The 57,671-nt window shown below is 69.4% G+C and carries 50 protein-coding genes and 1 pseudogene (2 of these 51 cut by a window edge); 38 read left to right on the top strand and 13 right to left on the bottom strand.

Features of this window, described 5'->3' with window-relative positions:
• Positions 1–399, bottom strand: partial view of a Stk1 family PASTA domain-containing Ser/Thr kinase gene (pknB, locus tag ACYVHG_RS02945; RefSeq protein ID WP_461166897.1) — the 5' portion only. It extends 1,785 nt beyond the left edge of the window; only the first 399 of its 2,184 coding nucleotides appear in the window; the start codon lies at positions 397–399; its stop codon lies beyond the left edge, outside the window.
• Between the two features lie 108 nt (positions 400–507).
• Here pknB and ACYVHG_RS02940 point away from each other — a divergent pair, with 108 nt between their 5' ends.
• Positions 508–888 (top strand): Rv2175c family DNA-binding protein, encoded by a 381-nt coding sequence (locus tag ACYVHG_RS02940; protein WP_461165949.1) that lies wholly within the window; start codon positions 508–510, stop codon positions 886–888.
• A gap of 54 nt (positions 889–942) precedes the next feature.
• Here ACYVHG_RS02940 and ACYVHG_RS02935 read toward each other — a convergent pair whose 3' ends face one another.
• The 6 genes from ACYVHG_RS02935 to ACYVHG_RS02910 form a co-directional block, all read right to left on the bottom strand.
• Complete coding sequence (locus ACYVHG_RS02935; RefSeq protein WP_461165948.1) at positions 943–2,466, bottom strand: alpha-(1->6)-mannopyranosyltransferase A; 1,524 nt, start codon at positions 2,464–2,466, stop codon at positions 943–945.
• A 21-nt stretch (positions 2,467–2,487) separates the two neighbouring features.
• The gene (locus tag ACYVHG_RS02930) at positions 2,488–3,270 is read right to left on the bottom strand and encodes an iron ABC transporter ATP-binding protein (protein WP_461165947.1); all 783 of its coding nucleotides are present in this window, start codon (positions 3,268–3,270) and stop codon (positions 2,488–2,490) included.
• Positions 3,267–4,295 carry an iron chelate uptake ABC transporter family permease subunit gene (locus ACYVHG_RS02925; protein ID WP_461165946.1) on the bottom strand — a complete coding sequence of 343 codons (1,029 nt, stop codon included), beginning with the start codon at positions 4,293–4,295 and terminating at the stop codon, positions 3,267–3,269. Before ACYVHG_RS02925 ends, ACYVHG_RS02930 begins: the two co-directional genes overlap by 4 nt.
• Positions 4,282–5,301: an ABC transporter permease gene (locus tag ACYVHG_RS02920; RefSeq protein ID WP_461165945.1), complete on the bottom strand. Its 1,020-nt coding sequence runs from the start codon at positions 5,299–5,301 to the stop codon at positions 4,282–4,284. The genes ACYVHG_RS02925 and ACYVHG_RS02920 overlap by 14 nt, the downstream gene beginning before the upstream one ends.
• Positions 5,298–6,284, bottom strand: coding sequence for an ABC transporter substrate-binding protein (locus tag ACYVHG_RS02915; RefSeq protein ID WP_461165944.1), 987 nt, complete (start codon positions 6,282–6,284; stop codon positions 5,298–5,300). Before ACYVHG_RS02915 ends, ACYVHG_RS02920 begins: the two co-directional genes overlap by 4 nt.
• Positions 6,285–6,409: 125 nt before the next feature.
• Positions 6,410–7,498: a polyprenyl synthetase family protein gene (locus ACYVHG_RS02910; protein ID WP_461165943.1), complete on the bottom strand. Its 1,089-nt coding sequence runs from the start codon at positions 7,496–7,498 to the stop codon at positions 6,410–6,412.
• A 24-nt stretch (positions 7,499–7,522) separates the two neighbouring features.
• Here ACYVHG_RS02910 and metF point away from each other — a divergent pair, with 24 nt between their 5' ends.
• Entirely contained in the window at positions 7,523–8,455 is a 933-nt protein-coding gene (gene metF / locus ACYVHG_RS02905; protein WP_461165942.1) for a methylenetetrahydrofolate reductase [NAD(P)H], read from the top strand.
• 24 nt (positions 8,456–8,479) lie between these two features.
• Here metF and ACYVHG_RS02900 read toward each other — a convergent pair whose 3' ends face one another.
• Genes ACYVHG_RS02900 through ACYVHG_RS02890 form a run of 3 tightly spaced genes read right to left on the bottom strand, consistent with a single transcriptional unit; the run spans position 8,480 to position 11,351 of the window.
• Positions 8,480–9,190 (bottom strand): LppM family (lipo)protein, encoded by a 711-nt coding sequence (locus ACYVHG_RS02900; protein WP_461165941.1) that lies wholly within the window; start codon positions 9,188–9,190, stop codon positions 8,480–8,482.
• On the bottom strand, positions 9,187–10,761 hold the full coding sequence (locus tag ACYVHG_RS02895) for a phytoene desaturase family protein (RefSeq protein ID WP_461165940.1): 1,575 nt from the start codon (positions 10,759–10,761) through the stop codon (positions 9,187–9,189). Before ACYVHG_RS02895 ends, ACYVHG_RS02900 begins: the two co-directional genes overlap by 4 nt.
• The gene (locus ACYVHG_RS02890) at positions 10,758–11,351 is read right to left on the bottom strand and encodes a GNAT family N-acetyltransferase (protein ID WP_461165939.1); all 594 of its coding nucleotides are present in this window, start codon (positions 11,349–11,351) and stop codon (positions 10,758–10,760) included. Before ACYVHG_RS02890 ends, ACYVHG_RS02895 begins: the two co-directional genes overlap by 4 nt.
• Before the next feature lie 246 nt (positions 11,352–11,597).
• Here ACYVHG_RS02890 and ACYVHG_RS02885 point away from each other — a divergent pair, with 246 nt between their 5' ends.
• The 22 genes and pseudogenes from ACYVHG_RS02885 (at position 11,598) to ACYVHG_RS02780 (ending at position 37,838) form a co-directional block, all read left to right on the top strand.
• Entirely contained in the window at positions 11,598–12,011 is a 414-nt protein-coding gene (locus ACYVHG_RS02885; protein WP_461165938.1) for an SAV_6107 family HEPN domain-containing protein, read from the top strand.
• A gap of 105 nt (positions 12,012–12,116) precedes the next feature.
• Entirely contained in the window at positions 12,117–12,536 is a 420-nt protein-coding gene (locus ACYVHG_RS02880; RefSeq protein WP_461165937.1) for a DUF3040 domain-containing protein, read from the top strand.
• A gap of 394 nt (positions 12,537–12,930) precedes the next feature.
• The gene (mraZ, locus tag ACYVHG_RS02875) at positions 12,931–13,362 is read left to right on the top strand and encodes a division/cell wall cluster transcriptional repressor MraZ (RefSeq protein WP_126197196.1); all 432 of its coding nucleotides are present in this window, start codon (positions 12,931–12,933) and stop codon (positions 13,360–13,362) included.
• 167 nt (positions 13,363–13,529) lie between these two features.
• Positions 13,530–14,549 (top strand): 16S rRNA (cytosine(1402)-N(4))-methyltransferase RsmH, encoded by a 1,020-nt coding sequence (gene rsmH / locus ACYVHG_RS02870; protein ID WP_461165936.1) that lies wholly within the window; start codon positions 13,530–13,532, stop codon positions 14,547–14,549.
• Complete coding sequence (locus tag ACYVHG_RS02865) at positions 14,546–15,514, top strand: hypothetical protein (RefSeq protein ID WP_461165935.1); 969 nt, start codon at positions 14,546–14,548, stop codon at positions 15,512–15,514. Before rsmH ends, ACYVHG_RS02865 begins: the two co-directional genes overlap by 4 nt.
• Entirely contained in the window at positions 15,511–17,472 is a 1,962-nt protein-coding gene (locus tag ACYVHG_RS02860; RefSeq protein ID WP_461165934.1) for a peptidoglycan D,D-transpeptidase FtsI family protein, read from the top strand. The genes ACYVHG_RS02865 and ACYVHG_RS02860 overlap by 4 nt, the downstream gene beginning before the upstream one ends.
• Positions 17,473–17,496: 24 nt before the next feature.
• Positions 17,497–19,086 (top strand): UDP-N-acetylmuramoyl-L-alanyl-D-glutamate--2,6-diaminopimelate ligase, encoded by a 1,590-nt coding sequence (locus tag ACYVHG_RS02855; protein ID WP_461165933.1) that lies wholly within the window; start codon positions 17,497–17,499, stop codon positions 19,084–19,086.
• Complete coding sequence (locus ACYVHG_RS02850; RefSeq protein WP_461165932.1) at positions 19,083–20,642, top strand: UDP-N-acetylmuramoyl-tripeptide--D-alanyl-D-alanine ligase; 1,560 nt, start codon at positions 19,083–19,085, stop codon at positions 20,640–20,642. Before ACYVHG_RS02855 ends, ACYVHG_RS02850 begins: the two co-directional genes overlap by 4 nt.
• The gene (gene mraY / locus ACYVHG_RS02845; RefSeq protein WP_461165931.1) at positions 20,639–21,721 is read left to right on the top strand and encodes a phospho-N-acetylmuramoyl-pentapeptide-transferase; all 1,083 of its coding nucleotides are present in this window, start codon (positions 20,639–20,641) and stop codon (positions 21,719–21,721) included. Before ACYVHG_RS02850 ends, mraY begins: the two co-directional genes overlap by 4 nt.
• Complete coding sequence (gene murD, locus ACYVHG_RS02840) at positions 21,722–23,197, top strand: UDP-N-acetylmuramoyl-L-alanine--D-glutamate ligase (RefSeq protein WP_461165930.1); 1,476 nt, start codon at positions 21,722–21,724, stop codon at positions 23,195–23,197.
• Positions 23,194–24,750 carry a putative lipid II flippase FtsW gene (gene ftsW, locus ACYVHG_RS02835; protein WP_461165929.1) on the top strand — a complete coding sequence of 519 codons (1,557 nt, stop codon included), beginning with the start codon at positions 23,194–23,196 and terminating at the stop codon, positions 24,748–24,750. The genes murD and ftsW overlap by 4 nt, the downstream gene beginning before the upstream one ends.
• Positions 24,744–25,838 carry an undecaprenyldiphospho-muramoylpentapeptide beta-N-acetylglucosaminyltransferase gene (gene murG, locus ACYVHG_RS02830; RefSeq protein ID WP_461165928.1) on the top strand — a complete coding sequence of 365 codons (1,095 nt, stop codon included), beginning with the start codon at positions 24,744–24,746 and terminating at the stop codon, positions 25,836–25,838. Before ftsW ends, murG begins: the two co-directional genes overlap by 7 nt.
• Entirely contained in the window at positions 25,835–27,313 is a 1,479-nt protein-coding gene (gene murC, locus ACYVHG_RS02825) for a UDP-N-acetylmuramate--L-alanine ligase (protein WP_461165927.1), read from the top strand. The genes murG and murC overlap by 4 nt, the downstream gene beginning before the upstream one ends.
• Complete coding sequence (locus ACYVHG_RS02820; RefSeq protein WP_461165926.1) at positions 27,310–28,014, top strand: cell division protein FtsQ/DivIB; 705 nt, start codon at positions 27,310–27,312, stop codon at positions 28,012–28,014. Before murC ends, ACYVHG_RS02820 begins: the two co-directional genes overlap by 4 nt.
• Positions 28,015–28,181: 167 nt before the next feature.
• A pseudogene (ftsZ, locus tag ACYVHG_RS02815) lies at positions 28,182–29,193 on the top strand (cell division protein FtsZ); the annotation flags it as partial.
• A gap of 208 nt (positions 29,194–29,401) precedes the next feature.
• The gene (pgeF, locus tag ACYVHG_RS02810) at positions 29,402–30,172 is read left to right on the top strand and encodes a peptidoglycan editing factor PgeF (RefSeq protein WP_461165925.1); all 771 of its coding nucleotides are present in this window, start codon (positions 29,402–29,404) and stop codon (positions 30,170–30,172) included.
• Between the two features lie 133 nt (positions 30,173–30,305).
• Positions 30,306–30,983, top strand: a complete 678-nt coding sequence (locus ACYVHG_RS02805) for a cell division protein SepF (RefSeq protein WP_461165924.1) — start codon at positions 30,306–30,308, stop codon at positions 30,981–30,983.
• Positions 30,984–31,005: 22 nt separating this feature from the next.
• Positions 31,006–31,299, top strand: coding sequence for a YggT family protein (locus tag ACYVHG_RS02800; protein WP_461165923.1), 294 nt, complete (start codon positions 31,006–31,008; stop codon positions 31,297–31,299).
• Between the two features lie 155 nt (positions 31,300–31,454).
• On the top strand, positions 31,455–32,306 hold the full coding sequence (wag31, locus tag ACYVHG_RS02795; RefSeq protein WP_461165922.1) for a DivIVA-like cell division protein Wag31: 852 nt from the start codon (positions 31,455–31,457) through the stop codon (positions 32,304–32,306).
• Positions 32,307–32,336: 30 nt separating this feature from the next.
• Positions 32,337–32,975, top strand: coding sequence for a hypothetical protein (locus tag ACYVHG_RS02790; protein ID WP_461165921.1), 639 nt, complete (start codon positions 32,337–32,339; stop codon positions 32,973–32,975).
• A gap of 259 nt (positions 32,976–33,234) precedes the next feature.
• A complete protein-coding gene (gene ileS, locus ACYVHG_RS02785) occupies positions 33,235–36,381 on the top strand; it encodes an isoleucine--tRNA ligase (RefSeq protein ID WP_461166896.1) in 3,147 nt (1,048 codons plus the stop codon).
• 86 nt (positions 36,382–36,467) lie between these two features.
• Positions 36,468–37,838 carry a DNA polymerase IV gene (locus ACYVHG_RS02780; protein WP_461166895.1) on the top strand — a complete coding sequence of 457 codons (1,371 nt, stop codon included), beginning with the start codon at positions 36,468–36,470 and terminating at the stop codon, positions 37,836–37,838.
• Between the two features lie 12 nt (positions 37,839–37,850).
• Here ACYVHG_RS02780 and ACYVHG_RS02775 read toward each other — a convergent pair whose 3' ends face one another.
• Complete coding sequence (locus tag ACYVHG_RS02775; RefSeq protein ID WP_461165920.1) at positions 37,851–38,795, bottom strand: asparaginase; 945 nt, start codon at positions 38,793–38,795, stop codon at positions 37,851–37,853.
• Positions 38,796–38,893: 98 nt separating this feature from the next.
• On the opposite strand from ACYVHG_RS02775, the gene ACYVHG_RS02770 reads away from it, so the two are divergent.
• Positions 38,894–39,385: a hypothetical protein gene (locus ACYVHG_RS02770; protein ID WP_461165919.1), complete on the top strand. Its 492-nt coding sequence runs from the start codon at positions 38,894–38,896 to the stop codon at positions 39,383–39,385.
• A gap of 37 nt (positions 39,386–39,422) precedes the next feature.
• On the opposite strand, the gene ACYVHG_RS02765 is transcribed toward ACYVHG_RS02770, so the two are convergent.
• Positions 39,423–40,436, bottom strand: coding sequence for a hypothetical protein (locus tag ACYVHG_RS02765; RefSeq protein WP_461165918.1), 1,014 nt, complete (start codon positions 40,434–40,436; stop codon positions 39,423–39,425).
• Between ACYVHG_RS02765 and lspA the strand changes: the two genes are divergently transcribed.
• The 9 genes from lspA to dnaE all read left to right on the top strand — a co-directional run bounded on the left by lspA (position 40,435) and on the right by dnaE (position 52,442).
• Positions 40,435–41,004 (top strand): signal peptidase II, encoded by a 570-nt coding sequence (gene lspA, locus ACYVHG_RS02760; protein WP_461165917.1) that lies wholly within the window; start codon positions 40,435–40,437, stop codon positions 41,002–41,004. The genes ACYVHG_RS02765 and lspA overlap by 2 nt on opposite strands.
• Complete coding sequence (locus tag ACYVHG_RS02755) at positions 40,997–41,923, top strand: RluA family pseudouridine synthase (RefSeq protein ID WP_461165916.1); 927 nt, start codon at positions 40,997–40,999, stop codon at positions 41,921–41,923. The genes lspA and ACYVHG_RS02755 overlap by 8 nt, the downstream gene beginning before the upstream one ends.
• Positions 41,920–42,573, top strand: a complete 654-nt coding sequence (locus ACYVHG_RS02750; RefSeq protein ID WP_461165915.1) for a hypothetical protein — start codon at positions 41,920–41,922, stop codon at positions 42,571–42,573. The genes ACYVHG_RS02755 and ACYVHG_RS02750 overlap by 4 nt, the downstream gene beginning before the upstream one ends.
• Positions 42,574–42,598: 25 nt before the next feature.
• Positions 42,599–43,138 carry a hypothetical protein gene (locus ACYVHG_RS02745; RefSeq protein ID WP_461165914.1) on the top strand — a complete coding sequence of 180 codons (540 nt, stop codon included), beginning with the start codon at positions 42,599–42,601 and terminating at the stop codon, positions 43,136–43,138.
• A gap of 98 nt (positions 43,139–43,236) precedes the next feature.
• Positions 43,237–43,878, top strand: a complete 642-nt coding sequence (locus ACYVHG_RS02740; protein WP_461165913.1) for a TetR/AcrR family transcriptional regulator — start codon at positions 43,237–43,239, stop codon at positions 43,876–43,878.
• Positions 43,875–45,608 carry an ABC transporter ATP-binding protein gene (locus ACYVHG_RS02735; RefSeq protein ID WP_461165912.1) on the top strand — a complete coding sequence of 578 codons (1,734 nt, stop codon included), beginning with the start codon at positions 43,875–43,877 and terminating at the stop codon, positions 45,606–45,608. The genes ACYVHG_RS02740 and ACYVHG_RS02735 overlap by 4 nt, the downstream gene beginning before the upstream one ends.
• Entirely contained in the window at positions 45,605–47,434 is a 1,830-nt protein-coding gene (locus ACYVHG_RS02730; RefSeq protein ID WP_461165911.1) for an ABC transporter ATP-binding protein, read from the top strand. Before ACYVHG_RS02735 ends, ACYVHG_RS02730 begins: the two co-directional genes overlap by 4 nt.
• Before the next feature lie 100 nt (positions 47,435–47,534).
• Positions 47,535–48,797 carry a serine/threonine-protein kinase gene (locus ACYVHG_RS02725; RefSeq protein ID WP_461165910.1) on the top strand — a complete coding sequence of 421 codons (1,263 nt, stop codon included), beginning with the start codon at positions 47,535–47,537 and terminating at the stop codon, positions 48,795–48,797.
• An 81-nt stretch (positions 48,798–48,878) separates the two neighbouring features.
• Positions 48,879–52,442: a DNA polymerase III subunit alpha gene (dnaE, locus tag ACYVHG_RS02720; protein WP_461165909.1), complete on the top strand. Its 3,564-nt coding sequence runs from the start codon at positions 48,879–48,881 to the stop codon at positions 52,440–52,442.
• Between the two features lies 1 nt (position 52,443).
• Here dnaE and ACYVHG_RS02715 read toward each other — a convergent pair whose 3' ends face one another.
• Positions 52,444–52,695: a hypothetical protein gene (locus ACYVHG_RS02715; RefSeq protein WP_461165908.1), complete on the bottom strand. Its 252-nt coding sequence runs from the start codon at positions 52,693–52,695 to the stop codon at positions 52,444–52,446.
• 71 nt (positions 52,696–52,766) lie between these two features.
• Between ACYVHG_RS02715 and aroC the strand changes: the two genes are divergently transcribed.
• The 4 genes from aroC to ACYVHG_RS02695 all read left to right on the top strand — a co-directional run.
• Entirely contained in the window at positions 52,767–53,981 is a 1,215-nt protein-coding gene (gene aroC, locus ACYVHG_RS02710; RefSeq protein ID WP_461166894.1) for a chorismate synthase, read from the top strand.
• Positions 53,981–54,601, top strand: coding sequence for a shikimate kinase (locus ACYVHG_RS02705; RefSeq protein WP_461165907.1), 621 nt, complete (start codon positions 53,981–53,983; stop codon positions 54,599–54,601). Before aroC ends, ACYVHG_RS02705 begins: the two co-directional genes overlap by 1 nt.
• Positions 54,602–55,714 (top strand): 3-dehydroquinate synthase, encoded by a 1,113-nt coding sequence (gene aroB, locus ACYVHG_RS02700; protein WP_461165906.1) that lies wholly within the window; start codon positions 54,602–54,604, stop codon positions 55,712–55,714.
• A gap of 557 nt (positions 55,715–56,271) precedes the next feature.
• On the top strand, positions 56,272–57,671 hold the 5' portion of the coding sequence (locus ACYVHG_RS02695; RefSeq protein ID WP_461165905.1) for a sugar transferase. The gene runs 88 nt beyond the window's last position; 1,400 of the gene's 1,488 nt are visible here — the first part of the coding sequence; its start codon is at positions 56,272–56,274; the stop codon falls past the right edge of the window.

The raw sequence follows: 57,671 nt of genomic DNA, 5'->3' as shown, positions 1-57,671 counted from the left end.
GCGGTGCGCGGTGCCGAGCGCCGAGAGCACCGGCCCCATCACCGCGGCGACCGCGTGCGGCGGCATCGGGCCGCGCTCGCCGAGCAACTCCCGCAGGGTGCCGCCGGTGACCAGCTCCATCACCAGGAAGGCGAGGTCACCGTCGACGCCCTGGTCGTAGACGGCCACCAGACCGGGATCCTTGAGCTTGGCGACCGCGCGCGCCTCGAACTCGAACCGGGAGACGAACTGCGCATCGGCCGCGTACTTCGGGTCCATCACCTTGATCGCGATCGGCCGGTCCAGTCGCAGGTCAAGCCCCATGTAGACGGTGGACATGCCGCCACGCGCGATGACCGCATCGATGCGGTAGCGGCCCTCGATGCGGGCACCGATCAGGCGGTCGCGGGGGATGTTCACCTTCTTCACGTCCTCTCGATGGCAGTCGGTGTCGACAGTTCAGCCTAGCGACCCGGCGGTGGGAAGGTCCGAATCGAAGGGTCGGGTGCGGCTCGCTAGGCTGTTGCGGTGAGTTCCGTCCCGTTCGTCAGCGACGATCTGCTGCCCGAAGGCACCTCCACGTACAACACCGCCACGGTCGCCAAGGGCCTGGGCGTGTCGCAGTCGAAGGTGCTCCAGTTCCTGCGCGACCGCCAGCTGATCGCGGTGCGCCGCGGTGGCGACCTGCACATCCCGCGCCTGTTCTTCGGAGAGGTCGACGGGCGCTTCTCCATCGCCAAGCACCTGACCGGGTTGTTCAGTGTGCTGCACGACGGTGGTTTCCGCGACGACGAGATCATGCGCTGGATGTTCGAGCCGCTCGACGACCTCGGCGCGGCCCCGGCGGAGCTGCTGCACACCGATTCGGCCCGCGAGGTCGTCCGGCGCGCCCAGTCGATGGCCTTCTGACGACCCGTCTGTGGGCCCTGTGAGCCCCCGGCCGGTCTCCCGGGGCGGCGCCGGTCAGCGTGTCGCGGGTTCGAGGCCGAGCCGCGGCCGCATGCCCAGCGGATCCGGCCGCAGCAGTGACCACCCGGCCAGAGCGCCCAGCGCCACCGCGAGCGCTACGTTCCACAGTGAGTACAGGCCGATCGAACCGGTGGGCATGAACACCACCATCAGCCACACCGACAGCCCGGCGATGATCGCCAGAGTGCGCCGCGACCAGGTGAACGCGCCGGCCACCGCCAGCGGCCAGGTGTAGTACCAGGGCAGCGAGGCGGGGGAGAGCACGCATACCGCGAGCAGCCCCAGCAGGATGCCCAACACATTGCGGCGCTCGTCCTGTCGCAGTCGCCACCACAGCACTACCAGCGTGACCGCCAGGGCGATCACCCCGAGGGCGCGGGTCACGATCAGCACCGGTGCCAGGTGCAGATCGGTGAACGGGGCGGCCAAGAACGCCGTGACCTGCGCCAGGGCGGTCGGCAGGGTGATGTAGTTGATGATCTTGATCGATCCGGCCAGCGCCGTGGTCCAGCCCAGGCCGACACCCGCGATCAGGGAGAACACGGCGAACAGTGCGCCGAACGTGGCCAGCGCCGCGGCCAGCACGATCGCGTACGCCCGCGGCGCCGACTCCCCGGGCGCGGCGGCGCGCCGATGGTGGTACCAGATCCACACCACGAAGGGCAGGGCGATCGCCGCGGTGCCCTTGATCGCCACCCCGGTCACGATCACCGCGACCCCGAGCAGATGCCGCCGGTCGAGCACCAGCGCGATACCGGTCACCATCAGGCCCACCATCAGGGCCTCGTTGTGCACACCACCGACCAGGTGCACGATCACCAGCGGATTGAGCACCGCGAACCACAGGGAGACCGCGGGGCGCGCGCCGAAGTGCCGCGCCAGCCTCGCCACGCCCCACACCGAGGCGGCGATCCCGGGCAACATCACCAGCCGCAGCGCGATGGTGCCCAGCAGCACGTTGTCACCGCACAACTGCGTGACCCACTTCGCCAGCAGCACGAACAGTGGACCGTAGGGCGCGGTGGTGGTGGTCCAGATGCCGCTGACGTCGTCGAGCAGGCCGTTCGGGTTCATCACCGGGCCGTCGACGTACGGGTCGAGGCCGTCCCGCAGCAGCGCGCCCTGGGCGAGGTACGAGTACGCGTCCCGGGAGTACAGCGGAACCGCCACCAGCAGTGGTGCGATCCACAGGGCGACGGTGCCCGCCACCTGCCGGGCGGGCAGCGTGCCGGCCAGCGCATCCCGGCCGAGCCGGATCCAGGCGATCATCAGCAGCGCGATTCCGGTCCAGAACAGCACGGAACTGATCACCAGCCCGTGCCCGAATCGCAACCACGACAGGTGGGTGAATTCGAGAGTGGTGTCGTGCACCCGGACCGCGCCGGCGCCGAAGCTGCCCGTGGTGGTCAGCGCAGCGCCGAGCAGCCCCAGAAGTGCCGCTCGGGCCTGCGGTGAGCGAGGTGCCGACCGCAGGAAATCGGTGTAGCCGCGCAGGGCGGGCAGAGGTGATCCGGACATCCCCGCCAGTCTATGCGCCGGTCAGGTGCGGTCGAGTCCGGCGTACACCGCCACCGGTCCGGCGTCGAGCTGGTGCACCACCACCGGGGTCTGGAAGATGTCGGTGAGCAACTGCGCGGACATGATCTCCGAGGGCGTGCCGGACGCCACGATCGCACCGTTCTTCAGGGCGACGATCCGGTCGGCGTAGGCCGCGGCGAAGTTCAGGTCGTGCACCACCAGGATGATCGTGGTGCCCAGCTCGTCGGCCGCGCGACGCAACCGTCCCATCATCGAGACCTGGTGCCGCATGTCCAGATTGTTCAGCGGCTCGTCCAGCAGAATCACCTCGGTGTCCTGGGCGAGGGTCATCGCCACGTACGCGCGCTGGCGCTGTCCGCCGGAGAGCTCGTCGAGATACCGCTCGGACAGCTCCGTCAGGCCCAGGAACTCCAGCGCCCGGTCCACGTGCGCCACGTCCTGATCGGTCATCCGCCCGCGGCTGTGCGGGAACCGGCCGAAGGCGACCAGATCACGGACCGTCAGGCGGGCGTTGACGCCGTTCTCCTGCCGCAGCACCGCCAGCTTGCGCGCCAGCTCCGTCGGCTTCATCGTCCGTACATCGCGGCCGTCGAGCAGCGCGGCGCCCGAGTCGGGTGCGAGCAGCCGGCCCAGGATGGTCAGCAGCGTGGATTTGCCCGCGCCGTTCGGCCCGACCAGAGCGGTGACGCCGCCGCGGGTGAACTCACCCGACACCGGGCCGAGAACGACGGTCTGCGCGTACGACTTGGTCAGCTCGACGAACTCGATCGCGGTGGTGGTCACAGGGCTCCCCTTCGTCGGAACAGCATGGCCAGGAACAGGACTCCACCCGCGAATTCGATGATCACGGTGAGCATCCCGTTGGCGTAGAAGACGTTGTGCATCACGAACTGCCCGGCGCTGAGCATGATCACGCCGATCAGGAAGGCCATCGGCACGGTGGCGCGGTGCCGCCAGTCGCCGGCCAGCTGATAGGCCAGGGTGGCGATGATGAAGCCGAAGAACATCATCGGCCCGACCAGGGCGGTGCTGATCGAGACCAGCACCGCGATCATCACCAGCGCCCCGGTGAGCTCACGCCGGTGCCGAAGGCCCAGGGCGATCGCCGGATCGCGTCCCAGGAGCAGCACGTCCAGAACCCGCCGGCGCCGCCACACGATCGTCCCGATCACCAGGCAGGTGAGTGCGGCGATCGGCAGCAGATCGGCGTTCACAGCGCTGAGCCGGCCGAACAGTTTGAGCGAGAGCGCATCGAACTCGGTGGGGGAGAGCAACCTCTGCAGGAACTCCGCCAGTGCCCGGAAGGCCAGTCCCAGAACGACACCGGCGAGCAGCAGCAGGAACAGGCTGGCGAACCGTCCGGAGAACAGCCAGCCGTAGAGCGCGGCGGCGAAGAGCACCATTGCGGTGGTCTGGACCAGGAACTGTGGGATCGAATCGGCGTTCTCCACGAACCGCCCACCCACCAGGAACACGCCCACCGTCTGGATCAGCACGTACAGCGCGTCCAGTCCGATGATCGACGGTGTCAGGATCCGGTTGTCGGTGACGGTGTGGAAGAGCACCGTCGCCACCGCGCCGCAGAACGCCGCGATCAGGATGGCCGCCGCGGTGCGCGCTCGGCGTTCGAACGACAGGCCGAACCGGAAGTCCCAGCGCAGCACCTCGTCGGAGCCGGTGCGGATCAGCAGGTACAGCGCGAGCGACGCGGCGGCCAGGGCCGCCGCGATGGCGAGCCGGGCCCGCCATCCCACTCGGCCGGTCGAGACACGCACCGACGGTGCGGATACCGGTTCAGAGAGCGACACGACTACCCCTCGAGAGCACCAGCGCCACGAAAGCGGACGCGCCGACCACGCCCATGATCACCGATACCGGAATCTCCATCGGCCGCACCATGATCCGTCCGACCAGATCGCAGCCCACGATCAGGGAGGTGGCCAGTACCGCCACCCACGGCAGTGCTCCGCGGACGTCGTCGCCGCGCAGGGCGCTGATGATGTTCGGCACCACCAGCCCCAGGAACGGGATGAATCCCACCACCACCGCGGTCACCCCGGACGCCACCGCGACCATGCCCACTCCGAGGCTCACGGTGAGCCCGTACCGCAGGCCGAGGCTGGTGGCCACATCGCGTCCGAGACCGGCGACGGTGAAGTAGTTCGCCAGCAGGTAGGTGGCCACCGCGATGACCGCGACCGCCCACAGCGGCTCGTAGAAGCCTCGTACGATGTGCGCGAATCCTCCTGAGCGCCAACTGACCACCGCCTGCAGCAGATTCGCGCCGACCGCCAGGTAGGTGGTGACCGCGCCCACCACTGCGGCGAGCATCAGCCCGACCAGCGGGACGACCGCCGACCGTCGGGCCCGGATCCGAGCGATGAAGGCCAGGAAGACCAGAGTGCCGGCGAGCGCGGTGGCGGTGGCCACCGTCATCTTCACCAGGGGGCCGGCGCCGGGTAGGTACAGCAGGCACAGCAGTACGCCCAGTCCCGCCCACTCGGCGGTACCCGCGGTGGTGGGTTCGACGAACCGGTTCTGGGTCAGTCGCTGCATGATCACCCCGGAGAAACTCATCGCCAGTCCGGCGAAGACCAGCGCCGCCGTCCGGGGGACCCGTGAGATGAAGAACATCCGCCACATCTGCTCATCGCCGGCGAACAGGCCGGCGACCGTGATGTGGTACTCGCCGGTCATCAGGGAGCCGAGCAGCAGTGCCGCACAGGCCAGGGCGAGCAGCGGCAGTGCGATGCGCCGAAGGCGGGTTCCGGTGGTACCCGCCTTCGGCGCTGCCGCGACGAGGGTCGCCGTCACTTCTTGGCGGTGAACGCCTGCGCGAGCTTGGCGTAGTTCTCGCCGAAGTCCTGGATGCCCTCCCGAAGGTAGTAGTCGTTGTCCAAGTAGTAGATGCGGTCGCGCTGCGCGAACTCGACGCCGGCGAAGGCCTGCTGGGCGCGGAAGGTCTCGGCGGCGGTCATCGGCTTGCCGCCGTCCCGCGGCGGGACCGCGGCGTCGCGGTCCATCACGATCACCCACTGCGGGTTCGCCTGGGCGATCGCCTCCGGTGTCAGTCCCGAGTTCTGGTGGTGGTCACCGGCCTTACCGGCGAAGACGTCCTTGAGGTTGAGCGGGGCGACGAACGGTTGCATCCGCTTGGCCCCGTTGTCGATCTTGCCGCCGTTGACGATCGCGAGGAAGACGCTCTGTCCGGTGGCGTGCTCCTTGGCGGCGTTGAGGCTGGAGTCGAAGTCGTCGACGATCTTCTTCGCCTGCTCGTCCTTGCCGAAGATCCGGCCCAGAGTGGTGGTGGACTCGCGCATCGTCTCCACCCGGCCCTGGGGGGCGGCGTCGCCGGCCGAGATGTCGATGTAGGCGGCGCCGGTCTTCTCGGCGATCTTCTTGAGGTCGCCCTCGGACTTGGCGAACCGGTAGCCGCCGATGATCAGGTCCGGCTTGAGGTCCTCGATCACGTCGAGCTTGGGCTCGGTGTGCGATCCGGCGTCCTTGATCTCGGGATCGCCGATCCAATCGCCGAGCGCGCTCTTGGCGAAGATCGGCTTGGGGATGGCCACCGGGGTCACGCCGAGCGCCTTGACCGTCTCCGCGTTGGTGTTGTCGAGCACCACCACGCGCTTCGGGTTCTTCGGCACCTGCACCTGACCGGTGTTGGTGGTGACGGTGATCTTCTCACCGGCGGCCTGCTCGGCCGAATCGGTGGTCGAGCATCCGGCGAAGACGAGGCTCGCGGCGAGCAGTGCGGCCGTGAGCGGGACGGTGCGGCGGGAACGGGCGGACATCGAAGTTGGTCTCCTTCTCTCGGGTCTGCCGTGGCAAACAACGGCAAAAGCACCGTAAGGCCCACGTAAAGGCCGTCAGGTAAAGGGAACCTTACTCATATGTGGATAGCGTTGCCTAATGGGGGTCAGGCGGAGCGGTTCACCAGCGCTTCCGCCAGCCGGGCCAGCACCGGACGGGCGTCGTCGGTGATCGGGGCGCGCTCGATCGCGGAGGTGGCCCGCAGCGTCAGGTCCTCCACCCGCGCCTGCATCGCCGACGGTGCCCCGGTGGCCCGCAGTGCCGCCCGCGCTCGCTCGACGCCGGCGTCGTCGAGATCGGTGCCGACCAGCCCGCGCAGCTCGTGCGCGGCCTCACCGCCCGATGCCAGGGCGTGCGCCAGCATCGGTGTGTGCTTTCCCGAGCGCAGATCGTCGCCGGAGGGCTTACCGGTGATCCGTGGGTCGCCGAACGCACCGAGCAGGTCGTCGCGCAGCTGGAAGGCGATGCCCAGGTCCACCCCGATCGCACGCAGGGCCGCCACGGTCTCGGTGGACGCCCCGGCCAGAGCAGCACCCACGTGCAAGGGGCGCTCCACGGTGTAACCGGCGGTCTTGAACCGCACCACCTGCTCGGCTGCGGCCGCGGACTCGTCCCGGGAGGCCTCGCCGACGATGTCGAGCAATTGGCCGCCGAGCACCTCGGTGCGCATCGCCGCCCAGGCGCGTGCCGCCCGCAGGTACCGCTCCGGCTCCAGGCCGGCGCCGAGGAACATGTCATCGGCCCAGGCCAGTGCCAGGTCGCCGAGCAGGATCGCGGTCGCCTCGCCGAACCGATCGGGTGATCCCGACCAGCTGCGTTCGGCGTGCATCCGGGCGAACTCACGGTGTGTGGTCGGCCGGCCCCGGCGGGTCAGCGAGGCGTCGATGATGTCGTCGTGGATCAGTGCGCAGGCCTGGACGAACTCGAGTGAGGAACACGCGCGCAGTGCGGCCCGGGCGGTGTCGCCGTCGCAGGCGCCGCCGCCGGCCAGCCACCCCGTCCAGGCGAACGCCGGGCGGATTCGCTTACCGCCGCGCAAAACGAAGCGCTCCAGTGCGGCGGTCGCCTCCGAGAACACCGCGCCCACCGGTTCGACCAGCTCACGACGCTCTTCGAGGAAGGACTCGAGCTCGGGGGCCACCGCGGACGCGATATCGGCCAGGGTGGTCTGAGGCGGGGCGACCGGCAGCGTCATACCTGGAAATCTATTCTGGGAACCGTGACCGACCAAAGCCGGACCGTACTCGACCGTCTCGACGCCGTACGCGCGAGCGGCCGAATGCCGTTCTCGGTCGAGTTCATGCCCCCGCGCGACGAGGCCGGCGAGGCCCGGCTGTGGCGTGCCGTGCGGACCTTCGAGCGGATGGACCCGGCGTTCGTCTCGATGACCTACGGTGCCGGGGGCTCGACCCGTGACCGCACCGTCCGGGTCACCGGCGAGATCGCCGAGACCACCACACTGCTGCCGGTCGCGCATCTGACCGCCGTCGACCACAGCATCACCGAGTTGCGCGCGCTGATGGGCGCGTACGCCGACGGTGACGTGCGCAACGTGCTGGTCCTGCGCGGAGACCCGCCCGGCGATCCGATGGGCAAGTGGGTGCGTCACCCGCAGGGGCTCAAGTACGCCAGCGAGGTGGTGGAACTGGTGCGGGAGCTGGGCGACTTCCACGTGGGCGTGGCTGCCTTCCCGGAGGGCCACCACCGCTCGCCGGATCTGGACACCGACGTGCGGTACTTCGCCAACAAGTTGCGGGCCGGCGCCGATTACTCGATCACCCAGATGTTCTTCGACGTCGACGACTACCTGCGACTGCGCGATGCGGTCGTGGCCTTCGACGCGGAGCAGGGTGCCAAGCCGCTGATCCCGGGCATCATGCCGATCACCTCGCTCAAGTCGGTCTCGCGGATGGCCGAGTTGTCGAACGCCACGATCCCGGACGCGATGCGCGCCGAACTGGCCGCAGCGGCCGGTGACGGTGCCGAGGAGGATCGCGCCGCGGTGCGCGCCGTCGGCATCGAGATCGCCACCCGGATGAGTGAGCGGCTGATCGCCGAGGGCGCACCGGCGTTGCACTTCTGCACGCTCAACTTCGCCAGGGCCACCTCCGAGGTCCTGGAGAACCTGTCGATGCTGCCGGCTTCGGTCTGATCCGTACCGCCCGGTGCTCCGGCGTCAGCGGCCCAGTTTCTGCCGCAACCACTGCGGCAGTTCCACCAGTGACTCCGGTTCGGCGTTCTCCTGGCCGGGCTTGGGGCTGCGATCGCGGCGCAGGTAGGCGAGGGCGCCCACGATCCCGGCGGTGAGGAACGAGACCAGCACCGTGATCCACGCCCAGCGGGTGAACGAGGCGATCGACGGGTCCGCGTAGTCCGCCTCGGCGGTCAGCGCCGCGGAGGTCCCGGAGTTCAACGTCCAGGTGACCAGGTCGTTGCTCTCCTGCTGGCCGTTGGTGGCCGTCACCGGACCGGGGAACTGCAGCGAGACCACGATCACCGCGGCGTTCGGTGCCAGCGAGGACAGGTCGGCGGTGCCGGAGAGGATCACGGTGCCGCCGGTGCGCTGCACGCGCATCTTGATCGACGCGGCCGAGGTGTCGAAGGCTTGCGAGACCACCTCGCCGAGCTGGTTGAACTGGCCGAAGGTGATGGTCTGGAAGACCATCTGGGTGCCGACCTTGCCGTTCGAATCGTAGGCCCGGACCTCGGCGAGACCGCTCAGCTCACCGGGTGCGGCGATCTGCGGGCCCTTGGGATCGGAAGCGGGGGTCTGAGCGGCCACGATCTTGCCGGACATCCGGTCGCCGGGGCCCGGGCTCGCGCACGCCGCAGGGGCCAGCGCCAGCACCAGCACGGTCAGTACCGCGAGCATCCTTCGGAGAGTCACGTGCGCCATCGTGCCAGGTGTCTCAGGTCACGGGCGAGCAGCCGCGCCGCGATCCGGCCGCTGGATCCGTTGACGCCCCCACCGGGGTGCATCGACGCACCGGCGAGCGCCAGCCCGCCGGCGCCCGGGATCCGCGCCCCGGCGAGCTCGGGGAGGGGCCGGAACAGCAGCATGTTTTGCAGCGCCATCTCCACGTGCATGACGTTCCCGCCGAGCAGGCCCAGTTCGCTCTCCAGGTTCGCCGGGGTCTGCACGTACCGGTGTTCGACGGTGTCCGCGTAGCCCGGTGCCCATTGCTGCAACTCCGCCAGGATCCGGTCGGCCTCGGCCTCGGCCGCCCCGGTCCAGCAGCGCCCGGCGAGCCGGTACGGGTACCACTGCGCCCACAGTGTGGTGGTGTGCCGGCCGGGTGGCGCGATGGTGGGGTCCAGTCCGGAGAAGGTCATCGCCAGGACCACCGGACGCCGGGGCGCGTCACCGGCCAGCATGTCACCCCGGGCACGGGCGAGGTGCCCGCGATCGGCGGTGAGCAGTCCCAGCCCGGCCTGGTCGGCGAGCGGGACGCCGTCGAAGTCGGGTGGTGCGGTGCCACCGAGCCGTAGCACCATGCCCACGCCCGGCCCGACCTGGATCCGCCGGCGCCACTCCGGCAGGCGGGTGTGGCGGTAGCCGCCGCGTTCGAGCAGGTCGAGAGTGGTGAGCACGTGACAGCCGGCGAGCACGGTCCGCGCCGCCACGGTCCGGGTGCCGCCGTCGCCGGCGCCGACGGTGACCTCCCAGGACCGGCCGCGCCGGCGCAGCGCGGTGACCGGGGCGCCGGTCTCGACGGTGCCGCCGTCGGCGGTGATCCTGCTGATCAGAGCTGTGGTGAGGGCGCCGCTGCCGCCGACCGCCCGGCCCGGGCCGAGGGTGTGCATGAGTGCCGCGAAACCGACCATCGGTGCGGTTCCCGGTTCGCTCATCGCCGGCCCGGACTGCGCGCCGAACCAGGCCAGCGCCGCTTTCAGGCGTTCGTCGTCGAAGTACTCGTCGAGCAGGGTGTCGCCGGAGGCGAGGTAGGTGCGTGAGAGTCCGGCGATGCCGGCGCGGCCTTTGGCCGGCCAGAACGCCCGGCCCAGCCGGGCAGCGCCGGGGGAGGAGCCGAAGGCGTTCATGGTGGCCTTCGCGCGCGGCGTCCAGTCCGCGACGAATCTGCGGTACGCCGCAGCGTCGGTCCGGCCGCAGGCCGCAGCGATCGAATCGGCGGTGGCGTCGAGATCGTGACGGAAGACGATCGGCGGGGCCGTCGAACCCGGCGGGGTGGGCGCGAACGCCCACGGATCGCAGTCGAGGTAGCGCAGTCCGTGCGCGGCCAGATCGAGTTCTTCGGCGATACCGGTGTGCCGGAACATCAGGTGCGCCGACGATCCGCGGTCGACCCGGTACCCGGGGAACCGCTCGACGGTGCTGACCGCCCCGCCCGGAACCCGGTCCGACTCGAAGACCGCGACCGAGCGGCCCTGCGCGGCCAGGTAGGCGGCGCCGACCAGGGCGTTGTGGCCCGAGCCGACCACGGCCACGTCGAGCGTCATAGCGGTAGTTCCCGGCCGAGGACGGCGAACGGGCGTGGATCACCCGAGAACCGGAAACCGCGCAGTACGTCGTAGAAACCGGTACGGCGATACAACTTCCAGGCACGGTTGTCCTCGTCCGGGACCTCCGGGGTGGATAGCAGTACGCGAGGTTCGGGCCGCTCGTGCAGCAGTGCCTCCAGCATCGCCCTGCCGGTGCCGTGGCCCTGCGCGGACGGGTGCACGTGCAGTTCGCTGAGCTCGAAGTAGGAGCCGGCGATCTCCTCGATCCGGTACTGGTCGAGGCCGCGGCGGCCGAGGCCGATCCGCACCTGCCGGTTCCACCACTGATCCGCGGCGCCGCGGTAACCGTAGGCGATACCGACGAGGTGGTCGTGCAGTCGACCGTCCGGGTCGGGGAGGGCCTGCACCGCGCCGAAGGCGGTGTAACCGTCGCGGGCCAGATGCTCGCGCCACATCGGCATCCGGTGCGATTCGGTGCCCGCGGGGTACTGCATGGCCGCGACGTAGATCTGCAGGGCCGCGGGCAGCCACAGCGTCGCGTCCTGCGGGGAGAGGGGGTGGATCCGCGGCGCGGCTACTGCAGGCATGCGATTGCTCCCCTTGACGTGTCGGTGGCTCACGCTATATTAGAAGTGATCGAATGATTGTTCGATCACCGGCCGTGTGATTGGCGCGCATGTTCTGACCCGGGTTCTGGTGTCGGATCGTCGTCCGCCGGTCCGGGGCCGCCGGCGGGACTGGTGCGAAGCGAGGGAAGCGTTACGTGTCAGTCCCGTCGGATACACAACGGGTGGCAGGTGTGAAAGCCGGGAACGCAGGAGGAAGGGGCACCGATGATCGAATCGAGAACACGGGTCGGTCGCGTCGCGTCGGGCCGGCGGGTGGGGGAGTCGGGCGCCGCCCGGATCCTCGATCGTGCGGACCAGTTCCTCGCTCGCGCGGGCGGCTCGCCGGCCCCGGCTGATCAGTACCGCGAGATCTACCACGCCGCGCTGCGCGGAGCGGCGGCGCTGCTCGCCGAGCGGGAGACGGGTGTGCGGCGTCCCACGCGCAACGCCTGGCTGCGTCTGGCGAAGGCGGCACCCGGGTACGCCGAGTGGGTCGACTACTTCACGGTCGTCTCCGGCGTGGTCGCCGCTCTGGAGACCACGGCGCGTTCGGTGAGTGCGGTCGAGGTCTCGGAACTGCACTCACGAGTACAGATCTTCCTCAATGCGATCGAGTCGGACCTGTCCCGAGCGGCGTGAATTCCGATCGTGGTCGTCGATTGTTCGGCGGATGGTGGTCGTCAGGTCGGAAGGCTCGTATCATGAAGGCAGGAGTTGGACCCCACGAGTGCTGAAGGAGGGGACGTGCCACTCTCCGAGCACGAACAGCGCATGCTCGACCAGATCGAGAGCGCGCTCTACGCCGAGGATCCGAAGTTCGCGTCGAACGTACGCGGAGGCCGGTTCGGTGGCGCGACGGGTAAGCGTCGCGTGATCGCCGCGATAGGTTTCGCGGTGGGCTTGATGCTGCTGATAGTCGGAATGCTGTTGGGCAGGGTCGAGTACACGGTGATCGTGGGGATCGCCGGATTCCTCCTCATGTTCGGCTCGGTGATCTACGCCCTGTGGTCCGGGCCGGCGGCGAAGGGGCCGCGCGGCGCCGTCGCCGACGACGGTTCGGTACGCGAACCCGCCCGCAAGGGGCGCGGTGTGAAGACCGCGAAGGCCCCGGGGCAGTCGTTCGTCGTCCGCATGGAGGAGCGCTTCCGCCGCCGGTTCCCCTGATTCGCTGACCATCGCCAAAAGCCGCCGACCACCTGGTCGGCGGCTTTTTCGTGCCCGCACGAGTTGCGCCCCACGATCACCCACCGGATCTCCCCACTTCCCCCCACGGTTGGCTCGCGCTGGATCACTTTCGTCGCAAACATCACTTCACTCCCGTCTGACAGGTCGCGCCGGGCAGGTGTGACCAACTCGCCACGCCCGCCGGGAGTGTCGCCCCCCACTTCGTGCCACCGCGATAACCTGCGGAAACTCGGAGAAGTCTCCGCGAATCGCCGATCGCAGTGGTTGAAAGTGGAGAACAGTGGGGTAATGTGGGGCGCACTGGAGAAAGACGCGCTAGTCTGAAGTCTCGATCCAGTGACAACCCCATCGAGGGAGGCGGGAGGTTGCCGTGATGTTCACGGGTACCTACACGCCGAAGCTCGATGACAAGGGACGGCTCACCCTCCCCGCCAAGTACCGCGAGGAACTGGCGGGAGGGCTGACGATCACGAAAGGACAGGATCGAAGCCTCACGGTGTACCCCAAGGCGGAGTTCGAGCGCATCGCCGAGAAGGCCGATGCCATCGAATGGACGGACCCCGCCGGCCGCGCCTTCTACCGCAACTTCTTCGCCAGCTCCGATGACCAGCGCCCGGACTCGCAGGGACGGATCTCGCTCTCCGCGGATCATCGCCGCTACGCCGGACTGACCAAGGAATGCGTGGTCGTCGGATCTCGGAGGTTCCTGGAGATCTGGGACGCGGAGGCATGGGACGCCTACCAGGCACAGCACGAAGACGACTACGCGCAGCCGCAGTCCGAATCGCTCAAGGCGATCTTCTAACCGCCGCCGGACCACTCGCGGCGCGGACGAGGTGGACCGAGGCCTGCGCCCGAATCGGCCCTGACGTACTTCCCCAACGCCAGGTACGAGTCGGGCGGGGACCCCGTTCCATCCGCCCAGCACGACCACCGTCAACACCATCGCCACGCACGTGCTCTGGAGGAGCCATGTCCGACCCCCGGCATCGCGGTCCGTCCGACGGCGATCACGGCCATGTGCCGGTACTGGCCGACCGGGTGCGTGAACTGCTCGCTCCGGCCCTCGATCACGACGGTGCGGTCTACGTCGACGCCACTCTCGGCGCCGGCGGTCACTCGGAGCTGATGCTCGAGAGCTTCCCGCGGATCCGGGTCGTGGGCCTGGACCGCGATCACGACGCGCACGCCATCGCCGGCGCGCGGCTGGCCCGCTTCGGTGATCGCTTCACCGCCGTCCACACCCGCTACGACGGGCTCGCAGACGCTCTCGAGGACCTCGGACTGGCCGCCGGCGGAGGGCCCGGCGCCGCAGCGATCCTGTTCGACCTCGGTGTCTCGTCCATGCAGCTCGACCGCGCGGACCGCGGTTTCGCCTACGCGGTGGACGCTCCGCTGGACATGCGGATGAACTCCGACGACCCGCTCACCGCAGCGGACGTGCTCAACACCTACTCGCACGGCGATCTGGCGCGGATCCTGCAGCGCTACGGCGATGAGCGCTTCGCCGGAAAGATCGCCTCCGCGGTGCTCAAGGAGCGCGAGAAGGAGCCCTTCACCACCAGTGGACGACTGGTGGAGTTGCTCTACGCCACCATCCCGGCGCCCGCCCGGCGCACCGGCGGGCACCCGGCCAAGCGCACCTTCCAGGCGCTGCGCATCGAGGTCAACGCGGAATTGGCCTCACTCGAGGCAGCGGTGCCCCAGGCCCTCGATGCGCTGGCACCGGGCGGTCGGGTGGTCTTCCTGAGCTACCAGTCGCTCGAGGACCGCATCGTCAAGGCCGCGCTCGCCGAACGCACCCGATCCAGCAGCCCGGCCGGCCTGCCGGTGGAACTGCCCGGCACCGGCGCCACCTTCGAACTGCTCACCCGGGGCGCGGAACGCGCCACCGATGAGGAGATCGCCCAGAACCAGCGAGCCGCCCCGGTCCGGATGCGGGCGGCCCGCCGACTCGACACCACCAGCACCAGCACAAGGAGCGCGCGATGACCGCACCGAACGCCACCCAGGCGCCGTCGGCCCCGGACACCCGGACCCGGCGCGCACCCGCGCGCCGTGACGACCGCGACACCTCCCGGCCGCGCTCGAGCTCCGCGCAGCGGGCTCTGGACCGCCGCCAGAAGCGCCTCGACCAGCAGCGCGCCGTGCTGGAGGCCGGAGGCACGCTCCGCGAGACCCCCGCCGAGCGGGCGCTGCGCCGCCACCGCGACGGCGCCGCGAACACCTCTCTCATCGCGCGGCTCCCGCAGCCGCGGGCCCTCGCGCGCCGGGTGCCCTTCGTGCTCGCCCTGATCGCCCTGATCGGTGCCGGTCTGGTGCTGACGTTGTGGCTGACCACCGGTAGCGCCGAGAACTCGTATGCGCTCAGCAGCCGGGAGGCGGTGAACAAGTCGCTGGCCGAGAAGAAGGCCGCCCTCGAGCGCGATGTGAAGTCCGGTGCCAGCGCACCGGGACTCGCCGAGCGTGCCGCCGAACTCGGTATGGTGCCCGCCGGTTCGCTGCCGGTGCTGGTGGGCCAGCCGGGCGGCAAGGTCGCCGTCGTCGGCAAGCCCGCCCCCGCCACCGGCGCCCCGCTGCCCGCCCTGAACCCGCCGGCACCGTCGGCCGATCGCAGTGGCGCCACGTCCGACGGTTCCGGCACGCCGGTCGCCGGGAATCCCGGGACCGCGCCGTCGGGCGGGGAACAATTGGTCACCATGAACCCCGGCACCCCGTCCGTCGCGAACCCGCCGGCGCCCGCGCCCGCTCCGGTTCAGCCGGCTCCCGCTCCCGCCGCGGGTGCCCAGGCCCAACCGGCTCCGGTCCCGGAACGGGTCCAGGCTCCCGCTCCCGCCGCCGCACAGGCTCCCGTCGCGGGCGCTCCGGTTCCCGCTCAGCCGGCCGGCCAGGGTCCCGCCCAGCCGTCCCGCACCGCCCCGGCCCCGCAGGCGCCGGCCCAGGTGACGCCCCGATGACCCGTACCCAGCGACCGCGAACCGGATCGCGGCCCGCGCCCCGCGGCACCGTCCGCACCCCGGTTCCGCGCGGTGGCACCAAACCCGGGCACCAGTCCGCCCGCGACCGGGTCAAGGGGGGACGCGTTCCCGACGTGCCCACCACTTTCGCCCGGCGCAGCCGTATCGGCGGGGTGGTGATCGTCGTCGTGCTGGCCGTGATCGCGGTGTGGCTCGGCGTGGTCCAGTTCATCCAGGCGCCGTCACTCTCGGCGAAGGCTGCGAGCCAGCGCCAGGTCAAGGAGGTACTGCCGGCAGTTCGGGGCGCCATCACCGACCGGGACGGCCAGCCGATCGCCTTCACCATGGAGGCCAAATCGCTGACCTTCCAGCCCAAGGCGGTGCGCAAGACGCTCCAGGAGCAGTACGACAAGGACGTCAAGGCCAAGAACCAGGGTGAGAAGGCCGAACCCGTCCCGGTCGACGACCGGCTGCAGGCGATCGCCAAGAAGACGGTCTCGGTGCTCGGCGATGCGGTGGACGAGAAGAAGCTGCTCGAACAACTGCGCAGCGAGGACAGCTTCGTCTACCTCGCCCGCGGCGTCGATCCGGCCAAGGCCTCCGCGATCACCGACGAGTTCTCCGAGGTCGGTGCCGAGCGCCAGTCCATCCGGAACTACCCGGGTGGCTCGCTGGGCGCCAACATCGTCGGAACCACCGGCTGGGACGGCCGCGGCCTGATCGGGCTGGAGTCCTCGCTGGACTCGATCCTGGCCGGCACCGACGGTTCGCAGACCTACGATCGCGGCTCCGACAGCGCCGTCATCCCGGGCAGTACCCGTGAGGTGCATCCCGCGGTGAACGGTGCCCGGGTGGAACTGACCCTCGACAACGACGTCCAGTTCTTCGTGCAGCAGGCGGTCTCGGTCGCCAAGCAGAAGTCGGGCGCCAAGAACGTCCAGGCGGTGGTGCTCGACGCCAGGACCGGCCAGGTGATGGCGATGGCTGCGGACAACACCTTCAATCCCGCACTCGGGGTCTCCAAGAACCCCGGATCGGCGCGTACCGGCAACCTGCCGGTGAGTACACCGTTCGAGCCGGGCTCGGTGAACAAGCTGATCACCGCGGTCGCCGCGATCGACAACGGAAAGACCCGCCCCGACGAGGTGCTTCAGGTTCCCGGCCAGATCCGCATGTCGGGCGTCACGGTCAAGGACGCCTGGGCGCACGGCACCGAGCCGTACACCACCACCGGCATCTTCGGTAAGTCCTCGAACGTCGGCACCCTGATGCTCGCTCAGCGGATCGGGGAGGACGCCTTCGCCGATTACGTCAGCCGTTTCGGCCTGGGCCAGGCGACCGGCGTGGGCCTGCCCGGCGAGTCCGGGGGAGAGGTCCCCGCCCGCAACCAGTGGTCCGGCGGCACCTTCGCCAACCTGCCGATCGGCCAGGGAATGTCGATGACCCTGCTGCAGATGGCCGGCATGTACCAGGCGATCGCCAACGACGGGGTCCGGATCCCGCCGCGGATCATCAAGCAGGTCGACGGTGCCGCCAACCCGGCACCGTCCGCCGAGCCGGTCCGGGTGATGAGTCCGGAGACCGCGCGCACCGTGCGCGAGATGTTCCGTGCCGCGCTGCAGCGCGATCCCACCGGCGTGCAGCAGGGCACCGGCGCCAACGGCTCGGTCGAGGGCTACCAGATCAGTGGTAAGACGGGCACCGCGCAGCAGGTCGACCCGGTGACGCACGCCTACTCGAACTCGCTGTACAACATCACCTTCGCCGGTGTCGCACCCACCGACGATCCGCGGTTCGTGATCGGGCTCATGATGGACGCACCGGGGCGCAGCTCCGACGGGACCGGTGGGCAGTCCGCCGCGCCGCTGTTCCACGACATCGCCGCGTTCATGCTGCAGAAGTACGGCATCCCGCTGTCTCCGCCCGCGAAGCCCCTGACGCTCGTGGCCGGGAAGTAGATCGTCGGCGGGTAGGATTCACCGGTGCTCGAATCGACTCTGACCCGTCCTGCCCATCCGCGCGGAGCCACGGTCGCGGAGGTGTTGGCGCAGGTACCGGGCGTCACCCTGGCGCCGGCCGGGAACAGCGGTCACGATGGCCGAGACGCCGAAGCCGGGCGCGATCAGGTCCGGCTCACCGGGGCGACCGTGCGCGCGCAGGACGCCCGCCCGGGTGACCTGTTCTGCGCGGTCCCCGGCACCGTGACGCACGGTGCGAAGTACGCCGGCGATGCGGTCGCCGCCGGTGCGGTCGCCGTGCTCACCGATACCGCGGGCGCGGCCCTGCTCGCCGAGGCGGGCCTGGACGTACCGGTGCTGCTGCACGACGATCCGCGCACCGCCGGCGGACCCGTCGCCGCGGTCGTCTACCGGGCACCGTCGGAGCAGATGACCCTGATCGGTATCACCGGTACCTCGGGCAAGACCACCACCAGTTTCCTGGTCGAATCCGCGCTCGGCGCGGCCGGGAGGACCACCGGGCTGATCGGCACCGTCGGCACCCGTATCGCCGGCGCCGACGTCCCCACCTCGCTGACCACCCCCGAGGGCACCGCGCTGCAGGGCCTGTTCGCGTCCATGGTCGAGCGCGGCGTGAACGCCGCGGTGATGGAGGTCAGCTCGCACGCGCTGGCGCAGAACCGGGCCGGTGGAACCCGGTTCGCGGTCGGGGCGTTCACCAACCTCAGCCAGGACCACCTGGACTACCACCCCACGATGGAGGACTACTTCGCCGCCAAGGCGATGCTCTTCGTCGGGCACCGGGCCTGCGAACAGGCGGTCGTCTGCATCGACGACGAGTGGGGCAGACGGATGGCCGACCTGCGCCGCGGCGCCGGCCTGCCGCTGGTCACCGTCGCCACCACCGGGCCCGCCGACTGGACCGCCGGTGAGGTGGCCGCGCACGCCGACGGCACCCAGCGGTTCACCCTCGCCGGACCGGACGGCCAGACCTTCTCCGCGGTGGTGGGGCTCCCCGGGGCCTACAACGTGGCCAATGCCGCCCTCGCCCTGGTGATCGCGCACCAGGCCGGGGTACCGCTCTCGGACGCCGCCCGCGGCATCGCCGCCGTCGCCGTCCCCGGGCGAGTGCAGCGGATCGACCGTGGCCAGGACTTCCTCGCCGTGGTCGATTACGCGCACAAGCCCGCCGCGCTCGACGCCGTCATCGCGACCCTGCGCGGGCAGACCGCCGGACGGATCGCCGTGGTGGTGGGTGCCGGCGGCGACCGTGACCGCGGCAAGCGCCCGCTGATGGGGGAGGCCGCTGCCCGCGCCGCGGAGCTGGTGATCGTCACCGACGACAATCCGCGCACCGAGGATCCGGCGGCGATCCGGGCCGCCGTGCTCGCCGGTGCCCGCGCGGTACCCGCCGGTGGTGAGATCCGGGAGGTGGGCGATCGCCGGTCCGCGATCGCCGAGGCCGTCGAATGGGCCCGCACCGGGGACGTGGTGCTGGTCGCGGGCAAAGGCCACGAGGCCGGTCAGGAGATCAACGGCGTCAAGCATCCCTTCGACGACCGCGACGAGGTCGCCGCGGCGCTCGACGCCCGGGTCCGGGAGGCGGGCGCATGATCGAACTGACCCTGGCACAGGTCGCCGAGATCGTCGGCGGCACCCTGCACGACGTGCCGGACCCGGAGGCGGTGGTGACCGGCACCGTCGAATTCGATTCCCGTGAGGTCGGTCCGGGAGGGCTGTTCCTGGCGCTGCCGGGTGCGAGGGTCGACGGTCACGAGTACGCCCGCGCCGCGGTGGACCGCGGCGCCGTCGCGGTGCTCGGGGCCCGCCCGGTCGGCGTGCCGGCGATCGTGGTGCCGGTCTCCGGGGTGACCGACAACCGTGTCATGGCGCTGGAGAACGACACCGACGGTGCGGGGGCGGCCGTGCTCGCGGCCCTGGGGAAGCTCGCCGCGTACTGCACCCGCACCCTCGCAGCGGAGGGCATGACCGTGGTCGGGGTGACCGGCTCGGCCGGTAAGACCTCGACGAAGGACCTGATCGCCGCGGTCCTCCGGCCGCTCGGTGAGACCGTTGCCCCGCCCGGCTCCTTCAACAACGAGATCGGGCACCCGTGGACCGCCCTGCGGGCCAGCGGATCGACCCGGTTCCTGGTGCTGGAGATGTCGGCGCGCGGCGTCGGACACGTCGCCGCTCTGGCCCGGGTCGCGCCGCCGCGGATCGGCGTGGAATTGAACGTCGGTACCGCGCACCTGGGTGAGTTCGGTTCCCGCGAGGCCATCGCCAGCGCCAAGGGCGAGCTGGTCGAAGCGCTGCCCTCCGCCGAACAGGGAGGCGTCGCGATCCTCAACGCCGATGACTCCGCGGTCGCCGGTATGGCCGGGCGCACCGCGGCACGGGTGGTCAGGTACGGCGCCGGCGACGGTCCGGCCGCCGGCACCGAGGGGGCGGTGACCGCCTCGGGCATCACCGTCGATGCGCACGCCCGGGCCCGGTTCACTCTGCACGCCCGCGGTGAGAGCGCCCCGGTGGAGCTGCAGGTGCACGGCGAGCACCAGGTGCACAACGCGCTCGCCGCGGCGGCCGTCGGTCTCGAATGCGGCGCCGGTCTCGCGCAGGTCGCGGCGGCGCTCTCCGGTGCGCGGGCGGCGTCGCCGCGCCGGATGGACGTCTTCACCACCGACGGCGGTGTCACCGTGGTCAACGACACCTACAACGCGAATCCGGACGCGGTACGGGCGGCACTGCGCAGCCTGGTGCTGATGGCCGAGCACGACGCCGACGGGGTGCGCCTGCCCGGCCGGCAGCGCCGCCGGACCTTCGCGGTGCTCGGTGAGATGGGCGAGCTCGGTGACGAGTCGATCCTCGAACACGACCGTCTCGGGCGGTTCCTGGTGCGGCTCGACATCACCTCCACGGTCTGCGTCGGAACCTCGCGTGCGGTGCACGCCCTGTGGCAGGGCGCGGTGATGGAAGGCTCGTGGGGCAGTGAGGCGGTACGGGTCGACACCCGCGCCGAGGCGGCTGCGCTCCTGCGCGCCGAACTGCGTCCCGGTGACCTGGTTTTGGTCAAGGCGTCGAAGTCCGAGAAGATGTGGGAGGTCGCCGAGCGCATCGGTGCGGCCGACGACGTCTTCATCGACAATGAGAGCGGGGAGTCACCGAAGTGATCCAGATCCTGTTCGCGGGCGGCATTTCGCTGGCCGTGGCGATCCTGCTCACGCCCGTGTTGATCCGGGTCTTCTCCCGGCAGGGCTTCGGCCAGGAGATCCGCATCGAGGGGCCGCAGAGCCACCAGAAGAAGCGCGGCACCCCGTCCATGGGCGGTGTCGCGATCGTGGTCGCGCTGTGGGCCGGTTACCTCGGCGCGCACCTGATCGGTCTGACCTCCGGCCCCGGACCGACCGCCTCGGGACTGCTGGTGCTGGGCCTGGCCACCTCGCTGAGCCTGGTCGGTTTCCTCGACGACTTCATCAAGGTGCGCAAACAGCGCAACCTGGGCCTGAACAAGACCGCGAAGACGGTCGGCCAGACGGTGGCCGCGCTGATCTTCGGCGTCCTGGTGCTGCAGTTCCCGAACGACTCCGGGGTCCGCCCGGCCAGCGATCACCTCAGTTACACCCGCGACATCAACGCCATCACCATGGGCGGCATCGTCTTCGTGTTGTTCTGCTGGTTCGTGGTGGCCGCCTGGTCGAACGCGGTGAACTTCACCGACGGCCTGGACGGCCTGGCGGCCGGCTCGATGGCGATGGTCCTGGGCAGTTACGTGCTGATCACCTTCTGGCAGTACCGCTACGCCTGCGCCACCAAGCCGGTGGCCGGCTGCTACGACGTACGGGATCCGCTGGACCTGGCGCTGATCGCGGTCGCCGGCGGAGGTGCCTGCCTGGGCTTCCTCTGGTGGAACGCGGCACCGGCGAAGATCTTCATGGGCGATACCGGCTCCCTGATGCTCGGCGGCCTGCTGGCCGGCCTGTCCATCACCACTCGCACAGAGCTGCTGGCGATCGTGCTGGGTGCGCTGTTCGTCGCCGAGATGGTCTCGGTGGTCACCCAGATCGCGGTCTTCCGTTCCACCGGGCGGCGGGTGTTCCGGATGGCGCCCTTCCACCATCATTTCGAACTGTCCGGCTGGGCCGAGACCACGGTGATCATCAGGTTCTGGTTGCTCACCGCGATCGCCGGCGGGCTGGGCCTGGTGCTGTTCTACGCCGAGTTCCTCGGCTCCGGCGCGGCGGTCGGGTAGATGACGCTGCCCGGCCCCGGCTCCGATGTCCTGGTCGCCGGCGGCGGCGTCACCGGGCCCGCAGTGGCCCGCGCGCTGCTGCGCCTCGGGGCCACCGTCACCGTCGCCGACGGCAAACCCGCGGCCCGGGCCGCGGTGGCCGAGCAGGTACCCGGGATCACGGTCGTCGATCTCGACGAGCTGACCGGCCCGGAGCAGCTGAGCCGCTACCAGATGGTGGTCGTGGCGCCGGGGTTCCGGCCCACCGCCCCGGTCGTCACCGCCGCCCTCGACGCCGGGATCGACGTGATCGGTGATGTCGAGCTGGCCTGGCGGATCGATCGGGCGGGCGCCTTCGGAGCCCCCCGGGACTGGCTGGTGGTGACCGGCACGAACGGTAAGACCACCACCACGCAGATGCTCGAAGCGATCCTGCTGCACGCCGGAGTCCGCGCGGCGGCCTGCGGGAACATCGGCCGTCCGGTGATCGATGCGATCGCCGATCCGGTGGACCCGCGGGTGCTGGCGGTGGAACTGTCGTCGTTCCAGCTGCACTGGGCGCCGTCGGTGCGGCCGCGCGCCGGTGTGGTCCTCAACGTCGCCGAGGACCACCTGGACTGGCACGGATCGATGGCGGCCTACACCGCCGACAAGGCCCGCGCGCTGTCCGGTGAGCTCGCGGTGATCGGTCTCGACGATCCGGTGGCCGGTGGGCTGCGCGGCGCGGCGGACACCGTCGGCTTCACCACCGGTGAGCCGGCGGGTGGGCAGTACGGGGTTCACGACGGCGTCCTGGTCGACGGCGACGGTGCCGAGATCCTCCCGGCCGGGCGGGTCTCTCCGCCCGGGCCGGCCGGTGTCTGCGACGCGCTGGCCGCGACCGCGCTGGCGGAGACCGTGGGGGTGAGTGCGCAGCAGGCGGGTGCCGCGCTCGCGGCGTTCCGGGTCGGGGCGCACCGGGCCGAGCCGGTGGCGCAGGTCCGCGGGATCACCTTCATCGACGATTCCAAGGCGACGAACCCGCATGCGGCGCTGAACTCGATCGAGGCGCACCCGCGGGTGGTGTGGGTCGCCGGTGGTCAGCTCAAGGGCGCCGACATCGCACCGCTGATCGAGCGGGTGGCGCCGCGGCTGGCCGGCGCGGTGCTCCTCGGCGTGGATGCGGGGCTGATCGCGGCGGCAATGGCGCGACACGCACCGGATGTACCCGTGGTTCGAGTGACTTCGGGCGACGATAGTGCTGTGCCTCCTGTGACTAATGATGCAAGCCGTTCTGTAGGGACGTCTGTTGCTGCCGGTGTCGATGTGTTCGGCGATGCTGATGCGGTGATGACGGCGGCCGTCGGCGAAGCCGAGCGACTGGCCGCCGCCGCTCCCGGGGACGCACCGGTGGTACTGCTGGCTCCGGCGGCGGCCTCGCTCGACATGTTCACCTCCTACGGCCATCGCGGCGACGCCTTCGCCGCCGCCGCCCGGGCGCTCGGGACCGCGTCGTGAGCCGGGACACAGCGGTCAGCGCCCCGGAGAGCACCGAGTTCGACGCCCAGCCGCAGGCGGCCGGCGGCTCGGCCGCCCGGACCGGTGCGGCCGCCGCCCGCACCGGCGCCTTCGCGGTCCGTGACGCCGCAGTCACCGTCGTCACCGCCCTGCGCCGGCCGCTCGCGTCGTTCCACCTGGTCCTGGGGCTGACCGCGGTCCTGACGGTGATGGGCCTGGTGATGGTGCTCTCGGCCTCGTCGGTCGAGGACATCAGTGCCACCGGCTCCCCGTACAGCAAGTTCATCAGCCAGCTGATCTACGTCTCGCTCGGCGTGATCGCGTTCGTCTTCGCACTGCACCTGCGCCCCGCTCTCCTGCGCCGCACCGCACTCGGCGGCGTCCTGATCTCCCTCGCGCTGCTGATCGCGGTGCTCATCCCGGGCGTCGGCTCGAAGGTCGGCGGCGCCCGGCGCTGGATCGACGTGGGCGGATTCACCCTGCAGCCCTCCGAGATCGCCAAGGTGGCACTGATCGTGTGGGGCGCGCACCTGCTGGCGGACCGCGGGCGCCGGCGCAACCTCAAGGAACTGCTGCTGCCGCTGGGGCCGGTGGTCTTCCTGATGGCCGCCCTGATCGTGGCCGAGCCGAACCAGTCGACCGCGATGATCATCGCGGCGATCGGCGCGATGCTGCTGTTCTACGCGGGTCTGTCCTCGAAGGTGATCGTCTCGTTGGCCGCCGCGGTCGCGGTTGCGGGCGTCTTCCTGGCCCTCGCCGAGGGCTACCGGTCGGCCCGAGTCGCCGCCTGGCTCGGTCGCACCGACGATGCTCTGGGTGCGAACTACCAGTCCAACCAGGCCCGGTACTCGCTCGCCGACGGTGGGCTGTTCGGCGTGGGGCTGGGCAACTCCACCGCCAAGTGGAGCTATCTGCCCAATGCTCACAACGACTTCATCTTCGCGATCATCGGTGAGGAACTGGGATATCTCGGCGCCGGCCTGGTGATCGTGATGTTCGCGGCGCTCACCTGGGTGGGCATGCGGATCGCGGGCCGGGTCGCCGATCCGTTCCTGCGCCTGATGGCCGCGACCATCACCACCCTGATCGCGTTGCAGGCCATCATCAACATGGGCTACGTCGTCGGCCTGCTGCCGGTCACGGGTATTCAGTTGCCGCTGCTCTCCGCGGGCGGGAACTCGGTGATCCTGGTTCTGTTCATGATGGGGCTGCTCGCCAACGCCGCACGCCACGAGCCGGAGGCCATCGCCGCCCTGGCCGGTGGTCGCGACGGCCGCACCGGCCGGTTGCTGCGCCTGCCCAAGCCCCTGCCGTACATCCCGCCGCGCCCCGCGGCCCCGGTGCGTGCGCCCCGCGGTCCGGCGATGCGGGACTCGCGCGCCGTCCCCGTGCGGCGTGGACCATCGCGGCCGAGCGCCCCGTCGTCGTACGATCGACAGCCGTACGGTGAGACGGCGCCACGGCGTCGGCCGCACGGCCGCACGGCCGAGCCTTGGCGCGGGGAACGCGCCGGACAGTACCGAGGACAGGAAAAGGGCAGACGGGCGTGGTGAGTTCTTCACGAGCGGTATCGGTGGTCGTCGCCGGCGGCGGTACGGCCGGACACATCGAACCCGCGCTGGCGGTGGCGGACGCGGTGCGCGAACAGGCACCCGACGCCCGGATCACCGCCCTCGGCACCCCCAAGGGCCTGGAGGGCAGGCTCGTGCCCGACCGCGGATACCGGCTGGAGATGATTCCGCCGGTCCCGTTGCCCCGCAAGCCCGGTAAGGACCTGGCCGCGCTGCCGTTCACCCTGGCCGGTGCGGTGCGCCGCACTCGCGCGGTGCTCCGTGAGGCGCAGGCCGATGTGGTGGTCGGCTTCGGCGGCTACGTGGCACTGCCGGCCTACCTCGCCGCGCGCACCCTACGGATCCCGATCGTGATCCACGAGGCCAATGCCAGTGCCGGTGTCGCCAACAAGGTCGGTGCCCGGCTCGCCACCGAGGTCTACGCCGCGGTCCCGGGGTCGGGCGTCAGTGCACAGGTGGTCGGTATGCCGGTGCGCGCCTCGATCACCGGTCTGGATCGGGCGGGCCTGCGGGCGCAGGCCCGTGCCCATTTCGGCTTGCCGGCGGACGGCCCGGTGGTGCTGGTCTTCGGCGGCAGTCAGGGGGCGGTCCGGCTCAATGACGCGGTCACCGGCGCGGCCGGTGACCTCGCCGCCGCGGGGATCGGCGTGCTGCACGCCTACGGCCCGAAGAACCAGGTCACCGTCGACGTTCCCGGTTACGTCGCGGTGCCCTACCTGACCCGTATGGACCTGGCCTACGCGGCCGCCGACCTCGCCGTGTGCCGTTCGGGTGCGATGACGGTGGCCGAGGTCGCCGCGGTGGGTCTGCCCGCGGTCTACGTGCCGCTCCCGCACGGCAACGGGGAACAGTCGCTCAACGCCGAGCCGGTGGTCGCGGCCGGCGGGGGACTGCTGATCTCCGACGGTGACTTCACCCCCGAGACGGTCCGTGAGACGGTGATCCCCCTCGCCGGGGACGCCGGTAGGCTCACCCGAATGGGGGCCGCTGCGGCCGGTACCGGCCATCGCGACGCGGCCGGCACCGTCGCCGCCGCGGCGATCGCACTGGCGCAGGGGAGACGGAAATGACCAGCGAGCTGCCCGATCGGCTGCAACGCGTGCACATGGTGGGGATCGGCGGGGCCGGCATGTCCGGGATCGCCCGGATCCTGCTGGCCCGCGGGGGCCAGGTGTCCGGCTCCGATGCCAAGGAGTCGCGCAGTGTGATCGCGCTGCGCGCGCGCGGCGCCCAGGTGCAGATCGGACACAGCGCACAGGCTCTGGACCTGCTGCCCGGCGGTCCCACGGTGGTGGTCACCACCCACGCGGCGATCCCGAAGGACAACCCGGAACTGGTGGAGGCGCAGCGCCGGGGGATCCCGGTGATCCTGCGGCCCGAGGTGCTCGCCGATTTCATGGCCGACCACCGGACTCTGCTGGTGAGCGGTACCCACGGCAAGACCTCGACCACCTCGATGGCGGTGGTGGGCCTGCAGCACTGCGGTGCCAATCCGTCGTTCGCGGTCGGCGGTGAGCTCAACGAGTCGGGTACCAACGCCTTCCACGGCACCGGCGACGTCTTCGTCGCCGAGGCGGACGAGTCCGACGGCTCGCTGCTGCAGTACTCCCCGGACGTGGTGGTGGTGACCAACGTCGAAGCCGACCACCTGGACTTCTTCGGCACCGAGGACAAGTACGTGGCCGTCTTCGACGCCTTCACCGAGCGGATCCGCCCGGGCGGCACGCTGGTGGTGTGTCTCGACGATCCCGGCTCGGCTGCGTTGGCGCAGCGCACCCACGCCGCACTGCGGGCCCGGGGTGTGCGGGTACTCGGCTACGGCGAGGGCACCCATCGCGAGCTGGCTCCGGACGTGACGATGATCGCGCAGATGCTGGACTACCAGCCGCGCGCCGAGGGCGGCATGGTCACCGTGCGTTTCTCCGACGAGAACCGGACCGTGAGTGAGCGGGCGTTGCTGCTGTCGGTCCCGGGCAAGCACATGGCGCTCAACGCGATCGCCGCCACCATCGCGGTGGTGAGCATGGGCTACCTCACGCCCAAGGTGATCGAGGGCATCGAGGGCTTCGGCGGAGTGCACCGCCGGTTCCAGTTGCGCGGCACCGAGGACGGTGTCCGGGTCTACGACGACTACGCCCACCACCCCACCGAGGTGCGGGCAGTGCTCACCGCTGCGGCCGAGATGGTCGCCAAGCAGCCGGTGCCGGGTGCGGTGGTGGTCGCCTTCCAGCCGCACCTGTACTCGCGCACCGAGCAGTTCGCGGCCGAGTTCGCCGAGGCGCTGAGCCTGGCGGACCGGGTCGTGGTGCTCGACGTCTACGGTGCCCGCGAGGACCCGCTGCCCGGTGTGACCGGGGCGCGGATCGCCGAGAAGGTCACCTCCGAGGTGACGTACGTGCCGAATCAGGCCGAGGTGGCCGGTGTGGTCTCCGATCTGGCCCGCCCGGGTGACGTGGTGATCACCATGGGTGCCGGCGATGTGACCATGCACGCTCCGTCGATCCTGGCGGCGCTCGCCGAGCGCGCCATCGGGGCGGGCGCGTGAGTGCTCCCGCGACGCGGAGGCGGGTGCCGGGCTACCGGCGATTGCTGCTGATCTTGTTCGCGATCGTGGTCGCGGGGGCGCTGGGGGCCGCCGCGTACTTCTCCCCGCTGCTCTCCGCGCGGGAGGTCTCGGTGAGCGGGGCCACCAACGCTCCCGCCGATCAGGTGGCCAGGACCGTCGAGCCGCTCAAGGGTCGGCCGCTGTTGCAGATCACCGCCGGGCAGCGCGCCGAGTACGCGTCCCGGGTGACCGCGGTCAGCCCGTGGATCGGCAGCGCGACCGTCACCGTCAAGTACCCGTCGACCCTCGTGGTCACGGTCACCGAGCGGGAAGTGGTGGCCTACGCCGGACGGCCCGGCGCCATCGTGCTGGTGGACGCGAAGGGCGTGCCCTTCATCAAGGCGGCGGAGCCGCCGATCCTCACCCCCCGGCTCACGATCGACGATCCGAAGGCCGATGACCCCTCGACCCGGGCGGCGATCGGTGTGCTCGGGGCGCTGCCTCCCGACCTGCGCGGACAGGTCGTCGAGATCGGGGCGAACTCGCCGGCGAACGTGCGCTTCGTCCTGCGCGACAAGCGTGTCGTCCACTGGGGTGACGATGCCCGCACGGAGGCCAAGGCGGCCGCCCTGCGGATGGTCCTGACCCGGCCGGGTAGGGAGTTCACGGTGATCAACCCGGACGTGCCGACCACTCGGTAGTCCGGTCGGCCCGGGTTTTTCCCGACACGCCCGTGCGGTTGCGGGCAACACGGCGCAGCTGCCTCTACCTTGGTTTCAGACCAACTACTTGACATAACTTTAAGCCTTTTGTTGAGGTTTAGGGTTGTTCCAGGGCAAGACTTCAATCCCAGGGGAGAAGGCGAAACATGACCGCCGCGCACAACTACCTCGCCGTAATCAAGGTCGTCGGCATCGGCGGTGGCGGCGTCAACGCCGTCAACCGGATGATCGAGCAGGGCCTCAAGGGCGTCGAGTTCATCGCCATCAACACCGACGCTCAGGCGCTGATCATGAGCGATGCCGATGTCAAACTCGACGTGGGCCGCGACTCGACCCGCGGTCTGGGGGCCGGCGCCGATCCCGAGGTGGGCCGCAAGGCCGCCGAGGACGCCAAGGACGAGATCGAAGAACTGCTCAAGGGTGCCGATATGGTCTTCGTCACCGCCGGTGAGGGCGGCGGCACCGGTACCGGCGGGGCGCCCGTGGTGGCCAGCATCGCCCGCAAGCTCGGTGCACTCACCGTGGGCGTGGTGACCCGCCCCTTCACCTTCGAGGGTGCCCGCCGCGGCAAGCAGGCCGAGCAGGGCATCACCTCGCTTCGCGAGTCCTGCGACACCCTGATCGTGATCCCGAACGACCGCCTGCTGCAGCTCGGCGACGTCAGCGTCTCGGCGCTGGACGCGTTCAAGAGCGCCGATGAGGTGCTGCTCAACGGCGTCCAGGGCATCACCGACCTGATCACCACTCCGGGCCTGATCAACGTCGACTTCGCGGACGTCAAGAGCGTCATGTCCGGTGCGGGCAGCGCCCTGATGGGGATCGGCAGCTCGCGCGGGGAGGGCCGGGCGCTCAAGGCCGCCGAGGCGGCGGTGAACTCGCCGCTGCTGGAGACCTCGATGGAGGGCGCGCACGGGGTGCTCATGTCCATCGCCGGTGGCAGTGATCTCGGACTGTTCGAGATCAACGAGGCCGCCTCGCTGGTGCAGGGCGCTTCGCACGAGGACGCCAACATCATCTTCGGCACCGTGATCGACGACAACCTCGGTGACGAGGTCCGGATCACCGTGATCGCCGCGGGCTTCGACGGTGGCGCCCCCGCACGCCGTCCGGTCACCCGGATCGGCGGCCAGCACGCCGCCGCCGAGCCGGTCGCCGTGGAGCCGGAGGAGCCGCAGCGGGGCAACCCCTTCGACTCCCGCCCGCCGCGCACGAACGACCCGTTCCCGGCCCGGTCGACGGTGCGCGAGTCCCGCTCCGAGGACGATTTCGATCTCGACGTCCCGTCGTTCCTGCAGAACCGTCGCTGACGACCGCTGCTCGACGTTCGCCCCCGGTTCGCCGGGGGCGTCCTCGGTAGGCTCGAACCATGACTGAACCGGCAACCGAATCCGTGGCCGCCCGGCGTATCCGGCGAGTGAGCACCACCCGTGCGGGCGGTGTCTCGAAGGCGCCGTACGAGAGTTTCAACCTGGGCGATCACGTCGGTGACGATCCCGCGGCGGTGGCCGCCAACCGCCTTCGCCTGGAGCGCGAGATCGGCGTGGCGCCGGGGCACGTGGTGTGGATGGAACAGATCCACAGCCGCACCGTCACCGTCGTCGACGGTCCGCGCTCGGAGCCGGTCGAGGCCACCGACGCGATCGTCACCGCCACGCCCGGACTCGCGCTCGCCGTGCTCACCGCGGACTGCGTGCCGATCCTGCTCTCCGACGACGAGGCCGGTGTCATCGCGGCGGTGCACGCCGGGCGCGTCGGGGCCCGGATCGGCATCGTTCCCGCGGTACTCGGCGTGATGGCCGAACTGGGCGCGCAGCCGCAGCGGATCGGGGCCTTCCTCGGGCCGGCCGCGAGCGGCGCCGAGTACGAGGTGCCCGCGGCGATGGCCGCCGATGTCGAGCAGCACCTGCCGGGCAGTCGCTGCCGCACCGCTCAGGGCACCGACGGACTCGATCTACGGGCCGGAATCCGGCGCCAGTTGCAGAGCCTCGGAGTGGCTGCGGTCGCTCAGGATCCGCGGTGCACCATCTCCGATCCGACGCTGTTCTCGCATCGTCGTGGTGCACCCACCGGTCGGCTCGCATCGGTGATCTGGATCGAGGAAAGCGATGCCGGAAATGGCGACCGCCCGCGGAAATGACATTCATGTGATTTCGGTTCGCCGCGCCCGCGTGTCGGAGTCACGATTCCCGGCCGCAGCGCACTAATCTCACTTCCATAACGACAGTCACAACCGTCACACCAGCCCATGCAGGCGCCGAGGAAGGGCAAAGATGAGCACTCTGCACAAGGTCAAGGCGTACTTCGGCATGGTTCCGCTGGACGCGTACGACGACCGCTACGTCGACGAGGGCGCGCCGCAGCCCCGAGGTCGTCGCAGCCTCGACGACGACTTCGACGACTACCGCTCGGACTACCGCGGTGAGCGCGGTTACGCCTATGACGGCCGCCGGGCGGACGATTTCGAGTACGCACCGTCCTACGACGACGCCTACGGCGCACCGCGCGGCTACGACGACGGATACGACCGCGGGTACCGCGAGAGCGCGCGTGCCGCCGAGTCCCGGCTGCCCCGGCTCGAGCCGCTGCGCGACAGCTCGCGCTCGGGCGCCCCGTCGACCCGTGGCGCTCTGGCGATGGACACCCGCGCCGACGTGCTGAGCCAGGAGAACCCGATGTCCCGCATCACCACCCTGCGTCCCACCTCCTACGAGGAGGCGCGCACGATCGGTGAGCGGTTCCGCGACGGCATCCCGGTGATCATGGACCTGACCGAGATGGACAACGCCGACGCCAAGCGCCTGGTGGACTTCGCGGCCGGCCTGACCTTCGCCCTGCACGGCTCCTTCGACCGGATCACCACCAAGGTCTTCATGCTCTCGACCTCGGATGTGGACGTCACCGCCGAGGATCGCGCGCGCATCGCCGAGACCGGCTTCTACAACCGCTGACGCTTCGGGCAGACTGGAAACCGTGCAAGCATTCTGGCTGGTCGTCTACATACTCCTATCGGTCTTCTGGTTCCTGTTGATCGTCCGCCTGGTGGTGGACTGGGTGAAGGTCTTCGCCCGGGACTGGATGCCCAGCGGCATCGTCGCGGTGCTGCTGGAGGCGGTCTACACCGTCACCGATCCACCGATCAAGGCGCTCCGAAAGGTCCTGCCTTCACCGACGATCGGGTCCATTCGTCTCGATCTGGCATTCATCGTGTTGTTCCTGTTGGTGGTAATCGGCCAGCAGATCGCAGCAGATCTCGCATCCGCGTGACGTGTCCGGTCAGTAGCAGATAATCGGACATTTCTCGCGTGATTGCCGGGTGATGCGGAACAAACGGGTCTGGTGTGACAGGATGTGCACCAGTTACAGTGTTGGCCCGAGTGACTTGAGATTTGTCGAGCAGCCGAATTGAGGGGAAACGACCTATGAAGCTGACACCCGCCGACGTGCGGAACGTCGCGTTCAGCAAGCCGCCGATCGGTAAGCGCGGCTACAACGAGGATGAGGTGGATCAGTTCCTCGATCTGGTTGAGACCGAGCTCGCTCGGCTGATCGACGAGAACAATGATCTGCAGCAGCGCAATGCCGAGCTCGAGCGTGAGCTCGGGGAGGCCCGTGCCGGTGGCTCGCAGCCGTCGGCCGACAGCACCGTCGCCTTCGCCGCATCGTCGGCCGGCGCGCAGAGTGCGCCGAGCGCTCCGAGCAAGGCGACCGCGCAGAGCGCGCCGCTCGCTGCCGCGGACACCGGCGCGGCACAGGCCGCTACCGAGGAGGCGCAGGTTCGCGCGGCCAAGGTGCTCGGCCTCGCACAGGAGACCGCCGATCGCCTGACCAACAACTCCCGGTCCGAGGCCGAGAAGCTGGTCTCGGACGCCCGCGCGCAGTCGGAGGCGATGGTCACCGACGCCCGCCAGAAGTCCGAGGCTATGGTCGCCGACGCCCGCCAGCGCTCCGATGCGCTGCTCGCGGACGCCCAGACCCGGTCGGAGAACCAGCTGCGCCAGGCGCAGGAGCGCTCCGATTCGCTGCAGGCCGAGGCCGAGCAGAAGCACACCGAGATCATGACCACGATCAACCAGCAGCGCACGGTGCTGGAGGGTCGGATCGAGCAGCTCAAGACGTACGAGCGCGAGTACCGCACGCGCCTGAAGACGTACCTCGAGGGCCAGCTCGAGGAGCTGCAGTCGCTGCGCAGCGCGGCTCCGGTCGATCACGGCCGTGGTGGCGACTTCAACGATCCCGGCAATGCGCCGGGTGGCAATAAGCAGTTCAAGTAGGTCATCAACCGGTAGAGGCGAGGCATAGACATGCTGCTAGCCGCTCTGGGGGCGACGGTCATCGGGTTCATCCTGCTGATCGTCGCCCTGATCACTGGGAATCTGTGGCTCGCCATCGCCTGTGTGGTGGTCTCGGTCGTGGGTGTGGTGCTCCTGCTCGGTGACGTGCTGACCTATCGGCGCGCCGAGCGTGACGAATCCGATGGCGAGGGGAGTTGGAGCCCCGGTACCGACGGTTCCGACCAGGACACCGAATCCGGGGCTGCTGCCGCCGCCGACCGCGGGGCGGGCCCCGCCGCCGCGGTAGCGGGAGGCTCGGTGGGGGCTGCCGCCGGGGCTTCCGCCGCCGGCGCCGCCCCGGCCTCCGGTGCCGCAGCGGAGCTCGACGATGCCGCCCGTGAGGCCGGCACCGTCGGGCACGAGGAGTTCGGGCGTCACGACGCCCCCGACGACGACGCCCGGCCCACCACGCAGTTCGCCCGCGGACCGCTCGGCGGGGAGTCCGGCTGGGATCACGAGACCCCCGCGGACACCGACGACGACTCCACCCGCGGACTGTTCGCACCGGGTGAGTACGACCCGGACATGACCGACCAGATCCCGCAGATCGAGGTCGACCGGGCGTGGGGCAGTCAGTGGACCGCCCCTGAGGATCCCGACAAGAAATAGCGCGCCGACAGCCGCTATCATCGAGACAGCACTGCGACGATCCGGCCATCACCGGGGAGCATCCGGAAGAACGGGCCGACGGCCCCAGTAGAACCGGACGGGACGGCCCGTCACAGCCGAGTTCGAAAGAGGCGCCGTTCGCGGCGCAAGCGGGGTGGTACCGCGGGATCCGGCGCAGCGCCGGTGATCGTCCCCGTGCTGGTTTCCGACGGCACGAGGAGTTCCCGTGAGCAGCAACCGCCCGTACCCCCGGGTCGACATGACCCGCGACCCGCAGAGCCCGGCGCGCACCGGGACACCCTCGTTCCCGGATCTCGAGGAACGGGTCCTGGCGTATTGGGCGGACAACGACACCTTCCGCAAGAGCATCGACAACCGTTCGCAGGCGGAGGAGTTCGTCTTCTACGACGGCCCTCCGTTCGCGAACGGATTGCCGCACTACGGTCACCTGCTCACCGGCTACGTCAAGGACCTGGTCCCGCGGTACCAGACGATGCGCGGAAAGAAGGTCGACCGGCGGTTCGGTTGGGACACTCACGGACTGCCCGCCGAACTCGAGGCCGAACGCCAACTGGGGATCAAGGACAAGTCCGAGATCGAAACCATGGGCGTTGAGAAGTTCAACGACTACTGCCGCAGTTCCGTGCTGCGTTACACCGAGGAATGGCGGCAGTACGTCACCCGGCAGGCCCGGTGGGTCGATTTCGTGGGCGACTACAAGACGCTCGACCTGGACTTCATGGAATCGGTCATGTGGGCGTTCAAGACCCTCTACGAGAAGGGCCTGATCTACCAGGGCTACCGGGTGCTGCCGTACTCCTGGTACGAGCAGACGCCGTTGTCGAACCAGGAGAGCAAGCTCGACGACGCCTACAAGATGCGGCAGGACCCGGCGGTCACCGTCGGTATGCCGCTGCGCACGGCGGGCACGGCACTGGAGGCGCTCGACGGTGTCGAGGCACTGATCTGGACCACCACGCCGTGGACCCTGCCGTCGAACCTGGCGATCGCCGTGCACCCGGACGTCGACTACGTGCACGTGGTGGGGGCGCAGGGCGCGCCCGCGGAGGGCCGGCACTACCTGCTGGCGCAGGCGCGGTTGGGCCAGTACGCGCGGGAGCTGGGTGCGGAGCCCGAGGTCCGGGGAACCTACAAGGGCAGCGAACTGGAGTTCGCGGCGTACGAGCCGCCCTTCGACTTCTTCGCCGGTCATCCGAAGGCGCACGTGGTGCTGTTGGCGGATTACGTGACCACCGATTCGGGTACCGGTGTGGTGCACCTGGCTCCGGCGTTCGGTGAGGAGGATATGGAGCTCGCCTCGGGCAAGTACGGCATCGAGGTGGTCCAGCCGCTGGATCCGGCCGGCCGGTTCACCTCCGCGGTGCCGGACTACGAGGGTCTCCAGGTATTCGATGCGAACCCGGTGATCGCCAAGGACCTCAAGGCCAAGGGCCGGTTGCTGCGGCACGAGACCATCGAGCACAGCTATCCGCACTCCTGGCGCAGCGGTCAGCCGCTGATCTACATGGCGGTGCCGTCGTGGTTCGTCGAGGTCACCAAGATCATCCCGCGCATGCTGGAACTCAACCAGGACATCACCTGGAACCCGGCGCACATCCGTGACGGTCAGTTCGGCAAGTGGGTCGAGGGCGCACGGGACTGGAACATCAGCCGCAACCGGTACTGGGGCGCGCCGATCCCGGTGTGGGTCTCCGACGATCCGGAGTTCCCGCGGGTGGACGTCTACGGCTCGCTGGACGAACTGGAGCGCGACTTCGGCGTGCGTCCGACCAACCTGCACCGCCCGTACATCGACGAGCTGACCCGGCCCAACCCGGACGATCCGAGCGGCAAGGCCGTCATGCGCCGGGTGCCGGAGGTCCTGGACTGCTGGTTCGAATCGGGATCGATGCCGTTCGCGCAGGTCCACTACCCGTTCGAGAACCGCGAGTGGTTCGACACCCACTTCCCGGGTGACTTCATCGTCGAGTACAACGGGCAGACCAAGGGCTGGTTCTACAACCTGCACGTGCTGGCCACGGCACTGTTCGACAGTGCCGCCTTCCGCACGGTCGCCGCGCACGGCATCGTGCTCGGTCACGACGGCCTGAAGATGTCGAAGTCCAAGCGGAACTACCCGGACGTCAACGAGGTCTTCAACCGCGACGGCTCGGACGCGATGCGCTGGTTCCTGATGGCCTCGCCGATCCTGCGCGGTGGCAACCTGGTGGTCACCGAGCAGGGCATCCGCGACGGTGTCCGGCAGACGCTGCTGCCGCTGTGGAACGCCTACAGCTTCCTGCAGCTCTACGCGGATCGCCCGGCTACCCGGCGCACCGATTCCACGGACGTGCTGGACCGGTACATCCTGGCGAAGCTGGCGCAGACCCGGGACGCGATGACGGCGGCGCTGGACACCTGCAGCATCGCCGATGCCTGCGAGGAGCTGAGGCTGTTCGTGGACGCGCTCACCAACTGGTACGTGCGACGGTCACGGGCCCGGTTCTGGGGCGGCCAGGGCGAGCCGGAGAACGACGCCGCCTTCGACACCCTGTACACGGTGCTCGAGACCACCTGCCGGCTGGCTGCACCGTTGCTCCCGATGGCCACCGAGGCCATGTGGCGCGGACTGACCGGAGGCGAGTCGGTGCACCTCACCGATTGGCCCGGCGAGGGTGAACTGCCCGCCGATCCGGAGCTGGTCGCGGCGATGGACGAGGTCCGGGACGTGTGCTCGGTGGCGTCGTCGGTGCGGAAGGCGAACAAGCTGCGGGTGCGCCTGCCGTTGCACACGCTCACCGTCGCCGGGCCGGGCGCGGCGAAGCTCGCGCCGTTCGTGTCGATCATCGCCGACGAGGTGAACGTCCGCGACGTGCAGGTCTCGCCCGACGCCGATCAGTACGGCCGGGTCGAGATCGCTGTGAACGCCCGCGCCGCGGGCCCGCGCCTGGGTAAGGACGTGCAGACCGTGATCAAGGCGGTCAAGGCCGGTGACTACACGGTGGCCGACGGTGTGGTGAGCGCAGCCGGCATCGAGCTGCAGGACGGTGAGTTCAGCCGCAAGCTGGTGGCGGCCGCGCCGGATTCGACGGCCGAACTGCCCGACGGTGCCGGTCTGGTGGTCCTGGATCTGACGGTCGACGCCGAGTTGGAGGCCGAGGGCTGGGCCAAGGACCGCATCCGTGAACTGCAGGAAGCGAGGCGCACGGCGGGCTTGGACGTGAGCGACCGGATCGCGCTGGTGCTCGACGTCCCGGAGAGCGATCAGCCCGCCGCGCAGCAGCACCGGGACCTGATCGCGGGTGAGGTGCTGGCGACCTCGCTGGAGTTCGCGTCGCTCGATCCTGCGGCAGCGGACACCGTGGACATCGGCGACGGTGCCCGCGCTCGACTCGCCCGGGCCTGACCGGTGCCGGTGCTTCGGCTGATGGTGCGATTCGTGGTCTGACGGTGGCTGACGACCGCAGTCACCGCTGGGTGCTGCACTTCGACATGGACGCCTTCTTCGCGTCCTGCGAACAGCTGACCCGGCCCACCCTGCGGGGCCGTCCGGTGCTCGTCGGAGGCCTCGGTGGGCGTGGCGTGGTGGCGGGTGCCTCGTACGAGGCTCGGGCCTACGGGGCACGTTCGGCGATGCCGATGCACCAGGCCCGGCGCCTGGTCGGTGCCGCCGCGGTGGTGCTGCCGCCCCGCGGCGCGCTGTACGGCACCGTCAGCCGGCGGGTCTTCGGTGCCGTGCGGGAGTTGATCCCGGTGGTCGAGACGCTGTCCTTCGATGAGGCCTTCGGCGAGCCGGTCGAACTGGCCGGGGCGCCCACCGATGAGGTGGTGGCCTTCGCCCAGCGGCTGCGGGCTCGGATCCGGGCGGAAACGGGGCTGGTGGCCTCGGTCGGGGCCGGAGCGGGCAAACAGGCGGCGAAGATCGCCTCCGCGCTGGCCAAGCCGGACGGGGTGCACGTCATCCCGCCGGCACAGCAGCAGGCCCTGCTGCATCCGCTGCCGGTGCGCCGACTGTGGGGGATCGGTCCGGTGGCGGGGGAGCGTTTGTCGCGCTTGGGCATCGAGACCATCGGGCAGTTCGCGGCGATGAGCGAGGTGGAGGTGGTCTCGGTGCTGGGGGCCACCGTGGGGCCGGCGCTGCACCGGTTGGCGCGGGGTGAGGACAACCGCCCGATCGAGACGCGGACCGGGGCGAAGTCGATCAGCGCCGAGCACACGCTGGAGACCGACGTGACCACGATGGCGGCGTTGCGGCGGGAGATCGACCGCAGTGCCGAGCACGCGCTGCGGCGGTTGCGCCGGGACGGGCGCGGCGCGCGCACCGTCGTCCTGAAACTCAAGCGCTCGGACATGTCGGTCCTCACCCGCTCGGCGACCCTGCCGTCCGCGACGACCGACGCTGCGACGCTCACCGCGACCGCGCAGCGGCTCGCTCTCGATCCGATGGAGATCGGAGCTTTGCGCCTGGTGGGGGTGGGTTTCTCGGGTCTGAGCGGGATCGAGCAGTTCACCCTGTTCGGGGAGGAGCCCACGCGGGTGTCCGGGGATTCCGGTGTCACGGACGCCGGTCCGGAAGCCGGTGCGGACACCGGCGGTGCAGGTGATACCGGACAGGCGGGCGGTCTCGGGGACGTGGAGGCTGGCGCGCCGTGGCGGCCGGGCATGGATGTGCGGCATCCGGAGTTCGGGCACGGTTGGGTCCAGGGCGCCGGACACGGCGTACTCAGCGTGCGTTTCGAGACCCGCACCAGCGGCCCGGGACGGATGCGGAGTTTCCGCGCCGACGATCCGGACCTCCGTGAAGCCGACCCGCTCGACTCCCTGGACTGGCCGCCCGAACACCTGCGGTTCGACGACGACTGAGACCGCAGCCGGTCATCTCCCCAGGTAGGCGGCGATCCAGCGACGGTCCACCCCGGCCGCGAGCAAGGCGAGCAGAACGATCCGCGCCTGGCCGGGCCGCAGCCGTCGCGAGAGCACGGCGCCGGCGGCCACCAGGTCCGCCGCTCCGCTGCCGCCGCCGTAGGCCGCATCCACCGGCCCGGCTGGGATCCGGCTCGAGATCACCACGATCACTCCTGCGGTCAGCGCTCGTCGGACCGCGTCGGCCATGGCCGCGGTGGTGTTGCCGCTACCGGTACCCATGAGCACGATTCCCCGGGCGCCGGCCGCGACCGCGGCGTCGAGCAGGGCACCGTCGGCCCCTGGATACGAGGCGACGATGTCCACCCGCACCCCGGAGACCGGAACCGGTTTCCCCATCAGTCTGTGCGGTGCGGTCCCGCCGAGTTCGTTCACCGGCAGCCCCCCGGAGAACGGCTGTTGAGCGCTGGTGGAGACCTTCGTGAGCCCGCGTACCGTCTGTACGGTCCCGGCGAACGACACCAGCACCCCCAGGCCGCGGTGCACCGGATCGGCGGCGGCGGCGATCGCCGCGGCGAGATTCACCGGCCCGTCGGCGTCCGGCGAATCCGCCGGGTGCTGCGCGCCGGTGAACACCACCGGCCGCGGATCGGCGTGCGAGAGGTCCACTAACAGGGAGGTCTCCTCCATGGTGTCTGTGCCGTGTGTCACGACCACACCCGCGACGTCGGGGGACCGCAACGCACAGCCCACCGCGTCCCGGATCGCATCGAGCTGTTCCAGGGTCAGTGCGGACGAGTCGGCGGAGACCACGTCCTGCACCGTCACCGTCACTCCTGCAACAGATCCGGCGGATTCGACCAGCTCGCTCCCGGTGTCCGAGGCGACGGCGGCCCCGGACTCGTCGTGGCGGCTGGCGATGGTGCCGCCCGTGGCGAGCACGATCACTTCAGGCATGGATGCAGCATCGCACGCCCCGTGCGGCAACCGGCCGGGTGGACTGTCGTTTGGCATAGTGGAGTCGACATGTTGAGAGGACGGATGGAGGTGACGCAATGCCCGCACCCGCACGAGTGGTGCCGCTCGTCGCCTTCGTAGCGCTCCTGGCCACCGGCTGCGGTGCGGACGACTCCGGGGTGCGCACCAACGCTCCGTCCACGGCGCAGGTCACCGAGGCCCCATCGACCAGTGCGGACCGGGCGCCGTCGGCGCAGCAGCTCGAGGAGATGCTGATCCGCGCTGTGAGTCCGAACGTCCCGCTCGACGACAAGATCATGCTGGTGCAGGGCGCCGGTCCCGCCGATGCGCCGCTGTTCGGCGAACTGGTCAAGCTCCGCCAGGACAATCCGAAGGTCAGCTGGCACATCGGCACTCCGGTGCTGGAACAGCCGGGGCTCGCCAAGGCGCAGTTCTCGGTGCTGATGGACGGCACCAACCAGCTCGCCTACGCCACGCTGGTCTTCGACGGTGACCGGTGGAAGCTGCAACGTTCCTACGCCTGTCAGATGATCACGCAGGTCGGCCGCAGTTCACCCTCCTGCCCGTGAGGCACGTCGCCGGGCCGCAGAGTGCCGGCCGTCGGGGTCAGGACTGTTTCGGACCGAACTTGTAGACGCTGCCCGTGCGCTGGGTGAGCTTCTTCGCGGCGTCGTCGCCGATCAGCGTTCGGCCGCCTTCGAGCTGCACACCGCCCTGGCCGAAGGCCAGCGCCGGATCCATGTCGAGGGTGCCGCGCCCGGCGGAGGTGAAACTCTCGATCGTGAGTTGCTGCTCGCTGCCCGGCACACGGAACACCGAGTCGTCGGGCGACTCGTCCACGTTCGCCTGCAATTGCGGTGCGTCCAGGGAGCCCGCCAGGGTGACCTGCATGGTCTGCGTCAACGTACTGTCGGCGCGGATGTTGCGGGTGACCGACCATTTCGCGCCGATCGCCACCGGCTCTGCGGGCATCGGGACCAGTCGCAGGAAGGTCTGCAACAGGGCCTGCTCGAATGTGGACTGCGCCTCGGACGAGATGCCCTGCGGCGCGGCGATCCGGAACGAGCGCACTTCACCGGTCGGCGCCAGCCGCACCCGTCCGACGGTGCCGGCCTCGGGTTCGAGCGCCTTCGTCATGGTGGCGTCGGTCGACGTGGGAGCGCGGAAGTAGAGAACCACATCCAGTGGATCGGCGCACGTCGGCTGCGCCGTGAAAGCGAGCGTGACGTCCCGGTTGCCGCCCGAGGGCTGCTCGCCGGTCACCTGCGAGACCTGCAGGCTGTTGGTGAACAGGCTGTATTCGCCGATCGCGGTGGGGCGCAGTGCCAGGGTCCGTCGCGGCCCCGCCCCGGGGGAGTCCAGTGTGACCGTCGCCTGCGGCACGTCGACGGTGACCGCGCCGTCGGCCGGCTCCGGAGCCTGTTGCGCGCACCCGGCGGTCGGCGGTGGAGCGGTCACGGAGCGGTTCGCCGACCCCGTCGCGGCCGAGGAGCCCGACGGCGCGGAGGCTCCGTCACCGTCGCCGCACCCCGATGCGACGAGACCGAACGCCACGAGGGCCGGAACCAGCTGCAACCGCCTGCCATGCACAGTGCCACCGTAGTGGATGATGGAGACCATGGATTCTCCCGTGACCGCCCGGCCGAACTGGTATCGGAACCCTCGTATCCTGTTGGCGGCGGTCGCGGTCGTGGTGCTCGGGATCGACCTCGCCGCGAAGACGACCGCGGTCAACACCATGACCTACGGCGAGAAGATCCCCGTCCTGGGCCCGTTCAGCCTGATCTTCGTCAAGAACCCGGGTGCCGCGTTCTCCATGGCCACCGGCTACACCTGGGTGCTCACCGTGATCGCCCTACTTGTGGTCGCGTGGATCGTGCGGATGGGATCGCGGCTGACGTCCGTCCCGTGGGCGATCGGTCTCGGGCTGGTGCTCGGCGGCGCGCTGGGCAACCTGGCCGACCGCATCTTCCGGACGCCCGGGGTCTTCCGGGGGCACGTCGTGGACTTCCTCTCGATCGGGGACTGGTTCCCGGTCTTCAACACCGCCGACTGTGCGATCAGCGTGGCCGCGGTACTGCTCGTCGGGCTGACCCTGTTCGGCAAGGATCCGTACGAGGGATTCGGGCAGAAGAAGGCGGCGTCCTCCGATACGGCGGGTGCCGACAAGGAGGCCACCGATGCGTGAATCACGCACCATGCCCGTTCCCGACGGGCTCGACGGGCTACGGGTCGACGCCGGGGTGGCACGTCTGCTCGGGCTGTCCCGCACCGTCGTCTCCGATCTCGCGGGGGAGGGCTCGGTGACGCTCGACGGTGTCGCGGTGGGCAAGTCCGACAAGCTGCGGGCCGGTGCTCTGCTGGACGTGACCCTGCCCGAGCCCGAGCGGCCCCTGGAGATCGTGGCCGAGCCGGTGCCGGGTATGAACATCATCTACTCCGACGATGACATCGTCGTGGTGGACAAGCCGGTCGGTGTCGCCGCGCACGCCTCGGTCGGCTGGACCGGGCCGACGGTGATCGGCGGCCTGGCGGCAGCCGGTTTCCGGATCTCCACGTCCGGTGCACCCGAGCGGCAGGGGATCGTGCACCGATTGGACGTCGGCACCTCCGGGGTCATGGCGGTCGCGGTCTCCGAGCGGGCGTACACCGTGCTCAAGCGAGCGTTCAAGCAGCGCACCGTCGACAAGCGGTACCACGCACTGGTGCAGGGCCATCCGGACCCGATGTCCGGCACCATCGACGCCCCGATCGGCCGGCATCGCAGTTCCGATTGGAAGTTCGCGGTCACCAAGGACGGTAAGCCGTCCATCACGCACTACGACACGATCGAGGCGTTCCAGGCGGCGACACTGCTGGATGTGCATCTCGAGACCGGTCGCACGCACCAGATCCGGGTGCATTTCGCGGCGCTGCACCACCCCTGCTGCGGGGATCAGACCTACGGTTCCGATCCGGTGCTGGGCAAGAGGCTCGGCCTGGACCGTCAGTGGCTGCACGCCCGTACCCTGGGCTTCACGCATCCCACGAAGGGGGAGTACGTGGAGTTCACCTCGCCCTACCCCGACGACCTGCAGCACGCTCTGGACGTCCTGCGGGATCAGTGAGCCGCACCCTCGCCGGCTGGGCGGCGCTGGTGGTAGCGGCGCTGACGCTCGCGTACTGGCTCGGATCGGCCACCCCGGCGAAGACGGTGCGACCCTCCGACGACAGGCTCGGCCCGCAGTCCGGTGAGCCGGTCGGCGAGTACCTCGATCAGGCGCGTCGATCGTTGGCCGGGGCGCCCTCCGGTGAATACCGGTGGGCGCTGGTCTCAGCCGAGCAGGAGTGGACGCCTGCGCAGGTGTGGGATCGGCTCGGATCCCTGGACCGGATAGGTCGAGTGCTTCTGCGGGTGCCGATCGACGGGGTCGCGACACCGACGGTGACCGTCGCTCCCGGGCAGAGCGCCGCGGGCGTGGCAGCGGCCGGTGAGTTGGCGGCGCTCGCTGCTGCCGGGCTCGTGGCACCCGGGCCGCGAGGCGAGGCGATCGCCCGGGTGACGGCCTCGCGCCTGCGAGCGGGGGTGCCGGCCGTGGTCGGAGTGGTCGTTCGAGGCGAGGGCGAGGCGCTGCGAGCGGTGGCGGGACGGCCCGGCGTGCGGGCGGTGCAGGTCCTCCCGCACGACGGCTCCCGCTTCGGTCTCTCGCCGCTGTTCCCGTCCCATGAGGTCGCCGTCGAGCCCGGGCCGGACGACCGCCCGGTCCCGACTTCGTAAAGTCTCGCCTGGCTATCGTGAACACATGACTTCGGGAGTGCGGCGTGGCATCGGAACCGTGCTGTTGGCGTCAGTCCTGTTCGGCACCACGGCGTGCATTCAGGAACAGCCGACGATGCGCGCAGCCGACCTTCAAGAGGTGCGGAGTATGACCGAGGCGTGGACCGGAGTCCCCTTACCGGAGCAGATGACTCTGGTCGCGGGGAGTTACCTCTCGGCGTTCCTCGACCCTTCTGTCTCCGCGACCTTCGATGCGCGATCCTCGGACGTCGATCGGTTCGTCGATGGCCTTGGAACACGTGTACAGCGGGAGTACGCCCCGGATTGTTCCGATCTGTCGAACCCGGTTCGGTTCTCGGGTGCGGGCTCCGCAGTGCCAGGAGAGGTTGTCATCGAGTTCGGCTGGGCCGAGTACCTGGCTTCGCTCGTCAAGCAGGGGAGCATTGAACGATGTCGCAACGTCGTCGTCGTCCACGCCAGCCCGAGAGGTGTCCAGGTCGAAATGAGTATCCAGGCTGGGCCGACCGGGTCGAGTCGGGTGATCCTGTCCGTCGTGACGACCTGAGTCTCCGGCCAAAGGCTCAATCCGCGCAGATCGGACAGGGTTTCGCCGACTGAGAAATACAGTTGTGAGTGGGCACTCACAACTGTACTGTCGGCCCCGTGCCCGCGGCTGACGAATACCGGCCCCGCGCGCCGCACCTACCTCCCGAGGAGCGCCGTGCGGCGCTGATCGCCGCCACCCGCGATGCGCTGCTCGCCCACGGCACGGTCCCCACGACCAAACAGATCGCCGCCGCAGCGGGTGTCGCCGAGGGAACCATCTTCCGCGTCTTCGACTCCAAGGATGCGCTGCTCGACGCAGTGATGCGCGACTGCTTCGCCCTGGACGAGCTGCTCGATGCGATCGGCACCATCGATCCGCACCTGCCGCTGCGGCAGCGGCTCTACCGGTGCGCCGAACTGATGCAGGCGCGGCTGAACCGGATCTTCGGCCTGATGGGGGCGCTCGGTCTGCTCGCCCCGCCCAATGACCCGGACGCCCGCCGGCGTGCCGAGGCCGGAGCGCCTGCTCTGGTCGACCGCCTGCGATCGGTGATCGGCCGTGATGCCGACCAGCTCCGCGTCCCGCCCGAGGAAGCCGCTCATCTGCTGCGTCTTCTCACCTTCTCCGGTAGTCACCCCCGGATCAGCCAGGGGCAGGTCCTACCGCCGCACCGCATCGTCGACGTCCTGCTCGACGGCATCGCCGCCCCAGCCGCCCCGTCCAGCCCGCCCGCACGTCGAGAGGGAACAGCCCCGTGAACCTCCTGCGACTGATCGCCGCCCACCTTCGCCCCTATAGACCCTGGCTGATCGCCGTCGCCCTGTTCCAATTGATCAGCGTGATCGCCAACCTGGTGCTACCGAGCGTCAACGCCAAGATCATCGACCAGGGCGTCACTCCCGGAGACACCGGCTACATCGCCCGGATGGGCGCGGTCATGCTGGCGATCACCCTGGTCCAGGTCGCAGCAGCCGCCGGTGCCACGTACTTCGCCGCGGGCAGTGCCGCCGCTTTCGGGCGTGACACCCGGCGGTCACTGTTCGACACCGTCAGCCGGTTCTCCGGCCGGGAGGTCTCGCACTTCGGCGCCGCCTCGCTGATCACCCGCACCACCAACGACGTGCAACAGGTGCAGCTATTGGTCCTGATGTCACTGTCGATGATGATCCAGGCGCCGTTCATGGCGGTCGGTGGCGTCTTCATGGCGATCCGCGAGGAGGCGGGCCTGGCTTGGCTGATGGTGGTCGCAGTCCCCGTCCTCGGGGCGGTGCTGGGTGTGGTCATCGCGAAGATGATCCCCGGATTCCGCACCGTCCAGTCCCGGCTCGACGCGGTGAACCGGGTGCTGCGCGAACAACTCACCGGAGTGCGAGTGGTCCGTGCCTTCGTCCGCGAGCCCGTCGAGCGGGAGCGCTTCGACGGCGTCAACACCGAACTCACTGACGCATCCGTCCGGGTGATGCGGTTGATGGCCATCATGTTCCCCTGGGTGATGCTGGTGCTCAACCTCTCGACCGTTGCGGTCTGGTGGTTCGGTGCGCACCTGATCGCCGACGGTTCCGCGCAGATCGGCTCGGTCACCGCCTACATGCAGTACATGATGCAGATCCTCATGGCGGTGATGATGGCGACGTTCATGGTGATGATGGTTCCGCGAGCGTCGGTCGCCGCCGACCGCATCTCCGACGTCCTCACCACCGCGTCCACCGTCCAACCGCCGGAGCGTCCGAATCCGCTCCCGGCGATCACCGGCGCGGTCGAACTCGACCGGGTCAGCATGTGCTATCCGGGCGCGGAGCAACCGGTACTGCGCGAAGTGAATCTCACCGCCGGGCCGGGGGAGACGATCGCGATCATCGGTTCCACCGGCTCCGGCAAGACCACCCTGATCAATCTGCTGGCGAGGCTGTTCGACGCCACCGGTGGGCGGATCCGCTACGACGGCGTGGACGTGCGTGAACTGAACTCGGACGCGCTGTGGGGCCACGTCGGGCTGGTCCCGCAGCGGGCTTACCTGTTCAGCGGTACCGTCGCCGACAACCTCCGCTTCGGAGACCCGGACGCCACCGACGAACACCTGCACGAGGCGTTGCGGATCGCCCAGGCGGCGGATTTCGTCGCCGATCTGGGCGGCCTCGACGCGCCGATCGCTCAGGGCGGCACCAACGTCTCCGGTGGCCAGCGTCAGCGACTCGCGATCGCCCGCGCGCTGGTCGCCAGGCCCGCGATCTACCTGTTCGACGACAGCTTCTCGGCGCTCGACCTACAGACCGATGCCGCTCTGCGCTCCGCGCTGGCGCCGTACACCCGTGAGTCGACCGTCTTCATCGTGGGGCAACGCATCTCCACGATCGCCGGAGCGGATCAGATCCTGGTGCTCGAGGACGGGGCGGTGGTCGGCCAGGGAACCCATTCCGAACTCCTCGCCGACTGTCCGACGTATCAGGAGATCGCGCGCAGTCAGGGCGCGGCGGGGGCCGTCGCGTGACCGGGCCGGGAGCGCGTGCCGCCGCGGCCGCCAACGCAGGGGCGCCCAACCAGAAGGCGATGACGTTCTGGCCGTCCCTGGGCAGACTCCTGGGCCTGCTTCGGGTCCAGCGGCTGACGGTGACGGTGGCGGTGCTGTTGTCCATCGGCTCGGTCACCGCCGCGGTGATCGCGCCCCGGGTGATCGGCCGCGCCGTGGACGCGGTCTACGACGGATTCCGATCCCAGATCCAGCACGGTCCGGGGATCGACTTCGGACGGGTCGGCACCATCCTGACCTGGGTCATCGTCTTGTTCGTCGCCAGTGCCGCGTTGCAGTACCTGCAGGGGTACCTGCTCAACGGGGCGGTCCAGAAGGTGATGTACCGCCTGCGCCGCGAGGTGGAGGGCAAGCTCCACCGGTTGCCGCTGAGCTACTTCGATGGACAACCCCGCGGTGAACTGCTCTCCCGCGTGACCAACGACATCGACAATCTCGGCCAGTCCCTGACCCAGGCACTCGGCCAGCTGATGGTCTCGCTGCTCACCGTGATCGGTGTCCTGATCATGATGCTGGTGGTCTCGCCCCTCCTCACCGCCGTCGCGGTGATCGTGATCCCCCTGATCGTCATCCTCGCGGGCCAGATCATGAACCGCAGTCAGAAGCACTTCGTCGCTCAATGGAAGTCCACCGGTGCGCTCAACGCGCAGGTCGAGGAAGCGTTCACCGGGCACGACCTGGTGACCGTCTACGGTCGCGGTGACGCCCTCCGGGAACGGTTCGCCACCGAGAACGATGCGCTGATGACCGCGAGCCGTCAGGCCCAGTTCCTGTCCGGGCTGGTGATGCCGATCAGCATGTTCGTGGGGAATCTGCAGTACATCGCGGTGTGCGTGGTGGGCGGCCTGCGAGTGACCGCCGGCGCGATGAGTCTCGGCGATGTGATCGCCTTCATCCAGTACTCGCGGCAGTTCACCCAGCCGGTCACCCAGATCGCGTCGATGGTCAACATGCTGCAGTCCGGCGTCGCCTCCGCGGAGCGGATCTTCGCCGTTCTCGACGCGGAGGAACAGGTCCCGGACCTACCCGCGGCGCTGCCGGACCCGACCGCGGGCCGCGTCGCCTTCGAGGACGTGAGTTTCGGTTACCGGCCCGGGGAACCGCTGATCGAGGGCCTGAACCTGATCGCCGAGCCCGGGCGCACCGTCGCCGTGGTCGGGCACACCGGCGCCGGTAAGACCACCCTGGTCAACCTCGTCATGCGGTTCTACGAGCTCTCCGGCGGCCGGATCACCATCGACGGGGTGGACATCGCGCGGGTGCAGCGCGCGGACCTGCGTCGCCGGATGGGCATGGTGCTGCAGGACACCTGGCTGTTCGAGGGCACCATCTACGACAACATCCGCTACGGCCGGCTCGACGCGACCGAGGACGAGGTCCACGCCGCCGCTGAGGCCGCCTTCGTGGACCGGTTCGTGCACTCCCTGCCGGACGGCTACGACACCGTCCTCGACGACGAATCCGGCAGCGTGTCGGCGGGGGAGCGGCAGCTGATCACCATCGCGCGGGCGTTCCTCGCCGAACCCGCGATCCTGATCCTCGACGAGGCCACCAGTTCGGTCGACACCCGTACCGAACTGTTGCTGCAGCGGGCGATGTCCGCGCTCCGTGCCGATCGCACGAGTTTCGTGATCGCGCACCGGCTCTCGACGATTCGCGATGCGGATGTGATCGTGGTGATGGACCGGGGTCGGATCGTCGAGCAGGGATCGCACGATCGGTTGCTCGCATCCGGCGGGCATTACGCGCAGCTGTACCGGGCCCAGTTCGAGGGGGTGGAGATCTGACCGCGGTCCGTGCGCATCGCTCGTCGTCGCCGGTACCTGGGGCTGCGGGCGTTAGGCTGGGTCGGACTCGATTCGACGATATGGGGCAGAAGCGACGGCAATGAGTGACGAACTCGCACCCGGGACGATGGTCGGTGGCTACCGGATCGAGCGGCGCCTCGGTGCCGGCGGCATGGGTTCGGTCTACCTCGCCAAGCACCCGGAACTGCCTCGTTACGACGCTCTGAAGGTGCTGAGCACCGGTTACGCCGGAGACGACGGTTTCCGGCGCCGGTTCCTGCGGGAGGCCGAGTTGGCGGCGCGGCTCGATCACCCCAATGTGGTGACCATCTACAACCGCGGCGCCGAGGGGGACCGGCTGTGGATCGCCATGCACTACGTGGCCGGTGACGATTGCTCGGTACTGCTCAAACGCAATCCCAACGGTCTCGACCCGGCGTTCGCGGTTCACGTCATCGGGCAGATCGCCCGGGGCCTGGACCGGGCGCACAAGGCCGGGCTGCTGCACCGCGACATCAAGCCGGCCAACATCCTGGTCTCCGCGACGGACGACGGCGACGACGACGGTGACCGCCGGGTCGTGCTCACCGACTTCGGCGTCGCCAAGGGCGGTGACGACGTCTCGGCTCTCACCGCCGTCGGCACCGTGCTCGCCACGCTCGCCTACGCCTCGCCTGAGCAGCTGTGCGGGGAGGACCTCGACCCGCGCTCGGACCAGTACTCGCTGGCCGCGACGTTCTTCCACCTGATCACCGGGAAGGTCCCGTACACCGGGTCCAGTACCGATGCGGTGATAGATGCGCACTTCAACGCCCCACCGCCGCGGATCTCGCAGATCCGGACGGGAGTGCCCGCTGCGGTCGACGTGGTGGTCGCCCGCGGGCTGGCGAAGACCCCGAACCAGCGGTACGCCACCTGCAAGGAGTTCGCGAGCGCCCTGCGAGCTGCGATGACGGCGCCCGTGGGCGCGGCGGTACCGGCTCCGGCGCATCGTCCCCAGCACGCGCAGATGCCCCCTCCGGCGCCCCCGGGACCGCCGCCGATGCGACACCGGCCGTCCGGTCCGATTCCCGGACCCGGCCCGGGTCCGGCGCGGGGATCGGCGCCGGGGCAGCGCACCGTCGCCCCGGGGATCCGCGGTCAGGCGAACCGGCCGGTTCCGCCGGCACCGCTCGCCGGGCCGCACCCGCCGCAGCCTCTGTTCGGCGCTGTCCCCTCCGGAGCCGTCACCCGGCCCCCGTCGGCGCCGGGCCGCCCCTCCGCGGACGCCGACGGTGGTGGCCTTTCCCCGGTCGTTCTGGTGCTGGTGGGAGTCGCGGTACTGGCGGTGCTGGTGTTGGTGATCGCGTTCGTACTCGGGTGACGACGGGGCCGAAGATGTCGGACCGTCGGCCTACACTGCCTAATGACAGCGATGAGATTCTCTCCCGGAGGTGAGTAGCCCGTGACGTCCGCCGCCGGCTCCTTCGTGCATCTGCACAATCACACCGAGTACTCGATGCTCGACGGTGCGGCGAAGGTCGATCCCCTGTTCGCCGAGGCCAAGCGTCTGGGGATGACGGCTGTGGGCATGTCCGACCACGGCAACATGTTCGGTGCCTCGGACTTCTACAACACCGCGGTGAAGTACGAGATCAAGCCGATCATCGGGATCGAGGCCTACATCGCGCCCGAGTCGAGGTTCAACACCAAGCGAGTCCGCTGGGGCGATCCCTCGCAGAAGAGCGACGACGTCTCCGGTTCGGGTGCGTACACCCACATGACGATGGTCGCCGAGAACGCGACCGGTCTGCGCAACCTGTTCACACTCAGCTCGCTGGCCTCGATCGAGGGGCAGTTGGGCAAGTGGTCCCGGATGGATGCGGAGATCATCGCCGAGCACGCAGAGGGCATCATCGCCACCACCGGCTGCCCGTCGGGCGAGGTGCAGACCCGGCTGCGGCTCGGGCACGAGCGCGAGGCGCTGGAGGCGGCCGCGAAATGGCAGGAGATCTTCGGTAGGGAGAACTTCTATCTGGAGCTGATGGACCACGGCATCGATATCGAGCGGCGGGTCCGCGACGGACTGCTGGACATCGGCCGCAAGCTGGGGATCAAGCCGCTGGCCACCAACGATTGCCACTACGTCACCAAGGACAAGGCCGATTCACACGGTGCGCTGCTGTGCATTCAGACCGGCAAGACGATGTCGGATCCGACCCGGTTCAAGTTCGACGGCGACGGCTACTACCTCAAGTCCGCGGACGAGATGCGTGCGCTGTGGGACTCACAGGTCCCGGGCGCGTGCGATTCCACCGTCGAGATCGGTGAGCGGGTCCAGTCCTATGCGCAGGTGTGGGAGCACAAGGACCGGATGCCACGGTTCCCCGTGCCGGAGAACCACACGCAGGAGTCGTTCCTCGAGTCCGAGGTGATGGCCGGCCTCCAGCGCCGTTTCCCGGACGGTCCGCCGGCCGACTACGTCGAGCGCGCCGTGTACGAGCTGTCCGTGATCAACGAGATGGGTTTCCCGGCCTACTTCCTCGTGGTCGGCGATCTCATCGCACACGCGCACGAGGTCGGCATCCGGGTCGGCCCGGGCCGCGGCAGTGCGGCCGGGTCGCTGGTGGCCTGGGCGCTGGGTATCACCAACATCGACCCGATCCCGCACGGACTGCTGTTCGAGCGGTTCCTCAACCCCGAGCGGGTGTCGATGCCCGATATCGATATCGACTTCGACGACCGCCGCCGCGGCGAGATGATCACCTATGCCTCGGAGAAGTGGGGCTCGGACAAAGTGGCGCAGGTCATCACGTTCGGCACCATCAAGACCAAAGCGGCGATCAAGGACTCGGCCCGTGTGCTCTACGGCCAGCCGGGTTACTCGATCGCGGACCGGATCACCAAGGCGCTGCCGCCGCCCATCATGGCCAAGGACATCTCGGTCAAGGGCATCACCGATCCGGCACACGAGCGGTTCAAGGAGGCCGTCGAGGTCCGGCAACTGATCGAGACCGATCCGGACGTCAAGAAGATCTACGACATGGCGTTGGGCCTGGAGGGCCTGATCCGCAATGCCGGTGTGCACGCCTGCGCGGTGATCATGTCCTGCGATCCGCTCACCGACGCGATTCCGGTGTGGAAGCGCGCACAGGACGGCGCGATCATCACCGGCTGGGACTACCCCTCCTGCGAGGCCATCGGCCTGCTGAAGATGGACTTCCTGGGCCTGCGCAACCTCACCGTCATCGGTGACGCGTTGGAGAACATCAAGCACAACCGCGGCATCGACCTCGACATGGACGAGCTCCCGCTCGATGACGAGACCACCTACCAACTGCTCCAGAAGGGCAATACGCTCGGCGTCTTCCAGCTCGACGGCGGCCCGATGCGAGACCTGCTGCGGCGCATGCAGCCCACCACCTTCGAGGACATCGTCGCCGTGGGTGCGCTGTACCGGCCGGGCCCGATGGGAATGAACGCGCACAACGACTACGCCGATCGGAAGAACGGCCGGCAGCAGGTCAAGCCGATCCATCCCGAGCTCGAGGAGCCGCTGCAGGAGATCCTCGCGGACACCTTCGGTCTGATCGTGTTCCAGGAGCAGATCATGCAGATCGCGCAGAAGGTCGCCGGGTACAGCCTGGGCCAGGCCGACATCCTGCGCCGCGCGATGGGCAAGAAGAAGAAAGAGGTCCTCGACGAGGCCTACGGCGGATTCCAGCAGGGAATGCTCGACAACGGTTTCTCCCAGCCGGCGATCACGGCCCTGTGGGAGACGGTCCTCCCGTTCGCCGGTTACGCGTTCAACAAGTCGCACGCCGCCGCGTACGGCCTGGTCTCGTACTGGACGGCGTACCTCAAGGCCAACTACCCGGCCGAGTACATGGCCGCGCTGCTCACCTCCGTCGGTGACGACAAGGACAAGGCCGCGATCTACCTCGGAGACTGCCGCCGGCTGGGCATCACGGTGCTCCCACCGGACGTCAACGAGTCCTTCCACGCCTTCACCTCGGTGGGTGAGGACATCCGCTTCGGTATGGGCTCGGTGCGCAACGTCGGTGAGGCGGTCGTGGCGTCGATCGTCCGTACCCGCGAGGAGAAGGGCGACTTCACATCCTTCTCCGATTACCTGGCCAAGATCGAGGTGGCGGCCTGCTCGAAGAAGGTCACCGAGTCGCTGATCAAGGCCGGTGGTTTCGATTCCCTCGATCACCCCCGCAAGGGTCTGCTCCTGGTGCACGCCGACGCCATCGAGTCGGTGCTGTCGACCAAGAAGGCCGAGGCCGTCGGCCAGTTCGATCTGTTCGGGTCCATGGGGGAGGAGGACGGCTCCGCCGAACCCATCGACGACGTCTTCACCATCAAGGTCCCCGATGACGAATGGGAGGGTAAGCACAAGCTCGCTCTCGAGCGCGAGATGCTGGGCCTGTACGTCTCGGCGCACCCGCTCGACGGCGTCGAGCACGTGATCGGTGCGCAGACCGACACCGCCATCCCGGCGATCGTGGAGGGCGACGTCAAGGACGGGACCCAGGTCACCGTCGGCGGGATCCTGCAATCGGTGAACCGCCGGGTCAACAAGAACGGTCTCCCGTACGCGTCCGCGCAGATCGAGGATCTCTCCGGTGGTATCGAGGTCTTCTTCTTCCCGCAGGCCTACGCGGCGTACGGCGCCGAGGTGGTCGAGGACGCGGTCGTGTTGATCAAGGCACGGGTGAACTTCCGTGACGACAAGGTCACCCTGATCGCCAACGACATCGCTCCGATCGATCTCTCGCAGATCGGTGTGGCGAAGCCGCTCGCACTGACCATGCAGACCCGGGTGTGCACCCAGGACAAGGTGAGTGCGCTCAAGCAGGTGCTCCAGCGACATCCCGGTGTCTCGGACGTGCACGTCAAGTTGGTCAGCGGCGACGGCGAAGGGCAGAGCACCACGCTCAAGCTCGCCGACACGCTGCGGGTGAACCCCAGTTCGTCGTTGATGGGTGATCTGAAGGCGCTGCTCGGCCCGAACTGCCTGATCTGACTCAGGCGCGGTTGTGGATGGCTCGGGCGATCCACCACACTGCGACGCCGGCTCCGGCGGCGCTCAGCACGGCCGGCGCGTAGGAGACCGCGCCGGTCGCCAGGGTGAGCGCCACCCCGACCAGGAGCACCGTCAGCGCTGCAATGAGGGCTTCGGCCTTGTACCGCGGCCATGCCACACCGAACACGTCGACGGTGCACCGCTGCGCTGCAACACGCGGCACTGAAGTCGAAGATGAGGTAGCGCTGGTCATGCGGTTCACACTACTCGGTCATTCAGATTTCGGCTACCCGAACTAATGGTGGCGCGGGTCGATCTGGGATGATGAAGCACGTGTTGCGCTGGATCACCGCAGGAGAATCGCACGGCCCGGCTCTCGTCGCCATCGTCGAGGGCATGGTCGCGGGCGTCGAGGTCACGTCGAAGGACATCGCCGCCCAGTTGTCGCGTCGCCGACTCGGCTACGGCCGGGGTGCGCGGATGAAGTTCGAGGCCGACGAGGTCACGATCATCGGTGGCGTCCGGCACGGAGTCACCATGGCCGGTCCGGTCGCGATCGAGATCGGCAACACCGAGTGGCCCAAGTGGGAGCAGGTCATGTCGGCCGATCCGGTGGATCCGGCGGTGCTCGACGGGGCCGCGCGCAACGCCCCGCTGACCCGTCCGCGTCCCGGTCATGCGGACTACGCCGGGATGCTCAAGTACGGCTTCGACGATGCCCGGCCGGTGCTCGAACGCGCCAGCGCCCGGGAGACCGCGGCCCGGGTGGCCGCCGGCACCGTTGCCCGCAACTTCCTGCGCCAGGCCTTCGGTGCCGAGGTGGTCAGCCATGTCATCTCCATCGGCGCTTCCGAGCCGTACGTCGGTGCGGCCCCCGGCGCCGGCGATCTGGAGCGGATCGACGCCTCGCCGGTACGCGCGTTCGACGCCGCGGCCGAACAGTCCATGATCGCCGAGATCGAGGCGGCCAAGAAGGACGGCGACACCCTCGGTGGCGTGGTCGAGGTCGTGGTCACCGGACTTCCGGTGGGTATCGGCTCGGTGACCTCGGGGGAGAGCCGGCTGGACGCGCGGCTCGCCGGCGCGCTCATGGGAATTCAGGCGATCAAGGGTGTCGAGGTCGGAGACGGATTCGAGACCGCCCGCCGGCGTGGCAGTGCGGCCCACGACGAGATGCTTCCGGACCACGGCGGGGTGCTCCGCTCGACCAACCGCGCCGGCGGCGTGGAGGGCGGCATGACCAACGGTGAGCAGCTGCGCGTACGTGCGGCGATGAAGCCGATCTCGACCGTCCCGCGGGCACTGCGCACCGTCGACATGCAGACCGGTACCGAGGCGGTGGCGATCCACCAGCGCAGTGACGTCTGTGCGGTGCCCGCCGCGGGTGTGGTCGCTGAGGCGATGGTGGCACTGGTTGTCGCGCAGGCCGCGCTCGAGAAGTTCGGCGGCGACAGTCTGGCCGAGACCCGCAGCAATATCGAGCGGTACTCCGAGCAGGTGGCGGCGCGGTTGCAGCGGGTGACGCCCGAGGCGATCTGATGGCCGGCGCGTCCGGGCGTGAGGTACGGCCCGCCGCCATCCTGATCGGCCCGCCGGGAGCGGGCAAGACCACCATCGGCCGCCGGCTCGCCAAAGCACTGCGGGTGGAGTTCCTGGACGTCGACGAGGAGATCGTCCGCCGGGAGGGACGGAGCATCCCGCAGATCTTCGCCGGCGAGGGCGAGCCCGGTTTCCGCTCCATCGAGGAGCGGGTGGTCGCCGATGTGGTCGCGCATCACGGTGGTGTCGTCTCCCTCGGTGGCGGGGCGGTGCTGTCGGAGACCACTCGGGGCCTGCTCCGCCGGCACCAGGTCGTCTACCTCGAACTGACCGCGGACGAGGGGATCCGGCGCACCGTGGGGCCGGCCCGGTCCTCGCGCCCGTTGTTGCGCGGCGACGACCCGGCCGCTGCCTACCGCATCCTGATGGCTCAGCGCACCCCGATCTACCGCGAGCTCGCGACGATCCGGGTCTCGACCGTCGGACGTGCACCGTCGTCGGTGGTCCGGCAGGTTCAGCGCCGTCTCAAGGACACCGCTCCCGGCCGCGTGCGGCGCGGCCCATGGCCGAAACTGCCCGCCGTCCTGCGCACGTCCACCAAGAATCGATCGGAGCAATAGATGAGCGAGAACCCGGTGAAGGTCGGCGTCCATGCGGCCAGCCCGTACGACGTGGTGATCGGTCGCGGTCTGCTCGACGAGACCGTTGCGGCGGCCGGCGATGCCGCCAAGGCCGCGATCTTCTATCAGCCCACCCTGGCCGAAACCGCCGAGGTGTTGCGCCGGGCGTTGGCCGAGAAGGGGATCGATGCGCACCGGGTCGAGCTTCCGGACGCCGAATCCGGTAAGGACCTGCAGGTCGCCGGGTTCTGCTGGGAGGTGCTCGGCCGGATCGGGCTGAGCCGCCAGGACGTGATCTACAGCCTCGGGGGCGGCGCCGCCACCGATGTCACGGGCTTCGTGGCCGCCACCTGGATGCGTGGAGTCCCGGTGGTGCACATCCCCACCACGCTGCTCGCCATGGTCGACGCCGCGGTCGGCGGGAAGACCGGCATCAATACCGATGCGGGGAAGAACCTGGTCGGCTCGTTCCACGAGCCGCGGGCGGTCATCGTCGATCTGGTGACGTTGGAGACGGTGCCGCGCAACGAGATCGTGGCGGGTATGGCGGAGGTCGTCAAGACCGGTTTCATCGCCGATCCGGTGATCCTGGAACTCATCGAGCGCGATCCGCAGGCCGCGCTCGACCCCGCCGGTGACGTGCTGCCCGAGCTCGTCCGACGCTCGATCGAGGTCAAGGCGAAAGTGGTCTCCGCGGATCTCAAGGAATCCTCGCTGCGGGAGATCCTCAATTACGGTCACACGCTGGCGCACGCGGTGGAACGGCGCGAGCGTTACCGGTGGCGCCACGGCGCTGCGGTGGCGGTGGGCCTGATCTACGCCGCGGAGCTCGGCCGTCTCGCCGGACGTCTCGACGACGCCACGGCCGACCGGCATCGCAGCGTGCTCGAAGCGGTGGGCCTGCCCACCTCCTACGACGCCGACGCCTTCGGCCAGTTGCTCGAGTACATGGGCAAGGACAAGAAGAACCGAGCCGGCGTGCTCCGTTTCGTGGTGCTCGACGGTCTGGCCCGCCCGGGCCGGCTGGAGGGTCCGGACCCGTCGCTGCTGGTCGCCGCGTACTCCGCGGTCGCCAAGGAGGGTATCGAGCCCACCGGTTCCGTCTTGTTGTGATTGCGCTGCAGTGCCCGCCGCACCTGCGGCGGGCACCGGTGTGCCCCGGACGGGGCCCGTCCGCACCGTCGGTGCGGCGTTTTCGGCCGATTCCGGCGTGATCGCCCCGGTCTGAGCGGTGGAGGTTTCGTGCCGGTTAGGCGATTTCGGACGATAGTCGGTAATTCAGTTCTTCGCCAACTTCAACCGGTGCGCCGCAGCGTGCGGGTCCGTCGGGTCTCCCGGCGATTTGTGGCCGTGCAACGGGTTTTCGGGTTTTTCTCACTGTAAGAATAGTTGCTATTGCAGTATCGGGTGCGGCAAACAGGACTAATCATCGGCTGCGGGTTGGGTTTTAGATTGCGAACGCAATTCATAGAATGAATCCGTACTCCAGTACGTGAACAATGCATGTATCGTTTTTGCTTATTTCTGTATCCTCATGTGAGGCCTGACTTCCCCTATCGCAGTTAGGAATTCGCGAGATCTGGGCTGTATGGTTTCGGCAGCGAATGGGTTTACGTGGGCAACTCCGTCGCGAATTATCGAATCGGTCCTTCGGGAAATGGGGGAGCTGGGTGGTCATCCTTCGTCGCCTGGTCGGCAATGAACTCGGTACTTCGCGTGTCAATTCCGCGGAGTTCCGGCGCGCGTCGACCGCCCGAGCGAAGCACGCTCGCCGGGTTCGGCTGACCGATACCGTGGTCATCGTCCTGGCGGTTCTGGTGGCCCACGCACTGCGCTTCGGGGACGTCATCCGGGTCGACTTCCCGGACAGCGCCGTCCCGATGACGATCTTCTCGGTGGTGCTCGTCGTGCTGTGGAAGATCGCGCTGCACGTCGCGCAGGCTGATGACGAACGCGTCATCGGCGCAACGGAATCCGAGTACAACAGCGTCATCGCCGGCAGCCTCGGCCTGATCGGCCTGTTGGCGATCGTCGGCATGCTCACCAACTTCGTCTTCGCCCGCGGTTACTGGGCTCTGGCCTTCGGTCTGGGAACCGCCGGCCTGCTGCTGGCCCGGACCGTCTGGCGTCGACGGGACGCCGCCCAGCGCCGCTCCGGACGCATCAGGACCTCCCTGGTGGTTCTCGGCACCGGTTCCTCGGTCCGTCGCTTCCTCGCCTCGGTCCGGGCGCTGCCCGATCACGGTTACACCTTCGTCGGCGTGGTCATCACCGACGACGAGCACTGGCCGGCCGGTGGCGGGGACCTCCCGACGGCGTTCCCCGATCTGGAGTCGGCGCTCGCCGCGACCGCAGGTTCGGGCGAGTGTGCCGTCGCCCTGACCACGATCGATGCACTCGAACTCGCCACGATGCGTGAGCTGACCTGGAAGCTGGACGAGCTGCAGATCGATCTGATGGTGGCGCCGGGGATGCTGGCCGTGGTCGGTCCGCGACTGTCGTACAGGTACGAGTCCGGCATGCCGCTGCTGCACATCGAACGGCCCCGATACCTGCGTGCCACCGCGACCATGAAGCGCTCCTTCGACCTGCTCGTCGGGTCGGTTCTGCTCGTGCTGTTCCTGCCGGTCCTGATCGCGGTGGCGGTGGCCCTGAAGATCTCAGACGGTGGCCCGATCTTCTACCGCGCCGAACGGATGGGTATGGGAGACACCCCGTTCGCCATGTGGAAGTTCCGCACGATGGTGGTCGGAGCAGATCGCATGCAGGACGAACTCGCCGACCGGAACGAGGGCAACGGCGTGTTGTTCAAGATCCGCGACGACCCGCGGGTCACCCGCGTGGGCAAGGTGCTGCGCCGTTACAGCATCGACGAGCTGCCGCAGCTGTTCAACGTACTCGGCGGAACCATGAGCCTGGTCGGTCCGCGGCCGCCGTTGTTGTCGGAGGTCGCCGCGTACGACTCGATCACCACGAAGCGGATGCTGGTGCGCCCGGGCATGACCGGTCTGTGGCAGGTATCCGGCCGCAGCAATCTGTCCTGGGACGAGACCGTCCACCTGGACCTGTC

The sequence above is a fragment of the Tsukamurella serpentis genome, from assembly GCF_054780975.1.
This window is presented reverse-complemented; position numbering and strand designations above follow the sequence as displayed.

Coding starts and splice junctions, on each gene's coding strand:
- ACYVHG_RS02935 (WP_461165948.1), bottom strand. CDS start 2,466: ATGTCCGGATCACCTCTGCCCGCCCTGCGCGGCTACACCGATTTCCTG.
- ACYVHG_RS02915 (WP_461165944.1), bottom strand. CDS start 6,284: ATGTCCGCCCGTTCCCGCCGCACCGTCCCGCTCACGGCCGCACTGCTC.
- ACYVHG_RS02910 (WP_461165943.1), bottom strand. CDS start 7,498: ATGACGCTGCCGGTCGCCCCGCCTCAGACCACCCTGGCCGATATCGCG.
- ACYVHG_RS02895 (WP_461165940.1), bottom strand. CDS start 10,761: ATGACGCTCGACGTGGCCGTGGTCGGCTCGGGCCACAACGCCCTGGTC.
- ACYVHG_RS02890 (WP_461165939.1), bottom strand. CDS start 11,351: ATGCCTGCAGTAGCCGCGCCGCGGATCCACCCCCTCTCCCCGCAGGAC.
- ACYVHG_RS02885 (WP_461165938.1), top strand. CDS start 11,598: ATGATCGAATCGAGAACACGGGTCGGTCGCGTCGCGTCGGGCCGGCGG.
- mraZ (WP_126197196.1), top strand. CDS start 12,931: ATGTTCACGGGTACCTACACGCCGAAGCTCGATGACAAGGGACGGCTC.
- rsmH (WP_461165936.1), top strand. CDS start 13,530: ATGTCCGACCCCCGGCATCGCGGTCCGTCCGACGGCGATCACGGCCAT.
- ACYVHG_RS02865 (WP_461165935.1), top strand. CDS start 14,546: ATGACCGCACCGAACGCCACCCAGGCGCCGTCGGCCCCGGACACCCGG.
- ACYVHG_RS02860 (WP_461165934.1), top strand. CDS start 15,511: ATGACCCGTACCCAGCGACCGCGAACCGGATCGCGGCCCGCGCCCCGC.
- ACYVHG_RS02850 (WP_461165932.1), top strand. CDS start 19,083: ATGATCGAACTGACCCTGGCACAGGTCGCCGAGATCGTCGGCGGCACC.
- murD (WP_461165930.1), top strand. CDS start 21,722: ATGACGCTGCCCGGCCCCGGCTCCGATGTCCTGGTCGCCGGCGGCGGC.
- murC (WP_461165927.1), top strand. CDS start 25,835: ATGACCAGCGAGCTGCCCGATCGGCTGCAACGCGTGCACATGGTGGGG.
- pgeF (WP_461165925.1), top strand. CDS start 29,402: ATGACTGAACCGGCAACCGAATCCGTGGCCGCCCGGCGTATCCGGCGA.
- ACYVHG_RS02805 (WP_461165924.1), top strand. CDS start 30,306: ATGAGCACTCTGCACAAGGTCAAGGCGTACTTCGGCATGGTTCCGCTG.
- wag31 (WP_461165922.1), top strand. CDS start 31,455: ATGAAGCTGACACCCGCCGACGTGCGGAACGTCGCGTTCAGCAAGCCG.
- ACYVHG_RS02790 (WP_461165921.1), top strand. CDS start 32,337: ATGCTGCTAGCCGCTCTGGGGGCGACGGTCATCGGGTTCATCCTGCTG.
- ileS (WP_461166896.1), top strand. CDS start 33,235: ATGACCCGCGACCCGCAGAGCCCGGCGCGCACCGGGACACCCTCGTTC.
- ACYVHG_RS02780 (WP_461166895.1), top strand. CDS start 36,468: ATGGACGCCTTCTTCGCGTCCTGCGAACAGCTGACCCGGCCCACCCTG.
- ACYVHG_RS02775 (WP_461165920.1), bottom strand. CDS start 38,795: ATGCCTGAAGTGATCGTGCTCGCCACGGGCGGCACCATCGCCAGCCGC.
- ACYVHG_RS02770 (WP_461165919.1), top strand. CDS start 38,894: ATGCCCGCACCCGCACGAGTGGTGCCGCTCGTCGCCTTCGTAGCGCTC.
- lspA (WP_461165917.1), top strand. CDS start 40,435: ATGGATTCTCCCGTGACCGCCCGGCCGAACTGGTATCGGAACCCTCGT.
- ACYVHG_RS02765 (WP_461165918.1), bottom strand. CDS start 40,436: ATGGTCTCCATCATCCACTACGGTGGCACTGTGCATGGCAGGCGGTTG.
- ACYVHG_RS02755 (WP_461165916.1), top strand. CDS start 40,997: ATGCGTGAATCACGCACCATGCCCGTTCCCGACGGGCTCGACGGGCTA.
- ACYVHG_RS02745 (WP_461165914.1), top strand. CDS start 42,599: ATGACTTCGGGAGTGCGGCGTGGCATCGGAACCGTGCTGTTGGCGTCA.
- ACYVHG_RS02725 (WP_461165910.1), top strand. CDS start 47,535: ATGAGTGACGAACTCGCACCCGGGACGATGGTCGGTGGCTACCGGATC.
- ACYVHG_RS02715 (WP_461165908.1), bottom strand. CDS start 52,695: ATGACCAGCGCTACCTCATCTTCGACTTCAGTGCCGCGTGTTGCAGCG.
- aroC (WP_461166894.1), top strand. CDS start 52,767: ATGAAGCACGTGTTGCGCTGGATCACCGCAGGAGAATCGCACGGCCCG.
- ACYVHG_RS02705 (WP_461165907.1), top strand. CDS start 53,981: ATGGCCGGCGCGTCCGGGCGTGAGGTACGGCCCGCCGCCATCCTGATC.
- aroB (WP_461165906.1), top strand. CDS start 54,602: ATGAGCGAGAACCCGGTGAAGGTCGGCGTCCATGCGGCCAGCCCGTAC.